This is a genomic window from Lysobacter sp. KIS68-7 (assembly GCF_021284745.1).
Taxonomy (GTDB): domain Bacteria; phylum Pseudomonadota; class Gammaproteobacteria; order Xanthomonadales; family Xanthomonadaceae; genus Noviluteimonas.
On the sequence record NZ_CP089925.1, the window covers coordinates 1,983,876 to 2,038,712 of the forward strand.

At 68.0% G+C, this 54,837-nt stretch carries 56 protein-coding genes and 1 tRNA gene (2 of these 57 running past the window's edge); 25 read left to right on the plus strand and 32 right to left on the minus strand.

What is annotated here, in order from left to right:
* Together phbB and gluQRS are read right to left on the minus strand one after the other, a co-directional pair.
* A protein-coding gene (phbB, locus tag LVB87_RS09650) for an acetoacetyl-CoA reductase (protein WP_232897766.1) crosses the window boundary here: on the minus strand, positions 1 to 283 show its start. The gene continues 458 nt to the left of window position 1, outside the view; the window shows 283 of its 741 coding nt (coding positions 1-283); it begins with the start codon at positions 281 to 283; its stop codon lies beyond the left edge, outside the window.
* Between the two features lie 29 nt (positions 284 to 312).
* The gene (gluQRS, locus tag LVB87_RS09655; protein WP_232897767.1) at positions 313 to 1,230 is read right to left on the minus strand and encodes a tRNA glutamyl-Q(34) synthetase GluQRS; all 918 of its coding nucleotides are present in this window, start codon (positions 1,228 to 1,230) and stop codon (positions 313 to 315) included.
* 77 nt (positions 1,231 to 1,307) lie between these two features.
* Here gluQRS and htpX point away from each other — a divergent pair, with 77 nt between their 5' ends.
* Positions 1,308 to 2,210, plus strand: coding sequence for a protease HtpX (htpX, locus tag LVB87_RS09660; protein WP_232897768.1), 903 nt, complete (start codon positions 1,308 to 1,310; stop codon positions 2,208 to 2,210).
* A 60-nt stretch (positions 2,211 to 2,270) separates the two neighbouring features.
* Here htpX and LVB87_RS09665 read toward each other — a convergent pair whose 3' ends face one another.
* Both LVB87_RS09665 and epmB read right to left on the minus strand, forming a co-directional pair.
* Positions 2,271 to 4,349 (minus strand): EAL domain-containing protein, encoded by a 2,079-nt coding sequence (locus LVB87_RS09665; protein ID WP_232897769.1) that lies wholly within the window; start codon positions 4,347 to 4,349, stop codon positions 2,271 to 2,273.
* A gap of 119 nt (positions 4,350 to 4,468) precedes the next feature.
* Positions 4,469 to 5,503, minus strand: coding sequence for an EF-P beta-lysylation protein EpmB (gene epmB / locus LVB87_RS09670; RefSeq protein ID WP_232897770.1), 1,035 nt, complete (start codon positions 5,501 to 5,503; stop codon positions 4,469 to 4,471).
* A gap of 129 nt (positions 5,504 to 5,632) precedes the next feature.
* Between epmB and efp the strand changes: the two genes are divergently transcribed.
* The 7 genes from efp (at position 5,633) to folE2 (ending at position 10,938) form a co-directional block, all read left to right on the plus strand.
* Positions 5,633 to 6,199 (plus strand): elongation factor P, encoded by a 567-nt coding sequence (gene efp / locus LVB87_RS09675; protein WP_232897771.1) that lies wholly within the window; start codon positions 5,633 to 5,635, stop codon positions 6,197 to 6,199.
* A 4-nt stretch (positions 6,200 to 6,203) separates the two neighbouring features.
* Complete coding sequence (locus tag LVB87_RS09680; RefSeq protein ID WP_232897772.1) at positions 6,204 to 6,434, plus strand: hypothetical protein; 231 nt, start codon at positions 6,204 to 6,206, stop codon at positions 6,432 to 6,434.
* Positions 6,428 to 7,768 (plus strand): TRZ/ATZ family hydrolase, encoded by a 1,341-nt coding sequence (locus LVB87_RS09685; RefSeq protein ID WP_232900528.1) that lies wholly within the window; start codon positions 6,428 to 6,430, stop codon positions 7,766 to 7,768. The genes LVB87_RS09680 and LVB87_RS09685 overlap by 7 nt, the downstream gene beginning before the upstream one ends.
* 23 nt (positions 7,769 to 7,791) lie before the next feature.
* Positions 7,792 to 8,508 (plus strand): bifunctional 2-polyprenyl-6-hydroxyphenol methylase/3-demethylubiquinol 3-O-methyltransferase UbiG, encoded by a 717-nt coding sequence (ubiG, locus tag LVB87_RS09690; protein WP_232897773.1) that lies wholly within the window; start codon positions 7,792 to 7,794, stop codon positions 8,506 to 8,508.
* Positions 8,505 to 9,191, plus strand: a complete 687-nt coding sequence (locus LVB87_RS09695; protein ID WP_232897774.1) for a phosphoglycolate phosphatase — start codon at positions 8,505 to 8,507, stop codon at positions 9,189 to 9,191. Before ubiG ends, LVB87_RS09695 begins: the two co-directional genes overlap by 4 nt.
* Before the next feature lie 2 nt (positions 9,192 to 9,193).
* Positions 9,194 to 9,919, plus strand: coding sequence for a phytoene/squalene synthase family protein (locus LVB87_RS09700; RefSeq protein WP_232897775.1), 726 nt, complete (start codon positions 9,194 to 9,196; stop codon positions 9,917 to 9,919).
* An 83-nt stretch (positions 9,920 to 10,002) separates the two neighbouring features.
* A complete protein-coding gene (folE2, locus tag LVB87_RS09705) occupies positions 10,003 to 10,938 on the plus strand; it encodes a GTP cyclohydrolase FolE2 (RefSeq protein ID WP_232897776.1) in 936 nt (311 codons plus the stop codon).
* 3 nt (positions 10,939 to 10,941) lie between these two features.
* On the opposite strand, the gene LVB87_RS09710 is transcribed toward folE2, so the two are convergent.
* From LVB87_RS09710 to yidD, 3 genes are read right to left on the minus strand one after another with little or no spacing between them, the layout of a single operon-like run.
* Complete coding sequence (locus LVB87_RS09710) at positions 10,942 to 11,808, minus strand: M23 family metallopeptidase (RefSeq protein ID WP_232897777.1); 867 nt, start codon at positions 11,806 to 11,808, stop codon at positions 10,942 to 10,944.
* Positions 11,808 to 13,163, minus strand: a complete 1,356-nt coding sequence (locus LVB87_RS09715) for a dihydroorotase (RefSeq protein WP_232897778.1) — start codon at positions 13,161 to 13,163, stop codon at positions 11,808 to 11,810. Before LVB87_RS09715 ends, LVB87_RS09710 begins: the two co-directional genes overlap by 1 nt.
* Before the next feature lie 20 nt (positions 13,164 to 13,183).
* Positions 13,184 to 13,462: a membrane protein insertion efficiency factor YidD gene (gene yidD, locus LVB87_RS09720; RefSeq protein ID WP_232897779.1), complete on the minus strand. Its 279-nt coding sequence runs from the start codon at positions 13,460 to 13,462 to the stop codon at positions 13,184 to 13,186.
* Between the two features lie 59 nt (positions 13,463 to 13,521).
* Between yidD and dksA the strand changes: the two genes are divergently transcribed.
* Positions 13,522 to 14,643, plus strand: a complete 1,122-nt coding sequence (gene dksA / locus LVB87_RS09725) for an RNA polymerase-binding protein DksA (protein ID WP_232897780.1) — start codon at positions 13,522 to 13,524, stop codon at positions 14,641 to 14,643.
* Positions 14,644 to 15,037: 394 nt separating this feature from the next.
* Here dksA and LVB87_RS09730 read toward each other — a convergent pair whose 3' ends face one another.
* From LVB87_RS09730 to cysS, 3 genes are read right to left on the minus strand one after another with little or no spacing between them, the layout of a single operon-like run.
* Complete coding sequence (locus LVB87_RS09730) at positions 15,038 to 16,243, minus strand: MFS transporter (protein WP_232900529.1); 1,206 nt, start codon at positions 16,241 to 16,243, stop codon at positions 15,038 to 15,040.
* 38 nt (positions 16,244 to 16,281) lie between these two features.
* Positions 16,282 to 16,734: a SufE family protein gene (locus tag LVB87_RS09735; RefSeq protein WP_232897781.1), complete on the minus strand. Its 453-nt coding sequence runs from the start codon at positions 16,732 to 16,734 to the stop codon at positions 16,282 to 16,284.
* A 9-nt stretch (positions 16,735 to 16,743) separates the two neighbouring features.
* Positions 16,744 to 18,114, minus strand: coding sequence for a cysteine--tRNA ligase (cysS, locus tag LVB87_RS09740; protein WP_232897782.1), 1,371 nt, complete (start codon positions 18,112 to 18,114; stop codon positions 16,744 to 16,746).
* Positions 18,115 to 18,222: 108 nt separating this feature from the next.
* Between cysS and LVB87_RS09745 the strand changes: the two genes are divergently transcribed.
* The 8 genes from LVB87_RS09745 (at position 18,223) to argH (ending at position 26,458) form a co-directional block, all read left to right on the plus strand.
* On the plus strand, positions 18,223 to 18,681 hold the full coding sequence (locus tag LVB87_RS09745; protein ID WP_232897783.1) for a hypothetical protein: 459 nt from the start codon (positions 18,223 to 18,225) through the stop codon (positions 18,679 to 18,681).
* 256 nt (positions 18,682 to 18,937) lie between these two features.
* Positions 18,938 to 19,966 (plus strand): N-acetylornithine carbamoyltransferase, encoded by a 1,029-nt coding sequence (locus LVB87_RS09750; RefSeq protein ID WP_232897784.1) that lies wholly within the window; start codon positions 18,938 to 18,940, stop codon positions 19,964 to 19,966.
* Between the two features lie 26 nt (positions 19,967 to 19,992).
* Entirely contained in the window at positions 19,993 to 21,198 is a 1,206-nt protein-coding gene (locus tag LVB87_RS09755) for an argininosuccinate synthase (RefSeq protein WP_232897785.1), read from the plus strand.
* Positions 21,195 to 22,280 (plus strand): acetylornithine deacetylase, encoded by a 1,086-nt coding sequence (locus LVB87_RS09760; RefSeq protein WP_232897786.1) that lies wholly within the window; start codon positions 21,195 to 21,197, stop codon positions 22,278 to 22,280. The genes LVB87_RS09755 and LVB87_RS09760 overlap by 4 nt, the downstream gene beginning before the upstream one ends.
* The gene (locus LVB87_RS09765) at positions 22,277 to 23,620 is read left to right on the plus strand and encodes an acetylglutamate kinase (protein ID WP_232897787.1); all 1,344 of its coding nucleotides are present in this window, start codon (positions 22,277 to 22,279) and stop codon (positions 23,618 to 23,620) included. Before LVB87_RS09760 ends, LVB87_RS09765 begins: the two co-directional genes overlap by 4 nt.
* Positions 23,617 to 24,210 carry a GNAT family N-acetyltransferase gene (locus tag LVB87_RS09770; protein WP_232897788.1) on the plus strand — a complete coding sequence of 198 codons (594 nt, stop codon included), beginning with the start codon at positions 23,617 to 23,619 and terminating at the stop codon, positions 24,208 to 24,210. Before LVB87_RS09765 ends, LVB87_RS09770 begins: the two co-directional genes overlap by 4 nt.
* Positions 24,207 to 25,172: an N-acetyl-gamma-glutamyl-phosphate reductase gene (gene argC, locus LVB87_RS09775; protein ID WP_232897789.1), complete on the plus strand. Its 966-nt coding sequence runs from the start codon at positions 24,207 to 24,209 to the stop codon at positions 25,170 to 25,172. Before LVB87_RS09770 ends, argC begins: the two co-directional genes overlap by 4 nt.
* Entirely contained in the window at positions 25,169 to 26,458 is a 1,290-nt protein-coding gene (gene argH, locus LVB87_RS09780) for an argininosuccinate lyase (RefSeq protein ID WP_232897790.1), read from the plus strand. Before argC ends, argH begins: the two co-directional genes overlap by 4 nt.
* On the opposite strand, the gene LVB87_RS09785 is transcribed toward argH, so the two are convergent.
* Entirely contained in the window at positions 26,455 to 26,772 is a 318-nt protein-coding gene (locus LVB87_RS09785) for a hypothetical protein (protein ID WP_232897791.1), read from the minus strand. The two genes, argH and LVB87_RS09785, sit on opposite strands and share 4 nt — an antisense overlap.
* 137 nt (positions 26,773 to 26,909) lie before the next feature.
* Between LVB87_RS09785 and LVB87_RS09790 the strand changes: the two genes are divergently transcribed.
* Entirely contained in the window at positions 26,910 to 27,308 is a 399-nt protein-coding gene (locus tag LVB87_RS09790; RefSeq protein WP_343223357.1) for a VOC family protein, read from the plus strand.
* A gap of 4 nt (positions 27,309 to 27,312) precedes the next feature.
* Here LVB87_RS09790 and LVB87_RS09795 read toward each other — a convergent pair whose 3' ends face one another.
* Positions 27,313 to 27,828 (minus strand): hypothetical protein, encoded by a 516-nt coding sequence (locus tag LVB87_RS09795; RefSeq protein ID WP_232897792.1) that lies wholly within the window; start codon positions 27,826 to 27,828, stop codon positions 27,313 to 27,315.
* A gap of 104 nt (positions 27,829 to 27,932) precedes the next feature.
* A tRNA-Pro gene (locus tag LVB87_RS09800) sits at positions 27,933 to 28,009 on the minus strand.
* A 177-nt stretch (positions 28,010 to 28,186) separates the two neighbouring features.
* Between LVB87_RS09800 and hisS the strand changes: the two genes are divergently transcribed.
* From hisS to LVB87_RS09815, 3 genes are read left to right on the plus strand one after another with little or no spacing between them, the layout of a single operon-like run.
* Positions 28,187 to 29,539 carry a histidine--tRNA ligase gene (gene hisS, locus LVB87_RS09805; RefSeq protein ID WP_232900531.1) on the plus strand — a complete coding sequence of 451 codons (1,353 nt, stop codon included), beginning with the start codon at positions 28,187 to 28,189 and terminating at the stop codon, positions 29,537 to 29,539.
* Positions 29,536 to 31,407 carry an aromatic amino acid lyase gene (locus LVB87_RS09810; RefSeq protein ID WP_232897793.1) on the plus strand — a complete coding sequence of 624 codons (1,872 nt, stop codon included), beginning with the start codon at positions 29,536 to 29,538 and terminating at the stop codon, positions 31,405 to 31,407. Before hisS ends, LVB87_RS09810 begins: the two co-directional genes overlap by 4 nt.
* A 47-nt stretch (positions 31,408 to 31,454) precedes the next feature.
* Complete coding sequence (locus LVB87_RS09815; protein WP_232900532.1) at positions 31,455 to 32,702, plus strand: calcineurin-like phosphoesterase C-terminal domain-containing protein; 1,248 nt, start codon at positions 31,455 to 31,457, stop codon at positions 32,700 to 32,702.
* Here the strand turns inward: LVB87_RS09815 and mtnC are convergent.
* The 4 genes from mtnC to LVB87_RS09835 form a co-directional block, all read right to left on the minus strand.
* Positions 32,680 to 33,384 carry an acireductone synthase gene (mtnC, locus tag LVB87_RS09820; RefSeq protein WP_232897794.1) on the minus strand — a complete coding sequence of 235 codons (705 nt, stop codon included), beginning with the start codon at positions 33,382 to 33,384 and terminating at the stop codon, positions 32,680 to 32,682. The genes LVB87_RS09815 and mtnC overlap by 23 nt on opposite strands.
* Positions 33,381 to 33,944 (minus strand): acireductone dioxygenase, encoded by a 564-nt coding sequence (locus tag LVB87_RS09825; RefSeq protein ID WP_232897795.1) that lies wholly within the window; start codon positions 33,942 to 33,944, stop codon positions 33,381 to 33,383. Before LVB87_RS09825 ends, mtnC begins: the two co-directional genes overlap by 4 nt.
* Positions 33,941 to 34,576, minus strand: coding sequence for a methylthioribulose 1-phosphate dehydratase (locus LVB87_RS09830; protein ID WP_232897796.1), 636 nt, complete (start codon positions 34,574 to 34,576; stop codon positions 33,941 to 33,943). The genes LVB87_RS09825 and LVB87_RS09830 overlap by 4 nt, the downstream gene beginning before the upstream one ends.
* A 107-nt stretch (positions 34,577 to 34,683) precedes the next feature.
* Positions 34,684 to 36,201, minus strand: a complete 1,518-nt coding sequence (locus LVB87_RS09835; protein WP_232897797.1) for an amino acid permease — start codon at positions 36,199 to 36,201, stop codon at positions 34,684 to 34,686.
* 188 nt (positions 36,202 to 36,389) lie between these two features.
* On the opposite strand from LVB87_RS09835, the gene LVB87_RS09840 reads away from it, so the two are divergent.
* Positions 36,390 to 36,923, plus strand: coding sequence for an NUDIX hydrolase (locus tag LVB87_RS09840; RefSeq protein WP_232897798.1), 534 nt, complete (start codon positions 36,390 to 36,392; stop codon positions 36,921 to 36,923).
* A gap of 110 nt (positions 36,924 to 37,033) precedes the next feature.
* Here LVB87_RS09840 and yeiP read toward each other — a convergent pair whose 3' ends face one another.
* The 8 genes from yeiP to LVB87_RS09880 form a co-directional block, all read right to left on the minus strand.
* Complete coding sequence (gene yeiP / locus LVB87_RS09845) at positions 37,034 to 37,600, minus strand: elongation factor P-like protein YeiP (protein WP_232897799.1); 567 nt, start codon at positions 37,598 to 37,600, stop codon at positions 37,034 to 37,036.
* Between the two features lie 4 nt (positions 37,601 to 37,604).
* Positions 37,605 to 38,375, minus strand: coding sequence for an SDR family NAD(P)-dependent oxidoreductase (locus tag LVB87_RS09850; protein WP_232897800.1), 771 nt, complete (start codon positions 38,373 to 38,375; stop codon positions 37,605 to 37,607).
* A gap of 66 nt (positions 38,376 to 38,441) precedes the next feature.
* Positions 38,442 to 39,743, minus strand: a complete 1,302-nt coding sequence (locus LVB87_RS09855) for an amidohydrolase family protein (protein WP_232897801.1) — start codon at positions 39,741 to 39,743, stop codon at positions 38,442 to 38,444.
* Between the two features lie 2 nt (positions 39,744 to 39,745).
* Positions 39,746 to 40,252 carry a GNAT family N-acetyltransferase gene (locus LVB87_RS09860; protein WP_232897802.1) on the minus strand — a complete coding sequence of 169 codons (507 nt, stop codon included), beginning with the start codon at positions 40,250 to 40,252 and terminating at the stop codon, positions 39,746 to 39,748.
* Positions 40,245 to 42,725 carry a bifunctional diguanylate cyclase/phosphodiesterase gene (locus LVB87_RS09865; protein ID WP_232897803.1) on the minus strand — a complete coding sequence of 827 codons (2,481 nt, stop codon included), beginning with the start codon at positions 42,723 to 42,725 and terminating at the stop codon, positions 40,245 to 40,247. Before LVB87_RS09865 ends, LVB87_RS09860 begins: the two co-directional genes overlap by 8 nt.
* Positions 42,722 to 43,615: a hydroxymethylglutaryl-CoA lyase gene (locus LVB87_RS09870; RefSeq protein WP_232897804.1), complete on the minus strand. Its 894-nt coding sequence runs from the start codon at positions 43,613 to 43,615 to the stop codon at positions 42,722 to 42,724. The genes LVB87_RS09865 and LVB87_RS09870 overlap by 4 nt, the downstream gene beginning before the upstream one ends.
* A complete protein-coding gene (locus LVB87_RS09875) occupies positions 43,616 to 45,625 on the minus strand; it encodes an acetyl/propionyl/methylcrotonyl-CoA carboxylase subunit alpha (RefSeq protein WP_232897805.1) in 2,010 nt (669 codons plus the stop codon).
* On the minus strand, positions 45,625 to 46,416 hold the full coding sequence (locus LVB87_RS09880; RefSeq protein WP_232897806.1) for an enoyl-CoA hydratase-related protein: 792 nt from the start codon (positions 46,414 to 46,416) through the stop codon (positions 45,625 to 45,627). The genes LVB87_RS09875 and LVB87_RS09880 overlap by 1 nt, the downstream gene beginning before the upstream one ends.
* 94 nt (positions 46,417 to 46,510) lie before the next feature.
* On the opposite strand from LVB87_RS09880, the gene LVB87_RS09885 reads away from it, so the two are divergent.
* Genes LVB87_RS09885 through LVB87_RS09895 form a run of 3 tightly spaced genes read left to right on the plus strand, consistent with a single transcriptional unit; the run spans position 46,511 to position 48,848 of the window.
* Positions 46,511 to 46,762: a FeoA family protein gene (locus LVB87_RS09885; RefSeq protein ID WP_232897807.1), complete on the plus strand. Its 252-nt coding sequence runs from the start codon at positions 46,511 to 46,513 to the stop codon at positions 46,760 to 46,762.
* Entirely contained in the window at positions 46,759 to 48,606 is a 1,848-nt protein-coding gene (gene feoB / locus LVB87_RS09890; protein ID WP_232897808.1) for a ferrous iron transport protein B, read from the plus strand. The genes LVB87_RS09885 and feoB overlap by 4 nt, the downstream gene beginning before the upstream one ends.
* Positions 48,606 to 48,848, plus strand: coding sequence for a DUF6587 family protein (locus LVB87_RS09895; protein WP_232897809.1), 243 nt, complete (start codon positions 48,606 to 48,608; stop codon positions 48,846 to 48,848). The genes feoB and LVB87_RS09895 overlap by 1 nt, the downstream gene beginning before the upstream one ends.
* Before the next feature lie 16 nt (positions 48,849 to 48,864).
* Here the strand turns inward: LVB87_RS09895 and LVB87_RS09900 are convergent, their stop codons facing one another.
* From LVB87_RS09900 to LVB87_RS09930, 7 genes are all read right to left on the minus strand, one after another.
* Positions 48,865 to 49,227 (minus strand): hypothetical protein, encoded by a 363-nt coding sequence (locus tag LVB87_RS09900; RefSeq protein ID WP_232897810.1) that lies wholly within the window; start codon positions 49,225 to 49,227, stop codon positions 48,865 to 48,867.
* 2 nt (positions 49,228 to 49,229) lie between these two features.
* Positions 49,230 to 49,736, minus strand: coding sequence for a polymer-forming cytoskeletal protein (locus LVB87_RS09905; RefSeq protein ID WP_232897811.1), 507 nt, complete (start codon positions 49,734 to 49,736; stop codon positions 49,230 to 49,232).
* 135 nt (positions 49,737 to 49,871) lie between these two features.
* The gene (locus LVB87_RS09910; protein WP_232897812.1) at positions 49,872 to 51,479 is read right to left on the minus strand and encodes a carboxyl transferase domain-containing protein; all 1,608 of its coding nucleotides are present in this window, start codon (positions 51,477 to 51,479) and stop codon (positions 49,872 to 49,874) included.
* 142 nt (positions 51,480 to 51,621) lie between these two features.
* Positions 51,622 to 51,963: a hypothetical protein gene (locus LVB87_RS09915; RefSeq protein WP_232897813.1), complete on the minus strand. Its 342-nt coding sequence runs from the start codon at positions 51,961 to 51,963 to the stop codon at positions 51,622 to 51,624.
* A 216-nt stretch (positions 51,964 to 52,179) separates the two neighbouring features.
* Positions 52,180 to 52,572 (minus strand): hypothetical protein, encoded by a 393-nt coding sequence (locus tag LVB87_RS09920; protein ID WP_232897814.1) that lies wholly within the window; start codon positions 52,570 to 52,572, stop codon positions 52,180 to 52,182.
* 166 nt (positions 52,573 to 52,738) lie between these two features.
* Positions 52,739 to 53,914, minus strand: coding sequence for an acetyl-CoA C-acyltransferase (locus LVB87_RS09925; protein ID WP_232897815.1), 1,176 nt, complete (start codon positions 53,912 to 53,914; stop codon positions 52,739 to 52,741).
* Positions 53,915 to 54,608: 694 nt separating this feature from the next.
* Positions 54,609 to 54,837, minus strand: the final stretch of a protein-coding gene (locus LVB87_RS09930) for an isovaleryl-CoA dehydrogenase (RefSeq protein ID WP_232897816.1). 929 nt of this gene lie beyond the right edge of the window; only the last 229 of its 1,158 coding nucleotides appear in the window; its start codon lies beyond the right edge, outside the window — the gene reads right to left on this strand; its stop codon occupies positions 54,609 to 54,611.

The window sequence follows — 54,837 nt, forward strand, 5'->3', positions numbered from 1 at the left end:
TGGTGTCGCGGGTGATGCCGGCGTTGTTGACCAGGATCTCGACCGCACCGAGCTGGCGTTCGACCTCGCGCACCATCGCTTCGGCGTCTTCCGGCGAGGAGACGTCGCCCTTGGCCAGCGCGACCTGGATGCCTTCGGCGGCCATCTGCGCCTGCCACGCGCGCGCCTTCTCTTCGTTGCGGTAGTTGGTCGCCACGCGATGCCCCGCGCGCGCCAGGCGCTTGCAGATCGCCGTGCCGATGCCACCCGTGCCACCTGTTACCAGCGCCACTCTCGAGGTCATGCCGTACTCCTTGGATGCGTCGGGCCAGTCTAGGTCGCGAATGCGACACCCGTGTTGTGCAGTGCAATGGACCGTGCGGGAACCAGGCCGGGCACGAAGGCTGTGCGTGCTGCGGCGAGCGCACCGGGAACGTCGTCGACCTGGCCGAGGACGCGCGTGTCCTGTCCCAGCGCACGCCATGCGGCGCGCAGGGCAGGGAGCGGATTCGCATCGTCGACGGGCATTGCGTCAAGCGATTTCGAGAGTTTGCGCCCTTCGCCGTCGACCACGAGCGGCAAATGCGCGTACCGCGGCGTCGGCAGGCCGAGCGCGCGCTGCAGGAAGATCTGGCGTGGCGTGGAGTCCAGCAGGTCGGCGCCGCGTGCGATGTCGGTGATGCCTTGCGCGGCATCGTCGACGACGACGGCGAGCTGGTAGGCCCACAGGCCGTCGGCGCGGCGCAGGACGATGTCGCCGATTTCGGCGCCGACGTCCTGCACGATGCGGCCCTGGATGGCGTCGTCGAACGCGACGTCGCTGCCGCGCGGGATGCGCAGGCGGATCGCCGGGACGCGGCCTCCCTGCGGGCCCGAGACGCACGCATGGTGGATGCCGCCGATGGCGGCGAGGTCCGTGCGGCTGCACCAGCATTCGAAGGCATCGCCGTTGGCGAGCAGGCGATCGAGCGCCGCCTGGTACACCGCATCGCGCGCGCTCTGCCGCAGGATCGGGCCATCGGCGTGCAGGCCGAAGGCGTCGAGCGTACGCAGCTGTCGATCGGCCGCGCCGGCCTGCTCGCGCGGCGGGTCGAGGTCCTCCACGCGCACCCACCACTCACCGCCCGCGTGCCGCGCCAAAAGCCAGCTGCCGAAGGCTGCCAGCAGCGAGCCGAAGTGCAGCGGCCCGGTCGGAGAGGGGGCGAAACGTCCGCGATAGGCGGGTGATTCTGGGAGGTTCGTCGTGGGCATCGTCTTGAATTTAATCGACTCGCGCCCACAATGCGGAGACGGAGCCGCGCTCCCCCTGCGGACAGGATGTTAGAAACATGTTCACGCGCATCGCTTTGCTCATCGCCACCAACTTCGCGGTGCTCATGCTGCTGGGCGTGGTGATGTCCGTGCTGGGCCTCAATCCGCAGTCCTTCGCCGGCCTGCTGGTGATGGCCACCATCTTCGGCTTCGGCGGCTCGATCATCTCGCTGCTGATGTCCAAGTGGATCGCCAAGCGCGCCACGGGCGCCCACGTGATCGACCAGCCGCGCAACGAGACCGAACGCTGGCTGCTGGCCACCGTGCAGCGCCAGGCGCAGGCCGCCGGCATCGGCATGCCGGAAGTCGCCATCTACGACGCGCCGGAAATCAACGCCTTCGCCACTGGCGCCAACCGCAACAGCGCGCTGGTCGCCGTCTCCACCGGCCTGCTGCGCGCGATGGACCGCGACGAAGCCGAAGCCGTGCTCGGCCACGAAGTGAGCCACGTCGCCAACGGCGACATGGTGACCATGGCCCTGCTGCAGGGCGTGCTCAACACCTTCGTGATCGTGCTCGCGCGCGTGGTCGGCCGCATCATCGACGGCTACATCGGCGGCGGCCGCAACGAAGGCCCGGGCTTCGGGTACTTCATCATCGTGTTCGTGCTCCAGATGGTCTTCGGCCTGTTCGCGAGCATGATCGCGATGTGGTTCTCGCGTCACCGCGAGTTCCGCGCCGACGCCGGCGGCGCCACGCTGGCCGGCCGCGACAAGATGGTCGCCGCCCTGCAGCGCCTGTCGATGACCTACGGCGAGAACACGCTGCCCAAGCAGGTGGCCGCGTTCGGGATCAGCGGCAGCGTCGGCAGCGGGCTCAGGCGCCTGACGATGAGCCACCCGCCGCTGGAAGAACGCATCGAAGCGCTGCGCAACTGGAAGCCGGATTCGAGCTCGGTGCGACAGGGCGTGGTGACCTGAGGGTTGCGCCAACGCAGAAACAAGAAGCCCGCCTTTCGGCGGGCTTTTTTGTTGCGCGACTTACTGGAAGTCGTAGTCCATTTCTGGTCCGGCAGCTGCAAGGAAGTAACCCTGCACGAAGTCCACGCCGCTCGAGAACAGGAACGTCATGCTCCCCGCGTCCTGCACGAACTCGGCGATGGTCTTCGCCCCCTGTGCCGACGCCTTTTCGCTCATCTCGCGGATCTTCGCCTGGTTGTCCGGGTTGGACGCGAGGTCCTGGATGAAGGCGCGGTCGATCTTCACCAGCGCCGGCTCGAAGTGCTGCATCAGCTGGAAGGAGTTGAGGCCGGTGCCGAACTGCTCCAGGCCCACGCGGCAGCCGAGGCGCTTCACCGACGCGCGGAAATCCTGCGCCGGCTTGAGGTGCGTGAACACCTTCGACTCCGGCAACTGCAGCACCAGGCGCTCGCCGGTGATCTTGTGGGCCGCGAGTTGCTCGGCGATGAACTTGGCCAGCGTTTCGTCCTGCAGCGAGGCCTGCGTGATCTTGACCAGCAGCGTGGTGTCGATGTTCTTGCGCGCGCGTTCGGCGATGACCGCGATCGCGCGACGCACGACCCAACGGTCGATTTCCCACAGCAGGCCGTGTTCCTCGGCGATGGGCAGGAACATCTGCGGCGGCACGAGGTCGTCCGCGGTCGCGCCGCGCAGGCGCAGCAGCGCCTCGTAGGTTTCGCCCGGCTCGCCGTTGAGGCTGATGACCGGCTGGTAGTGGAGGACGAAGCCGTCGCCATCGACCGCGGCGCGGATGCGTTCGACCCATGCGCGCACGCGTTCTTCCTCGGCGCGGTCCACGGCGCCCGGGTCGAAGATCTCCGCGCGGTTGCCGCCCACGCCCACCGACGACTGCACGCCCTGGCTCGCCTTGGCGAGCACCTGCGTGACCGAGGCGATCTTCTCGCCGATCTGCACGCCGCCGATGCTGACGGTGGCGCTCAGCGAGCGCGCACCGACCGAGAACACATGGTCGGCGAAGGCCGCGCGCAGGCGCTCGGCGAGCGCGACGGTGCCGACGTGATCGCTGTTGCGCGAGAGCACCGCGAACTGGTGTTCGCCGAAGCGCGCCGCGATGTCGTCTTCGCCCAGCGCACTGCGCAGGCGTTCGGCCAGCGCGGCGATGAGGTCGTCCGCCTGCGCCAGGCCGATCTCCTGCACCATTCGCACGAAGTGGTCCGGCTCCACGAGCAGCAGGCCGTGGCTCGCGCCGCTCTGTGCGGTGCTGGCGACCGCGCCTTCCAGGGTCTGCAGGAACGTGGCGCGGTTGAGCAGGCCGGTGACCTGGTCGCGCTGGCGCAGTTCTTCCACTTCGCGTGCGAGCGCCGGGTCCGATTCCTGGCGGCGGAACACGATCTGCACGCAGGATTCGCCGTCGTAGAAGGCGGGCGTGAATTCCATGACGGCCGGGAAGTGGTTGTTGTCCTGGTCTATGGCTTCGAGTTCGTAGCGCGGCGGCGGCGTTTCGCCCTTCGAGAGCTTCTTGAGCAGCGTCTTGAAGTCGGCGACGTGGCCGGGCGCGACGAGGTCGAGCAGCGACATGCCTTCGATGTCCTCGAAGGACCCGAAGCCGAACATTTCCAGGTAAGCCTGGTTCGCGCGGATGTGCATGCCTTCATGCACGTAGGCGATGGGTTCGCGCGAGGAATCGATGAGGGCGTCGCAACGGCGTTCGGTTTCGCGCACCTGCGCTTCGAGCAGGCGTTGGGCGCGGCGCGCTTCCAGGTCGGCCCATTCGGTGCGGACCACGCCGAGCACGTGCGGCGGGCGCCCGCGCAGCGCGATGTTGCGCACGCCGCGTTCCTGGGCGTTGAGCAGCGTGGCGTCGTCGACGGTGTCGACGACCATGACGACGGGGATGTCCTTGCCGCTGGCGTCCACGGCCTGCATGGTCGCGGCCAGGGTGGTCTGCTTCGCGTCGCGGGCGGCGATGACCAGGTCGAGCGGTGCACCGAGCATGCCGGGCAGGTCGTTTTCCGACTCAGGGCGCGCCACCCGCACGGCGATGCCGGCGTTGCGCAATCCGCTGACGATGGCTTCCGCCGCCTCGACGCTGTCGTCGACGATCAGCAGGCGCAGCACGCTGTCCTGTTTGAGTCGCATCCGGTCTCTCTCGCTCTTGCCATTGCCCTGTTCGCCGTCTTCGGTCGGAAACCGTTTCCCCGGCGACGAACGGACACACTTATGGCACGAATGGCGCCCTCAGGTCCATGCGGCGAGCGTCATGCAACGGGTCTTTTTCCGGTATCGCCGGGCAGTTCACGGACCAGGCGGGGGACGAGGTAGCCGGACAGGCGTGCGCTTAGCGCACGATGCAGGGCGAGGGCGGTCGGATCGTCCACTTCGAAATGCGCCGCGCCCTGCACCCGGTCGAGCTGGTGCAGGTAATAAGGCAGCACACCGGCCACATGCCCGCGTTCGCTGAGCGCGGCCAGGGCGTCGACATCGTCGTTGACCCCGCGCAGCAGGACGGCCTGGTTGAGCAGCATCGCGCCGGCCCCGCGCAGGCGGGCGAGGGCGGCATCGACCTCGGTATCGAACTCCCGCGCGTGGTTGGCATGCAGCACGATCGTGACCGGCCAGGGCAGCGAGGCGCACCAGTCGACCAGCGCGTCGTCCACGCGGTCGGGCAGCACGATCGGCAGGCGCGTGTGCAGGCGCAGGCGGCGCACGTGCGGAATCGCGGCGAGCGCGTCGGTGAGTTCGGCGAGCTTCGGCGTGGCGAGCGAGAGCGGGTCGCCGCCGGAGAGCAGCACTTCCTCGATGCTCGGGTCTTCGGCGATGCGCGCGATCGCGCCGGCCCATCCACCGGCCGCGGCGGTGTCGGCGGCGTAGTCGAAATGGCGGCGGAAACAATAGCGGCAGTGGACGGCACAGCTTCCGGTGGCCACCAGCAGGGCGCGCCCCTGGTACTTCTGCAGCACGCCGTTCGCGGTGCGGGCCGGGCCGTCGCCGACGGCGTCGAGGGAGAAGCCGGGGACGAGGCGGTCCTCATCGTCGAGCGGCAGCACCTGGCGCAGCAGCGGGTCGTGCGGGTCGCCGGGCTGCATGCGCGCGACGAAGGCGCGCGGCACGCGCAGCGGGAACTGGGCGGCGGCCGCATCGGAGATGCGATCGCCCAGCGCGGCCAGGTCGAGCATCGCGAGCAGCTCGCGCGGATCCCGCACGGCCTCGCGCCATTGGCGCTGCCAGCCGGCGGATGTCGGTGCCGGCTCGGTGGCCGCGGGTGGAGGGAGGGCTTGTGGGGCGGGTATCATGTGGCCGTTCGCAATTGCCTGGGCGCCCGGCGCCGCCAGGATCCCCCGAAAAGCCCGACATTCTAGCCGCCCATGCAATCCGGGCGGCCCGAAGGCTTCATCGCATCACATAAGACCAGGAGCAACACCGTGGCCACGCTAGGCATGAACGACGTCAAGACCGGGCAGAAGATCCTGGTCAACAACGACCCTTGCATCATCACCGACACCGAATACGTCAAGCCGGGCAAGGGCCAGGCGTTCACCCGCGTGAAGTACCGCAGCATCAAGTCCGGCCGCGTCGTCGAAATGACGATGAAGGCCACCGACAACGTGGAACAGGCCGATGTCGTCGACACCGACATGCAGTTCCTCTACGCCGACGGCGAGTACTGGCACTTCATGAATCCGGAGTCCTTCGAGCAGGTGCAGGCCGACAAGGCCGGCATGGGCGGCGCCGACAAGTGGCTGAAGGGCGAGGAAGAGTGCGTGGTCACGCTGTGGAACGGCACGCCGATCATGGTGCAGCCGCCGAACTTCGTCGAACTGAAGATCGTCGAGACCGATCCGGGCGTCCGCGGCGACACCTCGGGCGGCGGCGGCAAGCCCGCTACCCTGGAGACCGGCGCGGTCGTGCGCGTGCCGCTGTTCGTCGGCCAGGAAGAAACGATCAAGGTCGACACGCGTTCGGGCGAATACGTCAGCCGCGTGAAGTAAGCCGATGGACTTCGATTCCTCGGCGGTCGTGTACCTCGCGGTGTGGCTGGTCGGCGTGCTGATCGCCGCCGGCGCCGTGCTGTGGCTGTGGAATTCCACGTTGCCCCGGATCTTCCCGGGGCGCGTGCGCGGCCTGTCCTACGGTGAGTCGCTGCGCCTGATGATCCTGGCGTGGCTGTTGTTCGGCGCCGGTGCCTTCGGCCTGACCTACGCCCTCGGCGTCGGCGTCTGGTGAGCGTGCAGCCCGAAGCCTGCGACCTGTTGATCGAAGCCGGCCACGTCGTGCCGGTGGTGCCGCATGGCGTGGTGCTGGACGACCACGCCGTCGCGATTCGCGACGGTGCCATCGTCGCCGTGCTGCCCATCGCCGAAGCGCGCACGCGCTTTGCCGCGAAGGAGATCGTCTCGCGCCCGCATTCGGCGCTGATCCCGGGCCTGGTCAATGCGCACGTGCACAACCCGATGACGCTGCTGCGCGGCGTCGCGGACGACCTGCCGCTGATGGAATGGCTGCAGGGCCACATCTGGCCGATCGAGGCCGCGGTGATCGGCCCGGAATTCGTCGCCGACGGCGTGACGCTTGCCATCGCCGAGATGCTTCGCGGCGGCACCACCTGCTGCAACGAAAACTACTTCTATCCCGACGTGCAGGCCGCCACGTATCGTCGCCATGGTTTCCGTGCGCGCGTGGGCCTGCCGATCATCGATTTCCCCACCGCGTGGGCGCGCACGCCGGACGAATACTTCGACCGCGCGGGCGAAGTGCACGACCAATGGCGCAACGATCCGCTGGTGGCCACGGCCTTCGCGCCGCATGCGCCGTACACGGTGTCGGATGCGAATTTCGAACGCATCCGCATGCTGTCCGACCAGCTCGACGTGCCGGTGCACTGCCACGTGCACGAAACCGCGCACGAAGTGGCCGAAGCGCAGCGCACGCTGGGCCAGCGCCAGATCGCGCGCCTGGACCGCCTGGGCCTGGTCAACGACCGCCTGATCGCCGTGCACATGACGCAGCTCACCGACGCGGAGATCGCGTTGTGCGCCGAGCGCGGCGTGAGCGTGGCGCATTGCCCCGAGTCCAACCTCAAGCTCGCCTCGGGTTTCTGCCCGGTCGCGAAGCTGTCGAAGGCGGGCGTGAACCTCGCCATCGGCACCGATGGCGCAGCGAGCAACAACGATCTCGACATGTTCGGCGAGATGCGCACCGCCGCGTTGCTCGCCAAGGGCGTGGGCGAGGATGCCGCCGCACTGGACGCCTTCGAAACCCTGCGCGCCGCGACGCTCGGAGGCGCGAAGGCGCTGGAGTTCGACGACCGCATCGGTTCGATCGAGCCGGGCAAGCAGGCCGACCTGGTGTGCGTGGACCTGGACCCGCTCGAAACGCAGCCCTTGCATCACGTCGTCTCGCAGTTGGTGTATGCCTGCGGGCGCCACCAGGTGACCGACGTGTGGATCGCCGGCCACCGCAAGCTCGACCGGCGCGTGCTGGTCGACCTGGACACCGACGCGCTCGTCGCCAACGCGCGCCAGTGGCGCGACCGCATCGCCGCGGTGCGCACCGCGTAAGCCAACGACAGCGCAGGAATCGCATGAACACCGAAGCGCCGACCGACAACTTCCGCCAGTCCGAGCTCGATCGCTTCAACCAGCTCGCCCATCGCTGGTGGGACCCGAACGGCCCGCAGAAGGCGCTGCATGCGCTCAATCCCGCGCGCCTGTCGTATGTCGCCGAGCGCACGCCGCTCGCCGGCGCGCGCGTGCTCGACATCGGCTGCGGCGGCGGCTTGCTGAGCGAAGCGATGGCCGCGGCCGGCAGCGAGGTCACCGCCATCGATCTCGCGCCGGATTTGCTGAAGATTGCGCGCCTGCACGGTTTGGAATCCGGCGTTGCGGTCGACTACCGACAGGTCGCCGCAGAGACGCTCGCCGAACAAATGCCCGCCGCTTTCGACGCGATCACCTGCATGGAAATGCTCGAGCACGTGCCCGAGCCGCCGTCGGTGCTCGCCGCCTGCGCGCGCATGCTCAAGCCGGGCGGTCGCCTGTTCCTCTCCACGCTCAACCGCACGCCCGCCGCCTTCGCGCTGGCGATCGTGGGTGCCGAGTACATCGCGCGCATCCTGCCGAAGGGCACGCACCAGTACCGCGATTTCATCAAGCCGTCGGAACTGGCGGCGTGGCTGCGCGAAGCGGGCTTCGAACTCGAAGACGTCAGCGGCCTGCTGTACGAGCCCTGGCGCAACGCGGCGCGCGTGGACAAGCGCACCGACGTGAACTACCTCGCCTGCGCACGGAAGCCCGCATGACCGCAGCAAGGAAGGAGCGCGGTTTCCCGTGCGTGGTGTTGTTCGACCTCGATGGCACCTTGCTGGACAGCGCGCCGGACATGCTCGCCACCGTCGATGCGATGCGCGCCGCACGCGGCCGCGGCCCGATGGCGATGGAGACGCTGCGCCCGGTCGTCTCCAAGGGCGCGCGCGCGATGACCGCGGCGGCCTTCCCCGACATCCCGGCCGAAGAACGCAACCAGTGGATCCCCGAGTTCCTGGAGATCTACGAGCGCGAACTCGGCAAGCACGGCACGCTGTTCGACGGCATCGACGCGATGCTGCACGCGTTGGAAGCTGCCGGTAGCGCGTGGGGCATCGTCACCAACAAGCCCGAATACCTCGCGCGCCAGCTCATGCCGATGCTCGGTTGGGAAACGCGCTGCGCGATCCTGATCGGCGGCGACACGCTGGCCGAACGCAAACCGCACCCATTGCCGCTGCTGCACGCAGCGCAGGTGCTGGGCGTGACGCCCGACGACTGCGTGTACGTCGGCGACGACGAGCGCGACATCATGGCCGCGCGTGCCGCGGAGATGCGCAGCGTCGTCGCCCTGTGGGGCTACCGCCTGCACGAGGACGATCCGATGGCCTGGCAGGGCGATGTGCTCGTCGAAACCCCGCATGCGCTGTGCGATGCGCATGCCTGGCCGGAGCGCTGAAGATGGTCCGCGATCCCGCCGTCGACTCCGTCATCGAAAAGTGGCGCGCGCAGTGGCCCGAATGGCCGCTCGCCGAACCCTTCGTGCCGCCGCTGCATCGCGAACGCGCGCTTGCGTGGTTCGCGCTGCGCCATGAATTGATGCACGCCGCGTGGAGCGGCAACGATCCGCGTCCGGGCGAAGCGAAGCTTGCCTGGTGGGGCGAAGAACTCCAAGGCTGGCGCAAGGGCGCGCATCGCCATCCGCTCGGCAACGTGCTGCAACCGATGCCTGCGCCCTGGCAGTCGGTGTCCTTCGGCTTGCCCTCGCTGCTCGCCGCGCGCGAACGCGCCGGGACCACCGATGAAGCACTGCGCGTGATCGAACCTTTCAGCGACAGCATGGCCGCCGTGTCGGAAACGCTGTTCGGCAACGGGCGTCCGACGCCGATGCCGAACGTCGGGCTCGGCCTGCTCGCCGAACGCGCGCTCGACGGCGGGGATGTCGCCGTGCCGCTGGAATTCCTCGCGAAGATCGAGCCGCGCGATCCGCCCCTGACGGCCGCGCGCGCCTGGGCGGCCGACCTGCTCGCGCGCTGGCCCGCACCGCACGACGGCGCCGTGGCCGGTCGCCTGCATGCCGCGCTGGTCCGCGAACGCCTGCAGCGCTTTGCCCGCGGCGGGACGCCGGAGCGCCCCTTGCCTGCGTGGCGGGCGCTGTTCACCTCCTGGCGCGCCGCGCGCCGCTGATCGGCGCGCGCCCGCACGGGGAATCCAGCGTTGCATCGGCGTGATCACGGCCCCCCGGTCCGGGTGGCTACAATGCGCGCCTCATGTCCGCCCCGATGACGCCCGCCAACGCCCCGAACGGCCTGCCCGACGTCGCGCACGAAGCCGCTGCGCTCGCGCGCCCGCTCGACTGGGTCGGCATGGACCGCATCGCGGTGCCGGTGCGCATCCATGATGCGGACGGCACCACCGTGCAGGTCGCCGCCGAAGTGGACGTTGCGGTCGACCTGAAGGACGGCGACGCGCGCGGCATCCACATGTCGCGCCTGTACCTGCAACTGCAGCAGGCCTTCGCGAGCGAAGCGATCACGCCGCCCGGCCTGCGTCGCGTGCTGCAAGGCTTCGTGGATTCGCAGCAGGGCCTGTCGACGCGCGCGCGCCTGCACATCCGTTACGAACACCTGCTGCAGCGTCCTGCGCTCGCGAGCGGGCACCTCGGGTGGAAGCGCTACCCGGTGTCGATCGACGCCGAACTCGCGGACGGGCATTTGCACCTGGTGCTCGGTTTCGCCGTCGAGTACTCGAGTACGTGTCCGGCTTCCGCGGCGCTCTCGCGCCAGCGCAACGCCGATCGCTTCGCCGAAGACTTCTCCGCCGCGCGCCCGATGTCCACGCAGGTCGTGCGCGAGTGGCTCGAATCCGAACGCGGCCTGGCCGCGACGCCGCACGCGCAGCGCAGCCGCGCCGACGTGCGCGTGGCCCTGCGTCCTGCCTTCGACGAACTCCCGCTGCTCCCGCTCGTCGACGCCGTGGAAGCCGCGCTCGGCACGCCGGTGCAGACGGCCGTGAAGCGCGAGGACGAACAGGCCTTTGCCGAACTCAACGCGGCGAACCTGATGTTCTGCGAAGACGCCGCGCGTCGCGTGGCCGCTGCGCTCGCGGGCGATGCGCGCGTGGAACGCTATGACATCGCCGTGGCGCATTTCGAAAGCCTGCACCCGCACGACGCCGTTGCGCGCGTGTCGGGCCGCAACGCCTGAGTTTCAGCGCGTCGCTTCGGGCGGCAGCACCAGCAGCGGATCCACCCGCACGTCGAACCAGTTCATGCCCCAGTGCAGGTGTGGCCCGCTTGCGCGTCCCGTCGCGCCGACGGCACCGATCACCTGACCCTGTTCGACACGGTCGCCCACGCGCACGTCGATGCGCGAGAGGTGCAGGAAGTTCGAACTCACGCCGTGACCGTGGTCGATCAGCAGCGTGCCGCCGGTGAGGTAAAGATCGGGTGCGGCGAAGGTGACCAGGCCGCCCGCAGGTGCGCGCACCGGCGTGCCGGCCCTGGCGGCGATGTCCATGCCCGAGTGCGGCGTCTGCGGATCTTCGGTGCCGTCGGGCAACACGTAGGTGCGTCGGTTGCCGAAGCGCCCGCTGATGCGGCCTTCGACAGGCCAGAGGAAGGCGTGCGCGAAATCGGTGCGCGCATCGTCGCGCGTGCGCGCGGCGGCGACCTGTGCTTGTTCACGTTCGATGCGTGCGGCGATCTCCGGCGGCGGGCGCACGGTTTCGGGCGGCACGCCGCTGACGCGTTCGACGGGCCAGTCGCGCGGCTGCACGAGGATGGGATGTTCGACGCGATCCACGACCACCACGGCGGGCGAGGGGGCATCGCGTGCGATGCCGACCACGAACACGCCGTCGGGTGACACCCGGACTTGCCGGCCAGCGAACTCGACGTGCGCGCCGGGTTGGGTCGTCCCGATCACGAGCGCGCCTTGCTGGACTTCGTGCGGCAATTGCGTGCCGCGGGCAACGCTCGGCGCCGGATCGGCAGCGGCGTGCCGGATCACCGGTGTCGGGGTCGCCATGCAGCCCGACATCGCCATTGCCGCGAAGGCGGCAATGAGAAAACGCATCAGCGCGCGAACTCGAGCCGCTGTCCGTTCGGCGCGCCGACCAGGCGCGTTCCGTCGTACGCCAGCACGCCATTGACCCAGGTCGCGCCGATCTTCGAGTGGAAGCTGCGGCCTTCGAACGGCGACCAGCCGCACTTCGACAGCACGTCCTCGCGGCGCACGGTGAACGGCGTGTCGTCGATCAGCACCAGGTCGGCCATGTAGCCCTCGCGCAGGTAACCGCGCTGGGCGACGTCGAACAACTGCGCCGGCGCATGGCAGACCTTCTGCACCACCTGCGCCGTCGTCAGGCGGCCTTCGTGCACGAGTTCCAGCGCGGCGACCAGCGCGTACTGCACCAGCGGCAGGCCGCTCGGTGCGCTGGTGTAGGGGCGCGCCTTTTCTTCCAGCGTGTGCGGGGCGTGGTCGGTGGCGAGCACGTCGATCACGTCGTCGGCGAGCGCGGCGATCAGGGCCTCGCGGTCGCTGGCTTCCTTGATCGACGGATTGCACTTGATGAGGTTGCCGAGCGTGGCGTAGTCGGCGCGGTCGAAGCGCAGGAAGTGGATGCACGTTTCGGCGGTGATGCGCTTGCGCGAACCGTCGGCGCGGACCAGCGGGCCACGTTCGAACAGCGCCAGCTCGTCGGCGGTGCTGATGTGCAGCACGTGCAGGCGGGTGTTGTTGCGGCGGGCGAGTTCCATCGCGAGCAGCGTCGACTTCTTGCACGCCTCGCGCGAACGGATGTCGGCGTGGAACTCGGCGGGGATGTCGTCGCCGTACTTCGCCTTGTACTTGGCGAGTTCGGCGTCGATCATCGGCGTGTCTTCGCAATGCGTGATGATCGGCGTTGGCGCGTCGCGGAAGATCGCGTCCAGCGTTTCCGGGTTGTCGACCAGCATGTTGCCGGTGGAGGCGCCCATGAACACCTTGATGCCCGGCGCACGCAGCGGGTCGAGCGCGCGGATGGCCTCGATGTTGTCGTTGCTCGCGCCCATGTAGAAGCCGAAGTTGGCTCTGGCGCGACCGGTGGCGCGGCGGTACTTGTCTTCCAGCGCGGCGCTGTCGAGCGTGGGCGGGTTGGTGTTCGGCATGTCCATGAAGCTGGTCAGGCCGCCGGCGACCGCCGCCGCGGATTCGGTGGCGATGTCCGCCTTGTATTCCATGCCCGGTTCGCGGAAGTGCACCTGGTCGTCGATCATGCCCGGCAGCAGGCGGCGCCCGGCGGCGTCGACGACGTGCTCGCCCTCGCGCGCGGCCAGGCCGTTGCCGATCTGCGCGATGCGGCCGTCCTCGATGCGCAGGTCGCCTTCGAATTCGCGACCTTCGTTCACCAGGCGGGCGTTGACGATCAGCGTGGGCTTGGACGTGGGCATGTCGATCCTTTCGTTCGCATTCAGCGTGGCGGGGATGGTGGCACGGGATCGTGCCCGCCGGGGTGCAGGGGATGGCAACGCGCGATGCGCCTGGCCGCGAGCCAGCCGCCGCGCACGGCGCCGAAGCGCGCGATGGCTTCCATCGCGTATTCCGAACACGTGGGCACGAAACGGCACCGCGGACCGAGCAGCGGGCTGATCCAGCGCTTGTACAGGCGCAGGGAACCGATGAGGAAGCGATCGATCACCGATTGCGCAAACGTGGCCTGTCGAACGGTCTTTCGCGGGTTGCCGGCCATGACTGGGCAGGGTATAACAGCGCGCTTTCCCGCCTCAAGGGAACGAGGACGCAGCGCTCGTGGCAGCGAAGAAACCAGCGAAGAAGGCCGCCAAGGCCGCGAAGAAGGCCACCCCGGCGAAGAAGCCCGTTGCGAAGGCGGCGGCGAAGAAGCCGGTGGCGAAGAAAGTCGCCAAGCCTGCGGCGAAGAAGCCCGTGAGCAAGCCCGTGGCGAAGAAGGCAGTGCCGGCGAAGAAGCCTGCCGCCAAGCCCGTCGCGAAGAAGGCCGCGCCTGTCAAAAAAGCCGTGCCCGCCAAGAAGGCGGCGCCGGTGAAGAAGGCAGCGCCGGTCAAGAAAGCCGCGCCGCCGAAGGCCGTGCCCGCGAAGGCCGCGCCGAAGGCGATGCCTGCGAAGGCAGTGGCGAAGGCTCCGGTCGCGAAGGCGCCCGTTGCCAAGCCCGCGCCTGCGCCCGCGAAGCCCTCGGCCGTCAAGAAGCCTGCGGCGAAACCCGCAACGAAGAGCGCGCCGGTCGTGGCGCCGAAATCCGAATCCAAGCCCGTCCAGGCGTCCGCGCCGGCGGCGAAACCCGCACAGATGCAGTCGAACGAAATCAAAACTACAAAACCCGCACTTGCAAGCGCACCGAAGCCCGCCTCCGCCGCGTCTGCCGCCGTCACGCCCCGCCCACGCCCGGCTGGCAAAGTGGCCGTGGCCGTGGCCGCCAAGCCGGCTGCTCCAGCACCGCGGGGCAAGGTGAAAGTCGTCGAATACAAGACGGATGAAGCGACAGGTCGTCCGGTCGTGCCGCAGGGTTACAAGCCCTCGAACGACGAGGAGTACATGAGCGCGCTGCAGGTGGAGTATTTCCGCCAGCGTTTGCTCGGTTGGCGTACGGACCTGGTCGAGGAGTCCAAGCAGACGATCGAGAATCTCAAGGACGAGGTGCGCGATGTCGGCGATGAGGCCGAGCGTGCGACGCGCGAGACCGAGAATTCGCTGGAGCTGCGTACTCGCGATCGTTATCGCAAGTTGATCGGGAAGATCGATTCGACGCTGAAGCGCCTGGATGCCGGTGAGTATGGCTACAGTGTGGATTCGGGCGAGGAGATCGGCCTGGAACGCCTCGAGGCGCGGTTGACGGCCGAGCGCACGATCGATGAGCAGGAGCGTTGGGAACATCTGCAGAAGCAGATGGGCGACTAACCTTCGTTGCTGATTGAATTGATGAAAGCCCCGCGAAAGCGGGGCTTTTGCTTTGGGCTGGTTTGCGCCACCCGAAGGGCGCGCTGACCCGCCGCGGCGTTTGTTCCCTTTCTCCGCGGAGGGCACTTCGGGCCCGCCTTTATGCTCCGAAAGGGAACAAACGCCGCGGCGGGCCATCGCGCTCGCCATGCGAGCGTCCGCGCGAAGCCCAACGCAACTTCATCCGGCCGGCGGTCCGCTTCCCACCAAAAGAATCCCGACCCTCACTCGGCAGACCCTCCATGGCCACCGAGCTCGGATCGTTGCCCATCCATGGGCAACTCCCGGGATTCTTTTGGCGGGAATCGGACCTTCGCTGCGATTTGGGGAAGGCACCGCTTCGGTGGATAAGAGCTCAGTGCAGCTCGCGCAGGTCCAGTCGACGCAACTTTGGCGCCAGCTTCGCGGTGATGCCAACGATTGAGATCGTCATGCAGCCGCCGAAGATCACGCTGGGAACGAGGCCCAGCAACTTTGCTGCGAGGCCCGATTCGAAAGCACCGAGCTCATTCGACGAGCCGATGAAGATGCCATTGATCGCCGAGACGCGGCCGCGCATTGCATCCGGTGTCGCCAACTGCAGGATCGTGGAGCGAAGCACTACCGACACGCCATCGCACAGGCCAGAGGCGAAGAGCAGCGCCGCGGACAACCAAAGGTGGCGAGAGAGCGCGAACAGGATGATGCAGACGCCGAAACCGGCAACTGCCATCAACAGCAAGCGGCCCGCATCTTTCTCGGGCGGCTTGCGTGCAAGCCACAAGCCGACGATCACTGCGCCTGCCGCCGGTGCACCACGCAGGATGCCCAGCGCTTCGGGGCCTGCGTGCAGGATGTCCTTGATGAAGGCGGGGAGCAGGGCCACGGCGCCGCCGAACAGCACGGCGAACATGTCCAGGGCGAGGGCGCCCAGCAGGATCTGGTGGCCGAAGACGAAGCGCATGCCTTCGCCAATGCTCGCGAAGATGGGGGCGCGGGTGTGCGCGACGTGCGGTTCGTCGGTGCGCATCAGCAACAGCGCCAGACCGGCGGCGATGGCGAATGCGCCGGCCACGCCATACGCGGCGCTCTTGCCGGCCCATGCCACCAGGCCACCGCCGAAGGCGGGGCCGAGGACGAGGCCGAGCTGGAAGACGACGCTGCCGAAGCCCGCGCCGCGCGCGAACTGGCGGCGCGGGAGGATGTGCGCGAACAGGGTGTTGTAGATCGGGGTGAGGAAGGAGCGCACGGAGCCGGTCAGGGCGATTGCGCCGTAGATCAGCAGCGTGCCCTTCGCCGGGAGCCAGCCTTGCGTGAAGGCTACGAGCACGAGTGCGGTGACGGCCAGGCCTGCGCAAGCGATCGCGCCGAGGCGGCGTTTGCTCAGGTGGTCCACGAGGTAGCCGGCGAAGGGAGCGACGCAGAAGTACGGAATCACTTCCGCGAGGCCCACCAGGCCCAGCGCGAGCGGGTCGCGCGTGAGTTCGTAGACGTGCCAGCCGACGGTCACCGCAACGATCTGGTAGGACAGCATCGCCAGGATGCGATAGCTGAGCAGCTCGAGGAATGCGCGATTGCGCAGCGGGGATTCGGCGGGCGCGGCGGGTTCGAGGGTTTCGGTCACAGGGCGGCCTGCGCGCGCTCGCGGATGAAGGCGAGCAGCGCGGCGTGGCCGTTGCTGCGCGTGGGGGACAGGTGCTTGGACAAGCCGATGTCGGCGACGTAGTTCGGTTCGGTCGCCAGGATTTCTTCCGCCGATCGACCCGAGTAGACGCGCAAGGCGAGAAACACCAGGCCGGAGACGATCGCCGAGTCGCTGATCGCGCGGAAATCCAGGCGCGTGCTGTCGCCTTCGCCCACGATCCACACCATCGACTGGCACCCGTGCAGACGGTGCTCCTCCTGCTTGAGCGCATCGGGGAACGCGGGCAGCTTGCGACCGAGGTCGATCAGGTACTGGTAGCGCTCGGCCCAGTCGCCGAAGAACGCGAATTCCTCGGCGATCGCCGACTGCGCTTCGACGGCGGTCGGCTCGAGCGGGAAATACGTGGCGGGGGCAAGGGTGTCGTTCATGTCCATGCCTCAGGCTCGCTTCCAGCGTACGCCCTGGGGCGTGTCCTCCAGGAGAATGCCTTCGTCGGCGAGCTGCTTGCGGATCGCGTCGGCGCGCGTGAAATCCTTCGCAGCCTTTGCGGCGATGCGTTCGTCGATCAGGGCCTGGATGCGTGCGTCGTCGCCTTCCACCGCGCCGCGGCCGAACCACGCGGCCGGGGCCTGTTGCAGCAAACCCAGGGCCAGGCCGGCACCCAGCAACGCGGCCTTCGCTTCGCGGCGCGCGTCGTCGCCTTCTGCCTTGCGCGCGTCGGCGGCGATGCGCGAGAGCTCGGCGAGCGCCTGCGGCGTGTTCAGGTCGTCGTCCAGCGCGTCTTCGATCGACTGCGGGATCTGCGCGGCGACATCGATCTCCGCGAGGTCGCGCAGCGTGCCGTACAGGCGATCGAGCGTGCGGATGGATTGTTCGACCAGCGCGGGCGTCCAGTCGAGCGGCTGGCGATACTGCGCGGACAGCAGCGCGTAGCGCAGCGCTTCGGGCGGATGCGCGCGCACGAGGTCGTGCACCTTCTCGATGTTGCCGACCGACTTGGACATCTTCGCGCCGCCCAGCACCAGCATGCCGTTGTGCAGCCACCAGCGCGCGAAGCGCTTGCCGCCGTGCGCGCATTCGCTCTGCGCCACTTCGTTTTCGTGGTGCGGGAACTGCAGGTCGATGCCGCCGGCGTGGATGTCGATGGTGTCGCCGAGATGGGCTTCGGCCATCGCCGAGCATTCGATGTGCCAGCCCGGGCGGCCGCGGCCCCAGGGCGAGTCCCAGCCGGGCAGGTCGTCGGTGGAGGGCTTCCACAGCACGAAGTCGCCGGGGTTGCGCTTGTAGGGCGCCACTTCCACGCGCGCGCCGGCCAGCATGTCTTCGGGATCGCGACCCGAGAGCTTGCCGTAGGCCGCGAAGCTGTCCACCGCGAACAGCACGTGCCCTTCGGCCGCATACGCGTGGCCGCCGGCGATCAGGCGCTCGATCATCGCGATGATCTGCGGGATGTGGGCGGTGGCGGCCGGTTCCAGGTCCGGCGGCTGCACGCCGAGGGCGGCCATGTCTTCGCGGTAGGCGGCGGCGAACCTGTCGGTGATGGTGGAGATCGGCACGCCGGCCTCGCGCGCGGCGTTGTTGATCTTGTCGTCCACGTCCGTGATGTTGCGGGCGTAGCGCAAGGCGCCGAAGCGGCGGCGGAGCAGGGCGGCCAGGACCCCGAAGGCCACTGGTCCCCGGGCATTGCCGATGTGCACGTAGTTGTAGACCGTCGGGCCGCACAGGTACATGGTCGGGCCGGCCGCCGGGTCGAGGGGCGCGAAGGCTTCGACCTGGCGCGTCAGGGTGTTGTACAGGCGCAGGCTCATGCGGGCGGGGCTGCCGATCGGGGGTCGCGAGGCGCGGGCCGGCCATTCTACCGGCCATGACAGCGCCGATTCAGTCCGAGGCGGGCGTACGGCCCTTACACTGAATGCGTGCGCCTGATCCCTGCCCTCGTTCCGCTCCTGCTGCTGTCGGCCTTCGCCGCCGGCCCGGCCCGTGCGCAGGACACGGGCACCACCATCGTCCAGCCGGAAAACGTGCGGATGGATTTCGCGCAGGTGATGCGCGTCCAGCCGATCTACCAGGTGCTGCGCGCCACCCGCATGGAGCCGCGCTGCCCCGACGACGCGCATGCCGCCTCGGAAGAGAAGGGCTTGGCCAAGATCGTCGGCGCCGTGAAGGGCGCGATGAGCCACAAGCCCGACCCGCCGGAAAAGAACGAGAACTGCGAGATGGTCCCGGTCGTTCGCGAATTCCGCCGGCCGATCGCCTACGACGTGGACTACGTGTACCGCGGCACCAAGTACCGCTCGCGGCTGCCCTTCGATCCGGGCAACCGGCTGCGGGTGCGCGTGTCGGTGGTGCCCTACATCCCGCCTCGCAACCCGTGATGGCGCCCAACTGCGTTGCATCCCCGGGCGGTGAATGCGAACATGCGCGCCCGATGCAGCACCTCCGCGCCGACGCCGACATCCTCACCTCCGCCCGCATGGCGAGCGGGATGACCTCGCGCGCGCGCCGACTCCAGCCTGCCAAGCTCGCTGGGTAGCGGTTCGTCACGCCGCATCGGTTACACAACCAACCCAGCCCCCGCGCTGGGTTTTTTCGTTCATGGCCCGGCGAATTCCTCTTACACGAGAGCGCTCCATGAAACAGGTTCCGCTGCAGCATTTCCTCAATACCCAGGATTGGTCGCGCGCCGAGCTCGACGCGGTGCTCGCCATGGCGGCCGAGTACAAGCGCGATCCCTTCCTGAATCGCGCGCTCGAACGCAAGTCCATCGCGCTGGTGTTCTTCAACAGTTCGCTGCGCACGCGGACGAGCTTCGAGATCGGCGCCTTCCAGCTCGGCGGCCACGCGGTGGTGCTGCAGCCGGGCAAGGATGCATGGCCGATCGAATTCGACCTGGGCACGGTGATGGACGGCGAGACCGAGGAGCACATCGCCGAAGTGGCGCGCGTGCTCTCGCGCTACGTCGACCTCATCGGCGTGCGTGCCTTCCCGAAATTCGTCGACTGGACGACCGACCGCCAGGACCGCGTGCTGCAGGGATTCGCGAAGTACTCGTCGGTGCCGGTGATCAACATGGAAACGATCACGCACCCGTGCCAGGAGCTCGCGCACATCCTCGCGCTGCAGGAACACTTCGGCACCACCGACCTGCGTGGCAAGAAGTATGTGCTCACCTGGACCTACCATCCCAAGCCGCTCAACACGGCCGTGGCGAACTCCGCGCTCACCATCGCCACGCGCATGGGCATGGACGTGACGCTGCTGTGCCCCACGCCCGAGTACATCCTCGACGAGCGCTACATGGGCTGGGCCGCGCAGAACGTGGCCGAAAGCGGCGGTTCGCTGCAGGTGAGCCACGACATCGAAAGCGCCTATGCGGGTGCCGACGTGGTGTATGCCAAGAGCTGGGGCGCGCTGCCGTACTTCGGCAACTGGGCGCCCGAGAAGCCCATCCGCGATGCGTACAAGCACTTCATCGTCGACGAAGCCAAGATGGCGCTGACCAACAACGGCGTGTTCTCGCACTGCCTGCCGCTGCGCCGCAACGTGAAGGCCACCGATGCGGTGATGGATTCGCCGCAGTGCATCGCGATCGACGAAGCCGAAAACCGCCTGCACGTGCAGAAGGCCGTGATGGCCACGCTCGCCGGCCAGCGCCGCTGATTCATTTTTCCAGGAACTGATCCCCCATGGCATCGAAAGACATCGTCCTCGCCTTCTCCGGCGGCCTCGACACCTCCTTCTGCGTTCCCTACCTGCAGGAGCGCGGCTGGAACGTCCACACCGTGTTCGCCGACACCGGCGGCGTCGACGCGGAAGAACGCGCCACCATCGAAGCGCGCGCTGCGGAACTCGGCGTGGCCTCGCACGTCACCATCGACGGTGGTCCCGCAATCTGGGACGGCTTCGTCAAACCCTTCGTCATGGCGGGCGAGGGCTACCAGGGCCAGTACCCCCTGCTGGTGTCCGATCGTTACCTGATCGTCGATGCCACGCTGGCCCGCGCGCATGCGCTCGGCACGCGCGCCATCGCGCACGGTTGCACGGGCATGGGCAACGACCAGGTGCGCTTCGACCTGGCGGTGAAGGCGAGCGGCGATTACCAGATCGTCGCGCCGATCCGCGAAATCCAGAAGGAACACACGCAGACGCGCGCCTACGAGCAGGCGTACCTCGAAGAGCGCGGCTTCGGCGTGCGTTCGAAGCAGAAGGCCTACACGATCAACGAAAACCTGCTGGGCCTGACGCTCTCCGGCGGCGAAATCGACAAGTGGGAAGCGCCGGGCGAAGGCGCGCGCGGTTGGTGCGCGCCGCGCGAGCAGTGGCCTTCGCAGGCCTTGCGCGTGTCGCTGCGCTTCGTCGGCGGTGAAGCGGTGGCGCTCGATGGCGTGGAAATGCCGGGTGCGCAGCTGCTCGCGAAGCTCAACAAGCTGTTCGCCGCTTATGGCGTGGGCCGTGGCATGTACACCGGCGATACGACGATCGGCCTGAAGGGCCGCATCGTGTACGAAGCACCGGGCCTCACCGCGTTGCTCGCCGCACACCGCGCGCTGGAAGAAGCCGTGCTGACCAAGCAGCAGAACCGCTTCAAGCCGGAGGTCGCGCGCAAGTGGGTGGAGCTCGTGTACGAGGGCTTCTACCACGATCCGCTCAAGACCGATCTCGAAGCCTTCCTCACGTCCAGCCAGCGCATGGTCAACGGCGAAGTCGTGCTCGAAACGCGCGGCGCGCGCGTGGATGCGGTCGCCGTGCATTCGCCGCACCTGCTCAACGCGAAGGGCGCGACCTATGCGCAGTCCGCCGACTGGGGCGTGGAGGAAGCCGAGGGCTTCATCCGCCTGTTCGGCATGAGCAGCACGTTGTGGGCCCAGGTGAACGAGGACGCCAAGCCGTGATCGAAACGGTCCTGCGCCATCTCGAAGCGCTCGTCGCGTTCGACACGCGCAACCCGCCGCGTGCGATCGGCACGGGCGGGATCTTCGATTACCTGCGCGCGAACCTGCCGGGCTTCCGTTGCACGGTGACCGACCATGGCGAGGGCGCGGTGTCGTTGCTCGCCGTGCGCGGCAATCCGACGCGCGTGTTCAACGTGCACCTGGACACGGTGCCGTCCTCGCCTGCGTGGTCGGCCGATCCGTTCAAGCTGCGTGTCACGAAGGATCGTGCGATTGCGCTGGGCGCGTGTGACATCAAGGGTGCGGCGGCGGGGCTCGTTGCCGCAGCCAACGCCACCAAGGGCGACGCCGCGTTCCTGTTCAGCAGCGACGAGGAAGCCAACGATCCGCGCTGCATCGATGCGTTCCTGGCGAGCGGCCACGGTTTTGCCGAGGCGATCATCGCCGAGCCGACGCAGTGCGAAGCGGTGCTCGCGCATCGCGGGATCAGTTCGGTCCTGATGCGTTTCCAGGGACAGGCGGGCCATGCCTCCGGCGCGGGCGCCTTGCAGGCGAGTGCGCTGCACCAGGCGATGCGCTGGGGCAGCCGCGCGCTGGATTACGTGGAATCGCAATCGCACCAGCGCTTCGGCGGACTCACCGGATTGCGCTTCAACATCGGTCGCGTGGAAGGCGGCATCAAGGCCAATGTGATCGCGCCGAATGCGGAAGTGCGCTTCGGGTTTCGTCCGTTGCCGTCGATGGCCTTCGAACAGCTGCATGAAATGTTCGGCGGTCTCGCGGAAACGGGTGCGCTGGAGCGTTATGAAGAAACCTTCCGCGGTCCGTCCTTGCCGTCCGGTGACATCGCGATGGCCGAAGCGCATCGCCTGGCCGCGCGCGACCTCGCGGACGAACTCCACCTGCCCATCGGCAACGCCGTCGATTTCTGGACCGAGGCTTCGCTGTTCTCGCGTGCCGGCATGACCGCGTTCGTGTACGGCCCGGGCGACATCGCCCAGGCGCACACCGCGGACGAATGGGTGTCCCTCGAACAACTCCAACGCTACGCCGATTCCATCGTGCGCATCCTTTCAGCATGAATCCGCCACTCCACAATCCGGTCCACGACCCCCAGACCCGCCAGACCATCGTGCGCCTGCTTTCGAGCATGGCCGGTGCGAAGGAGATCTCGCAGTACCTCAAGCGCTTCTCGCAACTGGACGCGGCGCGCTTCGCCGTCGTCAAGGTGGGCGGCGCGGTGCTGCGCGACGATCTCGATGCGCTGACGTCCTCGCTCGCCTTCCTGCAGGACGTGGGCCTGACGCCCATCGTGCTGCATGGTGCGGGGCCACAGCTCGACGAAGAGCTCGCAGCCGCCGGCATCGAGAAGCAGACGGTAAACGGGCTGCGCGTGACGTCGCCCGAAGCGCTCGCCATCGTGCGCCGCGTCTTCCATGCGCAGAACCTCAAGCTCGTCGAAGCGCTGCAGGCACAGGATGCGCGCGCGACGTCGATCGTGTCGGGTGTATTCGAAGCCGATTTCCTCGATCGCGAGATCTACGGCCTGGTCGGTGAAGTGAAGCGCGTCGATCTCGCGCCCATCCAGGCGAGCCTGCAGGCCGGTTCGATCCCCGTGATCGCGAGCCTGGGCGAAACCGTCGGTGGGCAGATCGTGAACATCAATGCGGACTTCGCCGCCAACGAACTCGTGCAGGTGCTGCAGCCGTACAAGATCGTGTTCCTCACGGGCACGGGCGGGTTGCTGGACGATGCGGGCAACGTGATCGATTCGATCAACCTGTCCACGGAGTACGACCATCTGATTGCGCAACCGTGGCTGCACGGTGGCATGAAGGTGAAGATCGAACAGATCAAGGCGCTGCTCGACAAGCTGCCGTTGTCCTCGTCGGTGTCGATCACGCGGCCGGGCGAACTGGCGAAAGAGCTGTTCACGCATACCGGCTCGGGCACGCTGGTGCGTCGTGGCGAGCGCGTGTTGACGGCGTCGTCGTGGGACGAGCTCGACCTGGTGCGCCTGCGCAAGCTCATCGACTCGGCCTTCGGCCGCAAGCTGCTACCCGACTACTTCGAGCGCACCCAGCTGCATCGCGCCTACGTCAGCGAGAATTACCGCGTCGCAGTGATCCTGACGCAGGAAGACGCGGGCGTGTACCTGGACAAGTTCGCCGTGCTCGACGAAGCACAGGGCGAGGGTCTCGGCCGCGCCGTGTGGCAGGTGATGCGCGACGAGACGCCACGCCTGTTCTGGCGTTCGCGCCGCGGCAATCCGGTGAATGCGTTCTACTTCTCCGAAAGCGAGGGTTGCCTGAAGCAGCCGCGCTGGGACGTGTACTGGTACGGCATCGAGGACATGGACGAGATTCGCCGCTGCGTCGAACATTGCGCCGCGCGGCCCGCCACTTTGGAGGATGCAGCATGACCTTGTGGAGTGCGCCGCCGACCTTGCGGGGCCAGCACGTGACGCTGGAAGCGCTCACGCCTGCGCACGCCGATGGCCTGCGCGAGGCGGTCGAGGACGGCCGCCTGTACGAACTCTGGTACACCAGCGTGCCGGAAGCGAAGGACGTGCGGGGTTACATCGACGGCGCGTTGGCCAAGCAGGCCCGCGGCGAGCAGCTGTGCTTCGCTGTCCGTGATGCGCAGGGCAGGGTGGTCGGCACGACGCGCTACTACGAACTCGCGCCCGAGGTGCCGCGCCTGCAGATCGGCTACACCTGGTACGCCGCGAGCGTGCAGCGCACGGGGCTGAACACCGAGGCGAAGCTGTTGCTGCTCTCGCATGCCTTCGAGACCATGGGTTGTGTGTCGGTCGGCCTGCAGACCTCGTGGTTCAACCTGGCCTCGCGCGCCGCCATCGCGCGCCTCGGCGCGAAGGAAGAAGGCATCACCCGCAATCACACGCGCCATCGCGACGGCACGGTGCGCGACACGGTGAACTTCTCGATCATCGATGCGGAGTGGCCGGCGGTGAAGCAGAACCTCAAGGCACGGTTGGAGCGTCGCGCATGAAGAAGACTGTCGGCATCGTCGGCGCGCGCGGCCACGTGGGCACCGAGCTGATCAAGCTGATCTGCGGGCATCCGCATTTCGAGCTCGCGTATGTGTCCTCGCGTGAGCGGGTGGGCAAGCGGGTGGCGGAGTTCGAGCCGGCCTATCGCGGCGAATTGCGTTACAGCGCTCCTTCGCACGAAGAGTTGCCGGCGCTGGACGCCGACGCCGTCGTGCTCGCACTGCCCAACGGCAAGGCGGCCGCGTGCGTGGCGGCCTTCGATGCGGCGGGCAAGGATCCGGTGATCGTCGATCTTTCCGCCGATTATCGTTTCGACCCGGATTGGTATTACGGCTTGCCGGAGCTGACGCGCGAGAAGCACGACAAGCAACGTCGCATCAGCAATCCGGGTTGCTACGCCACCGCGATGCAACTGGCGATCGCGCCCATGCTCGAAGTGCTCGACGGCCCCGTGCAATGCTTCGGCGTCTCCGGGTATTCCGGCGCAGGCACCACGCCTTCGGACAAGAACGACCCGGACAAGCTGCGCGACAACCTGATGCCCTATGCGCTCACCGGCCACGTGCACGAGCGCGAAGTGAGTGCACGGCTGCACCATCCGGTCGAGTTCATGCCGCACGTGGCGCCGCATTTCCGCGGGCTCACGATCACGGCGAACCTGCATCTGTCCACCGCGTTCAATCGCGAGGGTGTCCTCGAGCGCTATCGCGCGGCGTATGCCGGTGAGCCCCTGGTGCGCGTGCTGGACGAAGCCCCTTGGGTGAGTCGCATCGCGAGCGCGCAGCATGTCGAACTTGGTGGCTTCACCTTGTCGGAAGACGGCCACCGCCTCGTGGTCGTCGCCACCGAAGACAACCTGCTCAAGGGCGCCGCGACGCAGGCGCTGCAGAACCTCAACCTGGCGTTCGGTTTCGACGAGTTCGCCGGCATTCCCCTCGCACCGCACGCGGAGGCCGCATGAGCGACCTGTTGTGGCAGAAGCCCGGCGTCCGCGTGGACGCCCAGATCCAGGCCTTCCTCGCGGGCGACGACGTCGTCCTCGATCGCGAGTTCTTCCTGCATGACATCGAAGCCAGTCGCGCGCATGCGCAGGGACTGCAGCGTATCGGGATGCTGACGGCGGAAGAGCTCACCTCGCTCGAGCGCGAACTGGCGACGCTCGCCCACGACTTCGGCAGCGGTGCGTTCGTGCTCGACACGCAGTACGAAGACGGGCATTCGGCCATCGAAGCGCGTTTAACAGAGCGCCTCGGCGACGCGGGTCGCCGCATCCACGCAGGCCGCAGCCGCAACGACCAGATCCTCGTCGCCACGCGCCTGTGGCTGAAGGACAAGCTCGCGCACACCCAGGCGCTGAGCCGCGAAGTGGCCGGCATCGCGCTCGATCGCGCGCAGGCCGAGCGCGATCTGCCGATGCCGGGGTACACGCACCTGCAGCGCGCCGTCGTGTCCTCGGCCGGCATGTGGTGGGCCGGATGGGCGGAAGCCTTCATCGACAACGCGCAGCGCGCCGCCGATACGCGCGCGTGGGTCGACGCCAATCCGCTCGGCACCGCCGCAGGCTACGGCGTGAACCTGCCGCTCGACCGCGACCATGTCACGCAGGCGCTCGGCTTCGCGCGGATGCAGGTATCGCCGCTGTATGCGCAGCTCTCGCGCGGCAAGTTCGAACTGGCTGCGCTCGAAGCCTTGAACAGCGCGATGCTCGACCTGCGCCGCCTGGCATGGGACCTCAGCCTGTTTACCACGGGCGAGTTCGGATTCGTGCGTTTGCCCGCGCAATACACGACGGGCAGCTCGATCATGCCGAACAAGCGCAATCCCGATGTCGTCGAGCTGATGCGCGGCACCTACGCGAGTGTCGCGGCGGCGCGCAGCGAGATCGAACACCTGTTGTCGTTGCCGGGTGGCTACCACCGCGACCTGCAGATCTCCAAGGGCGCGCTCTTCCACGGCTTTGGCAAGGGGCTTGCGGCGCTGGCATTGTTGCCGGACTTGTTGCGCAACCTCGAATGGAACGTCGAGCGCATGCAGGCGGCGCTGGAACCATCGATGTACGCGACCGACCTCGCGGTCGACCTGGCGAAGCAGGGCGTGCCGTTCCGCGAGGCCTACAAGCAGGCGGCGGATCCGCAGCGATGGGCGGAAGGCGATGCTGCGGCGAGCCTGGCGGCGCGAACGTCTCCGGGTGCCGCAGGCGCATTGCGATTGGATGCATTGCGTCGGCGCTTCGACGCGCTCGGCTAACCGAACACCATCGCCAGCGACAACACACCGGCGAACAGCGCGAACGGCATCAGGGCCCAGCCCCAGGCCAATCCGTGCAGCACTTCTCGCGCGCGCCAACGGTAGCGCTGCGCGTATGCGGCGGTGGCGAAGAACAACATGGCCGGTGCGAAGTAGGCCGTCGCGACCAGGCGGACATCCGTACCGTCGTGCGGTGCGTGGCCGAAACCCGCGGTCGCGCGTGCAGTCACCCAGTGCGTGGCCGCCATCAGGATGAAGAAGATCGCCGCGTATCCCGTCGCGGCAATGGCGTTGGTCCAGGCTTTCGTGTTCATTGCTGCGACTTCCCCATGGCGTGGACGCAGCCTAGGGGAACGCCGCGCTGCGGCAGAGCGAGGAAAAACCGCGTGCGACGCGAGGGCGTGCCGTGCGTGGACGGCCATGGCCCCACGCATGGCCGCGTTACGTTGGAATGGCCATCGAAGCGAAGGAGAGCGGCATGGAACTCGGCGCGTTTTCGGTCAGCCTCGCCGTGAAGGACATCGAGGCCTCGCGTGCGTTCTACGAGAAGCTGGGCTTCAACCCGTTGATGGGCGACGCGGCGAAGGGATGGTTGATCCTGAAGAACGGCACGACCGTCATCGGCCTGTTCCAGGGCATGTTCGAGCGCAACACGCTCACCTTCAATCCGGGCTGGAGCCAGGACGCGCACAAGGTCCAGGGATTCACCGACGTGCGCGACCTGCAATCCGAACTCAAGCAGCGCGGCGTCGCCTTCATGCTGGAAGCCGACGCGTCCTCGCAGGGGCCGGCGAGTTTCATGCTGATGGATCCGGATGGAAATCCCGTGCTGGTGGACCAGCACGTGTGATGCGTCACCCTGGATGCCGCACTTCGCGCGCGAGCAGCACCAGGAACACGCACAGCGCGAGCAACGCTGCGACCAACAGCAGCAACAGGCTGCCGACGTAAGCGAAGACGAGACGGGCGCCAAACGCGCTTGTCGCGGCGATGAGGTCGACGAGCGTTGCGACGGCCAGGAGGATGCACAAGGTCGCGGGCACGCCCGGCACGCGGCGGGGGAATCCGCGGCGCGTGAGGCGTCGGCCCCACGCGGTCATCACGATGGCGAACGTGCCGCTCGACAAGCCCGCAACCACGCACGCCAGGCGCCAGGCACGTGCGCCGCCCGGGTCCAGCAAGCCGAACCACAAGGGCAGCAGGGCGAGCAGCAACGCGCCGATGCTCGCGCCCAGCATCCAGGACAGCGACCAGATGTCGCGCGGATGCCAGGTGGCGGAGGTCGTGCGCAATGCGGCGATCAAGCCGGAGAAGCCCGCCAGGGCCACGGCGATCTGCGCGATGAGGGCGAGGAGGTCGGCGGCGGGCATGCCCGGGATTACGCAGCCGGGGCCACGGAACCGGACCTGCGGGCGCAAAAAAACCGGCGCGGGGCCGGTTCCTTGCGTTCTGCCGATGTTTCGAATGATCGAATTGGTCGGGGAGACAGGATTTGAACCTGCGACTTCTACGTCCCGAACGTAGCGCTCTACCAGGCTGAGCTACACCCCGACAGCAGAGCCGCGAATTCTAGCCAGCCGCGCGGGTGCGAGGCAAGCACCCCGATGCGATGATCTCGGCCGACGGTAGACTATGCGGCCTCAGGCCGGCGGAAACAGCGCCGCCAACGACCCCCGGGAGCCCCGTCATTTGAGCACGCCGATCAAGCCCCGCACGCCGTCGGGCGTCATGGAACTGCTGCCGCGCGACCAGATCGCGTTCCAGCGCATGCTGGACACCATCCGCCACACGTTCGAACAGTTCGGCTTCCTGCCGGTGGAAACGCCCGTGATGGAGCTCTCCGAGGTCCTGCTCACCAAGTCGGGTGGCGATACGGAGCGGCAGGTGTACTTCGTGCAGTCCACGGGCGCGCTGGACAACGCGGCGGCGGGTGACGGCGGCCGCCCCGAGATGGCCCTGCGCTTCGACCTCACGGTGCCGCTGGCCCGCTACGTGGCCGAACATGAACACGACCTCGTGTTCCCGTTCCGCCGCTACCAGATGCAGCGCGTCTACCGTGGCGAGCGCGCGCAGAGCGGCCGCTATCGCGAGTTCTACCAGTGCGACATCGACGTGATCGGCAAGGACAGCCTGTCGCCGCGCTTCGATGCGGAGATCCCGGCGGTGATCGCGGCGGTGTTCGAGCGGCTGGCCTTCGGCGACTTCACCATCCAGTTCAACCATCGCAAGCTGCTGCGCGGCTACTTCGAGGGCCTGGGCATCGATGGCGAGCAGCAACTCGCCGTGCTGCGCGAGCTCGACAAGCTCGACAAGCGCGGCGAAGCGGCCGTGCGAGCGACGCTGGCGGGCGAGGGCTTCAGCCTCGCGGCGAATGTCGTCGATGCGCTGATGGCCTTCTCGCAGGTGCGTTCGACGGGCCACGCCGATGCGTTGGCGAAGCTCGAAGCCTTCCCGGTCGGCACGGCGCTGTTCGAAGAGGGCCGCGCCGAACTGCGCGGCGTGCTCGCGGCGCTGCAGGCGCTGGGCGTGCCCGAATCGCGCTACGCGCTGAATCTCTCCATCGCGCGTGGCCTGGATTACTACACCGGCATCGTCTACGAGACCTTCCTCGACGCGCATCCGCAGATTGGATCGATCTGCTCCGGCGGCCGCTACGACAACCTCGCGAGCCACTACACGAAGTCGAAGCTGCCGGGCGTCGGCATCTCCATCGGCCTCACGCGCCTGTTCTACCAGCTGCAGAAGGCCGGCCTGGTGTCGGGTGCCGACAGTTCGGTCGACGTGCTCGTCGCGCTGATGGACGACGCGCAGCTGCCCGAAGCGCTCGCGCTCTCGCAGCGCCTGCGCGCCGCTGGCCTGAACGTGGAAACGCAGCTGGAACCGCGCAAGCTTGCCAAGCAGATGCAGTACGCCGATCGCGCGGGCATCCGCTTCGTCGCCATCCGCGGCGAAGACGAAGCCGCGCGCGGCGTGGTCGCGGTGAAGGACATGCGCCGCAACGAACAATTCGAATCGGCGGCAGAAACGCTGCCCGAGCGTATCCTCGAGGAACTGAAGATCACCCGGGAGTTGCAGGCATGAGGCCCGTCCGTCTCGATGGCCGCTCGCTGACGCAGCGCACGCTGGTCGAAGTCGCGCATGGCGCACCGGTGGAACTCGACGCGGACGCGCTCAAGGCCGTCGCGCGTGCCGCCGATTTCCTCGCCACGCAGGTCGCGCGCGAAGAACCCATCTACGGCGTGTCGACCGGCTTCGGCAGCAACGCCGACAAGCTGCTCGGCGCGCGTCCCGCACGTGGCGGCGAAGGCTCGCTGCATCGCGAACTGCAGGACAACCTGATCGTCACGCACGCCGTGTGCGTCGGCGAGCCCTTCGCGCCCGAAGTGGTGCGCGCGATGCTGTGCATCCGCATCAACACGCTGCTGCGCGGGCATTCGGGCATCCGCGTGGAAACGCTGCAGGCGCTCACCGCAATGCTCAACGCCGGCATCGTGCCGGTGGTGCCGCAACTCGGATCCGTCGGCGCGTCGGGCGACCTCGCGCCGCTCTCGCACCTGGCCATCGTGTTGCTGGGCGGCGGCGAAGCCTTTTACCAGGGCGAACGCATCCCGGGTGCCGAAGCGCTCGCGAATGCGGGCCTGAAGCCGGTCACGCTCTCCTACAAGGAAGGCCTCGCGCTCAACAACGGCACTGCGCAGATGCTCGCCACGGGCGTGCTCGCGGTGCAGCGCCTGGAAGAACTGCTCGAAACGGCCGACATCGCCGCGGCGATGACCATCGATGCCTTCGCCGGCCGCCTCGGTGCGTTCGCCGAAGAAGTGCACGCGCTGCGCCCGCATCCGGGCCAGGTGCACGTGGCGGAACACCTGCGCACCTTGCTCGCCGGTTCGACGCTCTCCGACATCCCGTACCACCTCGTGCCGAAATTCCGCACCTGGTCGCCGACGGCATGGGTGGGCGACGAGGACGCGCGCTTCGACATCAGCTGGAAGTGGGTGCCGCTCACGCAGCGCCACGGCCGCGAGAAGTTCTACGCGCGCTTCCGTCCGTTCCGCGGCGGCAAGAAGCACCAGCCGCAGGACAGCTATTCGCTGCGCTGCATCCCGCAAGTGCATGGCGCCGTTCGCGATGCGCTGGAGCAGGCGCGCCGCGTGCTCGACGTCGAGCTCAATTCGGTGACCGACAACCCCTTGGTCTTCCCGGATGCAGAGGCCATGTACGTCGAAGAGCAGGTGATCTCCGCCGGCCATTTCCACGGCATGCCGCTCGCGCTGGCGATGAGTTACGTCAAGGCCGCGATTCCCGTGCTGGCCTCGATCAGCGAACGCCGCCTCAACAAGCTCGTCGATCCGGCCACCAACGACGGTCTGCCGCCGTTCCTGATCGGCAACGAAGACGGCACCGAATCGGGCCTGATGATCGTGCAGTACACCGCCGCGGCCATCGTCAACGACCTGGCGAGCCGCGCGATGCCGGCGTCGGTGTATTCGATCCCCACCAGCGCGAACGCCGAAGACCATGTGTCGATGGGCGCGAACGAAGCGCGCCACGTGCTCGCGATGGCGGACGACCTGGGCAAGGTGATCGCGCTGGAACTGCTGACCGCAGCGCAGGCGCTCGACATGCGCCGTGACATGATCAGCGCCGGGCGCAAGCTGGCCCGCAAAGCCGATCCGGAAACCTTCGCCGCGAAGGTGCAGGGCGGTCCGCTCCTCGACGATCCCGGCCGCGCGACCTTCCTGGCGGAAGTCGAAGGACTGCGCGCGGAACTGGCCGGTGCCGAGGAATTCGGCCCGGGTCCCGCGATCACCGCCGCGCACGCCGCGATCCGCTGGCGCATCGGCTACCTCGATCGCGACCGCGCGCTCGACGGCGACGTTCGCATGGCAGTGAAGCTCGTCGAGGACAACAGCGTGCTGGATGCGGTGCGGGCCGCGTTGAGCGCATGAGGCGTGCGTGGCGGGTTGCCGCGGGCGCATTGCTCGCGGTCGCGGCCATGTCGGCGGGTGCTGCGGATGCACCGACGGACAGCATCCGCATCCTGGTCTTCGGCGACCCGCAGCCCAATTCGCCGGCCGCGGTCGACTATTACGCGCGCGACATCGTCGCCTCCGCGATGCCGGCGGCGAAGCAAAGCGTTGTCGGCATCACGCTCGGCGACGTCGCGAACGACCAGCCGGCGCTTTATCCCGGCGTGAAGGCGGCGACCGAACGCCTCGGGATCCCCTGGTTGTACGCGCCGGGCAACCACGACATCGACCACGATGCGACCTCCGACGCCGAGTCGTTGCGCAGCTTCCATGCCGCCTTCGGCGACGATACGCGCCTGTGGAAGCACCCGCTCGCCAATGTCGTCGTGCTGGACGATGTGGTCGCGCTGCCCGGCCAGTCGCCCGCCTACATCGGCGGCCTGCGCGAGGACCAGTTCGCGCGGCTCGAGACGTGGCTTCCGACGCTGCCGCGCGATCGCCTGCTGGTCATTGCCGCGCACATCCCGTTCTTCGACATCTCCACCACGCCCGGCCGGGAATCGTTCCGCAGTGTCGATCGCGCGCGCCTGTTCGCGTTGCTCAAGCCCTTTCCGCACGTGTTGTTGCTGAGCGCACATACCCACAACCAGCGTCATTTCTTCCACGACGCGAAGGACGGCTGGCAGGGCGCGACGCCGTTGCACGAATACAACGTCGGCGCCGCGTGCGGTGCCTTCTGGTCGGGCGTGGCGGACGCGCAGGGGATCCCCGACGCGATGATGTCTGACGGCACGCCGAACGGCTTCGCGACGTTGCAGGTCAAGCGCGGCGGCGACTACGCGCTTGCCTGGCATCCGGCGCGCGATCCGGCCGACACGCAGATCGCCCTGCACGCCCCGAAGGTGCTGCGCCGCGGCGCGTATCCGGCGTGGGGCGTGTTCGCCAACGTCTTCATGGGGCGCGACGACACGCGCGTGGAGTTCCGCGTCGACGCAGGCGAATGGAAGCCCATGGTGCACGTCGTGCAACCCGATCCGCGCGTGGCGGAGGAAAACGCCAAGGACGACGCGGCGGACCAGCTGCGTGGCTTCGATCGCTCGCCCGAAGCCGAGCCCTCGCAGCACCTGTGGCGCGCCGCGCTGCCCGCCACGCTCGCCGCCGGCACGCACGAAGTGGAAGTCCGCGCCTTCGACGCCTGGCGAGGCGAAGTGCGCGCGAAGACGACCTATCGCCTGGACGAGGGCGACCGCGTCAGCGCAAAAGCGAGTCGGTGATGTCCGCGAACGAATCCACGCGTGCGTGCCCGTGGCGTACTTCGCCCGCGCGCGGCACCGGGTAATCCTCGCGACGATCGACGAGCACCGTGCGCATGCCGGCCTCGCGCGCCGCGTCGAGTTCCTCGACCACGTCGGAGAGGAACACGATTTCGCCCGGCGGACGCCCGAGCGTCTGCGCAATCCGGCGATAACTCTCCGCCTCGCGCTTGTGCCCGACCGAGGTGTCGAACCACCCGGTGAACAAGCGCGTCAGGTCGCCTGCGTCCGTGTGCCCGAACAGCAGCTTCTGCGCCGGCACGGACCCTGAGGAATACACCGCGAGCGGATGCCCCATGCGATACCACGCGCGCAGGCGTTCACTCGCGTCGGGGTAGAGCGGGGCGGTGAAGTCCGCGCTGCGATAGCCCGCTTCCCACACCAGGCCCTGCAGCGCCTTGAGCGCGGTGTGCTTGCGGTCTTCGTCGATCCAGCCCTGCAGCGTCTCCACGATCATGTCGTCGCTGCACACACCGCCGTTCTCGATCGCCACCTGGTCGAGCCAGGGGCGCACGTCGGGGTCGTTGCCGCGCTCGCGGACGAATTCCGGCAAGGCGCGGCGTGCATACGGGAACAGCACGTCGCGGACGAAGGAAATGCTGCTGGTGGTGCCTTCGATGTCGGTGAGGATGGTCGCCGTCATCGATCGCGCGCCTGGCCGACTTCGTACCTCGGGAATTTCTGCGCGATATCCGTGCCGGTGAAGTGGCCCACCCACCCATCCGGCTCGGTGAAGAAACGGATCGCGACGAAGCGCGGCTCCGGCCCCATGTCGAACCAGTGCGTCATGCGGTCCGGCACGGCGACGAGATCGCCGGCTTCGCACAGCAGCTCGAACACGCGGTCTTCGACGTGCAGGGTGAACAGCCCCGAGCCGTCGACGAAGAAGCGCACCTCGTCTTCCTTGTGGAAGTGTTCGTCGAGGAACTTCTTGCGCATCTCCGCGCGGTTCGGATTGTCCGGCGCGATGCTCACCACATCGACGGTGCGGAAGCCGCGCTCCTCGACCAGCCGATCGATGTCGGCCTTGTACGCCGCCATGATCGTTTCGGGCGCATCGCCCGCCGCGATCGGCTGCGAGGCTTCCCACTGTTCGAAGGCCACGCCGATCGGCGCGAGTTCGCGCGCGATGTCCGCGTGCGTGTTCGCGACCCGCACCGGCTGGTCCGGATGTGCTTCCTCGAAAATGCGCAGGCGGCTCATCGTTGCAGTTTCCTCAATTCCAGTTCGCAGCCGAAAAGGAACTCGAACGCTTCCAGGTGGCGCCGCGCTTCGGCCATGTCGCGGCCCCAGGCGTACAGGCCGTGGCCGTCGATGAGGTAGCCCCACATCGGGCGCTCCTCGAGCAGGCAATCGACCTGCGCGGCGAGAGTGTGCATGTCCTGGGAATTCGGCAGCACGGGCACCACCATTTCGGTCTGGTGCGTGTCGTTGCCGCGGAACGCCTTGAGCAGTTCGTAGCCTTCCAGGCGCATGTAGCCGCGGCCGGCGAACAGGCGCGAGGCGATGGTCTGGTTCTGCGAGTGCGTGTGCAGGACGCAGCCGACGTCCGGGTAGCGCTTGTAGAGCTGCGTGTGCAGCAGCGTTTCCGCGGAGGGGCGATGGTCCGTGCCGACGGGCTGGCCGTCGAAGTCCACGACCATGATGTCGTCTTCGGTCAGCTTGCCTTTGTCGCGGCCGGAGACGGTGATGGCAGCGTGCCGGTCGTCCAGGCGCTGCGAGAAGTTGCTGCTGGTCGCGGGCGTCCAGCCCGCGGCGGCGAGCTCGCGGACGTTGCTGATGATGGAGCCCGCCGCGCGGCGAAGGGCTTCGCGGTCGTAGGGGAGGTCGCTCATGGGGGAAAGTGTACCCGCCCCGTGTTCAGACTCTGCAAAAACCGGGGCCCGGAAAAAGAAACGGCGCGGTTGCCCGCGCCGTTCCATTCAACCGTTTGTCGCTTGGCTTACGGGCCCGGCTCCGGACCTTCGTGCACCAGCGGGGCCGACGGGAGCGGATCGCTGTAGCCGTGGAGCAGCTTCTCGTTGCCCGGCGCCAGGTGGCTGCGGCGGCGCGCGTACATGAAGTACACGACCAGGCCGATCGTCGCCCAGATGCAGAAGTACTTGATCGTGGGGTTCCAGCCGAGGCTGAAGAACAGCAGCACGCAGCCGGCCATGGCCAGCGGACCGACCACCCACACGAACGGGGTGCGGAACGGGCGGTTGCGGCCCGGATCGGTCTTGCGCAGCACCATCACGCCGGCGGCGACCATGAAGAACGCGAACAGCGTGCCGGAGTTGGAGATGTCGGCCAGCATGCCCACCGGGAACATCGCCGCGAACAGCGACACCGCGATACCCGTGATCCAGGTGACCACGTGCGGCGTGTGGAAGCGCGGATGCACGCGCGAGAGCGCTTCCGGCAGCAGGCCGTCGCGGGCCATCGTGAACAGGATGCGGGTCTGGCCGAAGATCATCATCAGCACGACCGACGGCAGCGCGACGATGGCGGCGATGGCGACGAAGTTGCCGATCTGCGGATGGCCGATCGAGCGCAGCACGAAGGCCAGCGGTTCCTTGCTCTGCGACAGCGCGCCGCCCGGCTGTGCGCCCATGGCGCCGACCGCGGCGTAGGCCACCAGCAGGTAGAACACGGTGCAGATCGCGAGCGAGCCGATCAGGCCGATCGGGATGTTGCGGTTCGGGTTCTTGGTTTCCTCGGCGGCGGTGGAGACCGCGTCGAAGCCCACGAACGCGAAGAAGATCGATGCCGCGGCGCCCAGCACGCCCACGCCCGACAGCGGCGTGCCCCAGCCGTTCGGCAGCATCGGCACGAAGTTGGCGTGGTTCACCGCCGGCAGCGCCAGCACGATGAACGCAGTGAGTGCCACGATCTTGACGATGACGAGCACCGCGGTGAACTTCGCCGACTTCGACGTGCCCAGCACCAGCAGGCAGGTGATCAGCAGCGAGATCAGGAAGGCGATGAGGTTGAACGTGCCGTGGACGATCGAGCCGTCCGCCAGCGTCACCGTGTCGCCGGGCCCCGCCGTCAATGCGATGGGCAATGGCATCCCGATCGCGTTGAGGAACCCGTTGGCGTATCCGGACCAGCCGACGGCCACCGCACCCGCCGCGACCGCGTATTCAAGGACCAGTGCCCAACCCACCATCCACGCGATGAGCTCGCCGAGCACGGCGTAGGAGTAGGTGTAGGCCGAACCCGAGACCGGCACCATCGCCGCGATCTCGGAGTAGATCAGCGCCGTCAGTGCGCAGACGAAGCCTGCGATGACGAACGAATACATCATGCCGGGGCCGGCCTTGTTGGCCGCGACGGCGGTGAGCACGAAGATGCCCGTGCCGATGACCGCGCCGATGCCGAGCATCGTCAGGTCGAATGCGCCGAGCTGGCGCGTGAGGGACCGCTTGGCGGCGGTCTCCAGGATCAGGTCCAGCGGTTTCCTGCGTTCGAACAACATTTGCGAGCTCCCCAGAGCGTTAGGCGGTTCGGTGGTCCCACGGCCGGGTGGTGGGGCCACCGCGAACCGGCTGACCTTACATTGGCCTCCGTCGGGGGCACAAGTTCCTCAGGTGGGGGCAATCGGGATAATGCGGCGCCTTCTGTCAGGATTTCGGGATGAATTGGCGAAACGCGCACTCCGCACAAATGACCCTGCTCGCCGACTACCGCGCGCGGTGGCCCGGGGAGGCAGCGACGGTCGACGAATTCATCGCCCTGCTGGACGACGCTGAAGACCCCTTCCTCCGCGACCGCCTCGCCGGCCACTTCACCGCGTCGGCCTGGCTGGTCGACCGAAGCGGCAACCGTGTGCTGCTCACGCACCATCGCAAGTTGGACCGCTGGTTGCAGCTGGGCGGCCATGCCGATGGCGTGCGCGACTTCGCGCGCGTGGCGCTGACCGAAGCGGAAGAGGAGTCGGGATTGCCGGGCCTGTCGGTCGACGCGGCGATCTTCGACCTCGACGCGCACGAGATCCCCGAGCACAAGGGCGTGCCGGCGCACATCCATTACGACGTGCGTTTCGTGGTGCATGCGGGGGAAGAGGAATCGTTCGTCGTCAGCGACGAATCGCACGCACTGGAATGGCGTGCGATCGCAGCGCTGGTCGATGACGAACAAGCCGATCCATCCTTGCGACGGATGGCATGGAAGTGGCTGCAATCCCGTCGGGTGTCGTAGCCCCTTTTAGTAAAAGGGGCGCGCGTCAGCGGGGGAAATTGGAAGCAAAGGCTGGGGCCCGAAGTTTGCGCACCAAACTTTGGGGAATAAGTATTCGCTGTTGCGAATACTTATTCAGCCCGGCCGGCGAATTCGCCGGTCGTGGTGTTCACCCACACCTTCTCACCGTTGCCGATGTACTCCGGCACCATGATCTCGATGCCGGTGGACAGCTTCGCCGGCTTCGGGCGCTTGGTGGCCGTGCCGCCCTTGAGTTCCGGCGGCGTCTCGATCACTTCGATCGCGACGCTCTGCGGCAACTGGATCGCCACCGGGGCGTCTTCGATCAGCTGCACGTAGATGCCCGTGAGGTCGTCGACGATGTAGCCGGCGGCGTCGCCCACCGCGTCGGCGTCGAGCGTGTAGGGCGTGTAGTCCTCGTCGTCGAGGAACACGAAGGCCTCGCCGTCCTTGTACGAATACGTCGCCTGGCGGCGGCTCATGTCGACTTCGCGCAGGTCGTCGTCGCCGTCGAAGCTCGCGTCGAGCTTGGCCGCGCCCGGGATGCTGTACATCACGAAGCGATAGCGCACGTTGCCGCCGCGGCCCTGCGGCGAGCTGCGCTCGATGTCGCGGACCTGGTACACGCCGCCGTTGTGTTCGACGACGTTGCCTTTCTTGATGTCGTAAGCCTTCATGGGATCACTTCGGTGCGAGGCGCGTGGCGCCGTCGAGGCGAATGGTTTCGCCGTTGAGGTAGGTGTTCTGCAGGATGTAGGCGACGAGGTCCGCGAACTCTTCCGGCTTGCCCAGGCGCGAGGGGAAGGGGATGGACGCGGCCAGCGACTGCTGCACGGCTTCGGGCATGCCATCGACCATCGGCGTCCAGAAGATGCCCGGCGCCACGGTCATCACGCGGATGCCGAAGCGCGAGAGTTCGCGCGCCATCGGCAGCGTCATCGCGACCACGCCGCCCTTCGATGCCGAGTACGCAGCCTGGCCGATCTGGCCTTCGTAGGCGGCGACCGACGCGGTGTTGACGATCACGCCGCGCTCGCCGTCCACGCCCGCTTCGTTGCCCTGCATCAGCTGCGCAGCGGCCTTGGACACGTTGAAGCTGCCGACGAGGTTGACCATCACCGTGGTCTGGAACTGCGACAGCGGCATCGGGCCTTCCTTGCCCAGCACGCGGCCGGCGCCGAGGATGCCGGCGCAGTTGATCGCGACGTTCAGGCCACCGAGGAAGTCCTTGGCGGCGGCGACATTGGCGACCACGCCCGCTTCGTCGCTCACGTCGGTCTTGAAGTACTTCGCATTGCCGGCGCCGAGCTGCGCGACGGCGGCCGCGCCCTTCTCGTCGTTGACGTCGAACAGGGCGACCTTGGCGCCGTTGGCGACCAGGTGCTGGGCGACGGCGAAGCCGAGGCCGGAGACGCCACCGGTGACGATGGCGCGGGTGGAGGCGAGTTGCATGGGGGATCCCTGCGGGCGGAAAGCCGGGGATTTTACCGCGTTGCCCTGTGGCGGGGCGGCGGCCGGTCAGTTCCCGGGAGCGTTCCGGGCGATCACCCCATCCTTCATCACGAATACCGGCTTGCGCAGGGCTGCGATGTCTTCCGTCGGGTCGCCTTCGAACGCCGCCATGTCCGCGCGCAGCCCGACGGTGATGCTGCCGATGCGCGACTCCTGCCGCAGCACCTTTGCCGCTATGGTCGTGCAGGCCTGCATCGCTTCGCGCGGCGTCATGCCCAGGCGCACGAGCCATTCGGGCTCGCGATAGTTGTCGCCATGGCGGAACACGCCGACGTCGCTGCCGCAGGCGATCGTCGTGCCGGCCTTGCGTGCGCGGGCGAAGGCGTCGGCGACGTTGCGCATTTCTTCCGTCGGCGGCGATTGGCCGGGGACGTAGTGTTCGAAGTATTCGCCATAGGCCTCGGCGGCGGTGAGCGTCGGCAACCACGCGACGTGTCGGTCGCGCATGCGGCGGAACGTGTCTTCGGAGACTTCGTAGCCGTGCTCGATGGTGTCGGCACCCGCATCGACCGCCATGCGCACGGCTTTGTCCGTCATCGCATGCACGGCGACCGGACGGCCCGACAGATGCGCGGTGTCGACCATCGCCTTCAGTTCCTCGGGCAGGAACGTGGGTTGCATGCTGCCGTCGGTGCCGATGCGGTAATCGGCGTAGAGCTTGATCCAGTCCGCGCCATGGCCCGCCTGGTCGCGCACCGCGGCGATGCCGGCATCCACGCCGCTCACTTCCTGTGCCCCGCGGGGAAGGTTGATGTCGTCGCGGAAGCCTTTCGGGCCCGGGCCGTAGCTGCCCGTCGCGACGATCGCCTTGGTCACGACGAACATGCGCGGCCCGTCGATCAAACCGTTGTCGATCGCGTGCTTGATCGCGACGTCGTCGTAGTTCGCGCCTTCGGTACCGAGGTCGCGCAGGGTGGTGAAGCCCGCCTGCAGTGTGTCGTGCGCGTGGCGTGCGGCGCGCAGGACGCGTTCGGCTTCCGGCTCCTTCAACACCTGGTCATTCCAGAGCGTTTCGTTGTACGGGTGCAGGAAGACGTGCGAATGCAGGTCCATCAGGCCTGGGACGAGCGTGGCGTTCGGCATCGCGATGCGTTGCGCCTCGGCGGGGGCCTGCACGGTGGAAGGATCGCCGACGGCGACGATCGCGCCGTCGCGCACCAGCACCACCCAACCCGGATGCGAGGCGCCTTCGCCCGTCCACACGCGTGCGGGTTGCAGCAAGTAGGTTGGTTTGGGCGACGCCGGCGTCGCATCGGCGGCCATGGCGTTCGCAACGAACAAACACAGCACCAACGCGATCGCGCGCATCGTCAAAGCTCCATGAGGTAGAAGGTGTTGCAACCGCCGTGGCCGGTGGCGCCCATCGGTGCGTCGATGCGGCGGAAGCCGGAGCGCTCGTACAACTTCATCGCCGCGTCCATGCCGGACAGCGTTTCGAGGTAGCACTGCTTGAACCCGAACGCGCGGGCGGCGTCGAGCGAGCGGCGCATCACTTCCGCGCCTGCACCCAGGCCCCGCAGCGAGCGCAGGAAATACATCTTGCGCAGCTCGCAGGTGTCCGCGTCGCCGCCTTCGAGCGGCGCGACGCCGCCACCGCCTTCCACCACGCCATCGCGCTCCACCACGAAATACGCACTGCGCGGCGCGGCATAGGCGCGCGTCATCCAGTCGACTTCGGGATCGTTGATGGCAAAGCCGCTGCCGCTCGCGCCGAACTCGGGCATGACGGTGCGGATGATCTCGGCGATGCGCGCGTCGTCGCGCGTTTCGATGGGGCGGACGAGGAGGGCGTTGGTCGAACGAAAGGCGTCAGGCATGGATCTTTTCTTGTGGACGGGAAATGCGCAGGGCGAATTCTTCGGGCGTGAGCCCCGGCGCGAACAGGAATCCCTGGCCGACCGGCACGCCCAGTCGGATCAGGAACTGACGTTGTGCATCGCTCTCCACCCCTTCGGCGACGAGGCCCAGGCCGAGGCTCTGCGCGATGCCGGCGACCGCCTGGCAAATCGCGACGTCCGAGGCGTTGTGCGGTACGCCCGAGGTGAATTGCTGGCTGAGCTTCAAGCCGTGGATGGGCAGGCGACGCAGATAGTTGAGTGCGCTGTAGCCCTCGCCGAAGTCGTCGATGCTCAGCACGACGCCGAGCAGTCGTAAGGCAGCGAAGGTGGACAGCGTGTCCGGCGCGTCTTCGATCAGCACGCGCTCGGTGAATTCGAGTTCCAGTGCATCGCCGGGCAAGCCCGCGCTCGCAAGCGCTTCCGCCACGGTTTCCGCGAGGTCCTCGGCGAGGAACTGCCGATACGAGACGTTGACCGCCACGCGCACGATCGGCAGGCCTTCCTCGCGCCAGCGGCGCATCTGCTGGCAGGCCTCGCGCAGCACCCAGCGACCGATGCGCACGATGTCGCCGGTGGTTTCCGCGTGGCCGATGAAATGATCCGGACGCATCTCGCCGAGCACATCGTTGCGCCAGCGGATCAGCGCCTCGGCACCGACGGTGCGGCCCGTCATCAGATCGACCTGCGGCTGGTACACCAGTTTGAGTTCGCGATTGTCGACCGCGCGGCGCAAGTGGGTTTCCATCTGCAGGCGCTGCTGCTGCTGTTCGGCGAGCGCGGCGCTGAAGTCCTGCCAACCGTTGCGCGCGCGGCGCTTGCTGTCGTACATCGCCACGTCGGCGTTCTGGATCAGCGTCTGCGGTTTGTCGCCATGTTCCGGCGCGCGCGCGATGCCGATGCTCGCGGTGATCGTGAATTCCTCGCCCGCCATGCGGAACGCCTCACCGAAGGTGTCGAGGATGGCGGCGGCCAGGCGTTGCGGGCGTTCGGCGTCGTCGCCGGTGGAGCACACCACGAGGAACTCGTCGCCACCGAAGCGCGCGATCAGGCCTTCGGTCGACACCGCGCGCTGGATGCGCCGCGCTGCGTTGGCGATCACCTGGTCGCCCGCGGCATGGCCCAGCACGTCGTTGACGACCTTGAAGCGATCGAGGTCGATGTACAGCACCGCGACATCGGCCGAGGAGGGATCGTCCAGGCGTTCTTCGAGTTCTTCCAGCACCGCATCGCGATTGAGCAGCAGCGTGAGCGGATCGGTGCGCGCCAGCACGCGCAGCGTTTCCTCCGCCTGCTTGCTCTCGGTGATGTCCTGGAAGGTGCCCGTGAGGCGCGTGCCGGTGGGATCGACGGCATCGACTTCGCCGATGATGCGGATCCAGAGCGTGTGGCCGTCCACGCCGATGCCCTGCAGTTCGAGTTCGAAGGCGTCGCCGTGTTCCACCGCGCGCGTGAGCGCATGGTGGAAGCGCTTGCGTTCGGTGTCGCGCAGGCAGGCCTGCAGTTCGTCGAGGCTCGCAGTCGATCGGCCAAGTCCGAGCATGCGTTGCGCTTCGTTGGTCAGGTAGACGAGTTCGTTCGCCGCATCCCACTCCCAGCCGCCGATGTGCGCCAGGTCCTGCACGCGGTCGAACAGCGTGATGTCGCGCTTGAAGGCCGTGACATCGGAGAACAGCGAGAGTACCTGCTGCGGCTTGTCCTTGCCGGGGCCGAACTGCGGAACGGACGTGATCGACACCCAGCTGAGCTTGCCGGTCACGACGTTGAGGAAACCGAGCACGGTGCTGGGCGCGATCTTCCCCGTGTGCAGGGCGCGGTAGGAAGGAAGTTCTTCGTGGCGCAGCTCCGCACCGTGTTCGTCGAACACGCGCCAGCGCTCCGGTTGCAGTTCCGCATCCAGGCTCGCGCCGGGCGGGATGTCCATGATGCGGATCGCCGCGGGATTGGCGTAGGTGACATGGCCCGTCGCGTCGCGCACGAGGATGCCCTTGTCGATCACTTCCATCAGCTCGCGGTAGCGCACTTCGGCTTCCACGCGCCCGCTGAGGTCGCGTGCGACGGCCACGATGCGGCGCTGGCCTTCGTCGGTGAAACCGGCCGAATGCACTTCCACCGGGAAGCGCGTGCCGTCGGCGCGCATGTTGGTGACTTCCACGACGTAGGTGCCGCCGCGGTTGAGCGTTTCCCACACGGGGGCGAGGTGGTCGCGCGGGAGTTCGGGGTTCAGCGTTTCGATGCCGCGGCCGATGATGTCTTCGCGCGGGCGTTTGTACGCCGCGATGCCGGCCTTGTTGAGGTCGAGCACGGTGCCGTCCCAGTCGATGATGCTGACCGGATCGGGCACGGCATCGAACAAGGCGCGGAAGCGATCGCGTTCGGCGTCGAGCGCCGCGTTCGCGGCCTGGAGCGCAGCCTCCGCTTCGGCAAGCTTCCGGCGGAGCGCGTCGTCTTTCACGCGGCGGCGAACGCCTGGGTGACCTTGCTGCCGCTGCCGCGGCCGAGGAGGGCGGCGAGCCAGCGGCCTGTCTCGACGAGCTTGTCGAGGTCCACGCCAGTCTCCACGCCCATGCCGTGCAGCATGTACACGACGTCTTCGGAGGCGACGTTGCCGCTCGCGCCCTTCGCATACGGACAGCCGCCGGTGCCGCTCACCGACGCATCGGCCACGCGCACGCCTTCTTCCAGGCACGCGAGCAGGTTGGGCAGCGCCTGGCCGTAGGTGTCGTGGAAATGCACGGCGAGCGCGGCCATCGGCACCTCGGCCGCGACGGCGCGCAGCATCGCGCGCGCCTTCACCGGCGTGCCGACACCGATGGTGTCGCCGAGCGAAATCTCGTAGCAGCCCAGGTCGTGCATGCGGCGCGCCACGCGGACCACGTCGGCGACCGGCACTTCGCCCTGGTAGGGGCAGCCGAGCACGGTGGAGACATAGCCGCGCACGCGCACGCCGTCGGCCTTCGCGCGTTCGACGACGGGGCGGAAGCGTTCGATCGATTCGTCGATCGTCGCGTTGATGTTCTTCTTGTTGAAGGCTTCCGAGGCCGCGGTGAACACCGCGACTTCCTCGGCGCCCACGGCGCGCGCACGTTCGTAGCCCTGTTCGTTGGGCACGAGCACGGGATAGCGCACGCCCGGCTTGCGATGGATGCCGGCGAACACGTCGGCGGCATCGGCGAGCTGCGGCACCCACTTCGGGCTCACGAAGCTCGTCGCTTCGATCGTCGACAGGCCGGTGGCGGTCAGGCGGTCGATCAGCTCGATCTTCGCCGGCGTGGGCACCAGCGTCTTTTCGTTCTGCAGCCCGTCGCGCGGACCGACCTCGACGATGCGGACGAAATCGCGCACTCAGGGCTCCAGGGTGACGAGTACGGCGTCGGCGTCGACGAAATCGCCGGCCACGGCGCGCACTTCGGCGATGCGGCCGTCGCGCGGGGCCTTCAGGCTCAGCTCCATCTTCATCGCTTCGATCACGAGGACCTCCTCGCCGGCGCGCACGTCGTCGCCTGCACGGGCCTTCACCACGACCACGCGACCGGGCATCGGTGCCGTCACGCGATGGCCGCCGCCCGCGGCGGCGCCCGCATCGCGACGATACACCCCGACCGGCTCCAGTCGAAGGCGTCGGCGCCCGTCGTGGACGACCGTGCGATGCGCGTCGAGGTCGAGCGCGAAACGCCGGCCTTCGCCGTCGAAGCGCGCGCTCAGGGTGTTGTCGAGCAGGCGCGCGCCCGCGACCTCGGTGGTCGTGCCGTCGTGTTCGATGCGGTAGTCGCCGCCGCTGCCGTGCGCGGCGAGCAGGAGGCGTTCGCCGCGATGCAGGAACGCGAGGTCGCGCTTGCCGGCGTGGCCCAGGCGCCATCCGTCGGCGCTGGCCCAGGGTGAGGTCGGGTCGTCGGAGGCCGCAGCGGCGTCGCGCGCGGCCTGTTCCTGCGCGAGCAACTGCGCAGTGGCGCCGGCGATCAGCAACGCGCGGTCGACGTTCGCCTCCGGCATGAACTCGTCGAGGTGGCGGTCGAGGTAACCGGTATCGATGGTGCCGTTCACCACCGCGGGGTGGCGGACGAGGCGTTCGAGGAATTCGATGTTCGACTTCGGGCCACCGATCTCGCAGTGCGCCAGGGCGTCGCGCATGCGGGCGAGCGCCGACGGGCGGTCGGCGTCGTGCACGATGAGCTTGGCGATCATCGGGTCGTAGAAGATCGTCACGGTGTCGCCGGCGACCACGCCCGAGTCGATGCGCACGTGCGCATCCGCGGCGGGCAGGCGCAGGCGTTCGAGCTTGCCGGAGCCGGGGAGGAAGCCGGCTTCCGGATCCTCCGCATACAGGCGCACTTCGATCGCGTGGCCGTCCTGGCGCACCTGTTCCTGCGTGATCGGCAGCGCATCGCCGGCGGCGACGCGCAATTGCCATTCGACGAGGTCCAGGCCCGTGACCAGTTCGGTGACCGGGTGTTCCACCTGCAGGCGCGTGTTGATTTCCATGAAGTAGAAACCGGCGGGCTTGCCGTCGGCGTCGGACTCCACGATGAATTCCACGGTGCCGGCATTCACGTAGTCGATCGCGCGCGCGGCGGCGACCGCGGCTTCGCCCATCTGCTTGCGCAATTCAGGCGTGAGCACGGGCGAGGGGGATTCCTCGAGCACCTTCTGGTAGCGGCGCTGCGCGGAGCACTCGCGCTCGTTGAGGTGGATCGTGTTGCCGTGCGCGTCGCCGAAGACCTGGATCTCGATGTGGCGCGGATGGTGGACGTAGCGTTCGAGCAGCACGCGATCGCGACCGAAGGCGTTGCGCGCTTCGCGCTGGCAGGACTCGAGGTTGGCCATGAATTCGTCGAGCACACGCACCACGCGCATGCCCTTGCCGCCGCCGCCGTGCGCGGCCTTGATCATCAGCGGAAAGCCGATGCGCGCCGCTTCGCGCGCGAGCACGTCGGGTGCCTGGTCCACGCCGGTGTAACCGGGCACGACCGGCACGCCGGCCGCCTGCATCAATTCCTTCGCACCGGCCTTGCTGCCCATGCGACGTATCGAGGCGGCGCGCGGACCGATGAACGCCAGGCCCGCGGCTTCCACCGCGTCGGCGAAGTCGGCGTTTTCGCTGAGGAAGCCGTAACCCGGATGGATGGCCTGCGCACCCGAGCGCTTGGCCGCTTCGAGGATCGCTTCGCCGCGCAGGTAGCTTTCCTGCGGACGCGAGCCGCCGATGTGGAATGCCGCGTCGGCCAGGCGCACGTGCTGCGCGTCGGCGTCGGCGTCGGAGTACACCGCGACGGTGCGGATGCCGAGGCGGCGGCAGGTGCGGATGACGCGGCAGGCGATTTCGCCGCGGTTCGCGATGAGGACCGTATGGAACATCAGGACTCCGTCGTCCAGGCGGGGCGGCGCTTGCCGAGGAAAGCCGCGAGGCCTTCCTGGCCTTCGGGCGAAACGCGCAATGCGGCGATGAGGGCGGCGTTGTCGGCGTCGATGGTCGCGGCATCGCCCGTGTGCGCGATGCGACGGACGAGCGCCTTCGCCGACGCGGCGGCGATGGGGCCGGCCTGCAGCAGCAACTCGGATTGCTGCATGACGGCGGCATCGAGCGCCGCTTCGTCGTCGACCAGCATGTGGACCAGGCCGATGCGCTGCGCCTCGGCGGCGTCGAAGCGCTCGGCGGTCGCGAACCAGCGCCGCGCCTGGCGCGCGCCGATCGCGGCGATCACGTACGGGGAGATCACGGCCGGCAGCAGGCCCAGGCGCGCCTCGGTGAGGCCGAAGGTCGCGTTGCGCGTGGCGATGGCGATGTCGCAGCAGGCGACCAGCCCGACGCCGCCGCCGAAGGCCGCGCCCTGGATGCGGGCGATGGTGGGCTTGGGCAGCTCGTCGAGCGTGCGCATCAGCTTGGCCAGGCGCAGGGAGTCCTCGCGGTTCTCCGCCTCGCCGGCCGCAGCCATGCCGCGCATCCAGTTCAGGTCCGCGCCGGCGGAGAAGGACGCGCCGGCCCCTTCCAGGACGACCACGCGGATCGAGGGATCGCGGCCCAGCGCTTCCAGCGCCTCGGTCAGGCCCGCGATCAGGCCCGCGTCGAAGGCGTTGTGGAGCTGCGCCCGGTCCAGGCGCAGGCGGGCGACCGGGCCCTCGCGAAGCAGCTGAAGGGAATCGCGCATCAGGCCCAACCAAAGAGGGACAAAGGAGGCGAATCATAGCCGGGCAGTCGGTGCTATTCTTGAGAACAATTCGCATTTGCCGGAACCCCCGCCCGTGAGGCTCACCGACCTGCCGCGCCGTATCGCCGCCGCCGTCGAGCGCGTCGACGATCACATCCCCAACGACGCCATCGCGCGCCGCTTGCGGGAGCTTGGCTTCGTGGCCGGCGAACCGGTCGAAGTGCTCGCCGCCGGGCCGATCGGGGCCGAGCCGTTGCTGGTGCAGGTCGGCTTCACGCGTTTCGCGTTGCGTCGTGCGGAAGCCGATCGCGTGGTCGTGCGCCGCGCCGCGGAGGCCGCCGCATGAGCGCTGTCGATACGCTGCGCATCGCGCTCGTCGGCAATCCCAATTGCGGAAAGACGGCGCTGTTCAACCTGCTCACGGGCAGCCGGCAGAAGGTCGCGAACTACGCGGGCGTCACCGTCGAACGCAAGGAAGGCCGCTTCCACGCACCGTCGGGCCGCACGTATGCGCTGCTCGACCTGCCCGGCGCGTACAGCCTGCAGGCCGCGAGCCTGGACGAGGCGATCACGCGCGATCTGTGCCGCGGTTTCTATCCGGGCGAGCCCGCGCCGGATGTCATCGTGTGCGTCGTGGATGCGACGAACCTGCGCCTGCACCTGCGCTTCGCGCTCGAAGTGCGCGCGCTGGGCAAGCCGATGGTGCTCGCGGTCAACATGATGGATGCGGCCAAGCGTCGCGGCATCGAAGTGGACCTTGCAGCGCTCGAACGCGAGCTCGATGTGCCCGTCGTTCCCACCGTCGCCGTGCAGCGCCATGGCGCGCAGGCGCTGGTCGCCAGGCTCGACCAGATGGCGGGCACCGGCCACGTGCCGGCGCCGATGGAACATGTCGCGCACGATCCCGAAGCCCTGCATGCGGAAACGCGTCGCCTGCTTTCGCTCGCCGTCACGATGCCGCGCCGCACTGCCGAGATCGACGATGCGCTCGATCGCTGGCTGCTGCATCCGATCTTCGGCCTCGTCGCACTCGGCGTGGTGATGTTCCTGATCTTCCAGGCCGTGTACGCATGGGCGACACCGGTGATGGACCTCATCGACGCCAGCACCGCGTGGCTCGCCGAATGGGCGCGCACCACGCTGCCCGCCGGACCGCTCAACAGCCTGCTCGCCGACGGCATCATCTCCGGCGTCGGCGGCGTGATCGTGTTCCTGCCGCAGATCCTGGTGCTGTTCCTCTTCATTCTCGCGCTCGAGGAATCGGGTTACCTGCCGCGCGCGGCCTTCCTGCTCGATCGCATGATGGCGTCGGCTGGTTTGTCGGGGCGCTCGTTCATTCCGCTGCTTTCGAGTTTTGCGTGCGCGATCCCCGGGATCATGGCGACGCGTTCGATCCAGGATCCGCGCGATCGCCTGGCGACGATCATCGTCGCGCCATTGATGACCTGTTCCGCGCGCCTGCCCGTCTATGCGCTGCTGATCGGCGCCTTCATCCCGCAGCGAGCGGTGGGCTGGTTCAACCTGCAGGGGCTCGTGCTGTTCGCGCTGTACGCGGTCGGCATCCTCAGCGCGCTCGCGGTGGCCTGGGTGATGAAGAAGTGGCGGCGCGACAAGAGCGAGCATCCGCTGATGCTCGAACTGCCGTCCTACCGCATGCCGCATCCGCGCGACCTGGCGCTCGGCCTGTGGGAGCGCACGATGATCTTCCTCAAGCGCGTGGGCGGCATCATCCTCGCGCTGACCGTGCTGCTGTGGGTGCTGCTGTATTTCCCGAACGGGGGCGGCGACGTCACGCAGAGTTTCGCGGGCCGCATCGGCGAGGGGATGACCACGCTGTTCTCGCCGATCGGCTTCAATTGGCAGATCTGCATCGCGTTGATCCCGGGCCTGGCGGCGCGCGAGGTCGCGGTGTCCTCGCTCGCGACGGTCTATGCGCTCTCCGCGGCGGACGACGCGGCGGCGGCACAGGCGCTCTCGCCGATCATCGCGCACGGGTGGACGATGGCCACCGGGTTGTCGCTGCTGGTCTGGTACATCTACGCGCCGCAGTGCCTGTCCACGCTCGCCACGATCAAGCGCGAAACCGGTTCGTGGAAGCAAGTCGGCATCAGCGCCGGTTATCTCTTCGGGCTGGCGTATCTCGCTTCGTTGGTGACCTACCAGGTCGCCGTGGCGCTCGGAGCCGGCTGATGCACGCCTCGCTCACGCTGCAATACGTGGTCATCGGCATCGCCGTCCTCGCGAGCGCGGGCTACGTGCTGCAGTCGCGCTGGCCGGCGGGCGTGCGCCGCATGCGCATCGCGTGCGCGCTGCCGCTGGTGCGCGAGTCGCGACCGGGGTGGATGCGCAAAGTGGGGAAGTGGATCGCGCCGCGGGTGAAACCCGGCGGCGCGGGGTGCGACGACGGCTGCGACGGTTGCAGCTCGCACTGACGCGTTGACGCGGAGCTCAGTGGCGACGCTTGGCCTTCGCGCCCGTCGCTTCGGTCATTTCGACCTGCACGGAGAACGTGCGCTTTTCATCGGGCTGCAAGGCGCCCACGCCGATCACCTGGCGCACGATTTCCTCGCCGCGGTCGTTGCGGATCGAGAGCACCATCGAATACTCGAAGATCGTTTCGCCGTCCGGTGGCGTGATGGTGCCTTCGATCTGCAGCGGATGGATCGCCGTCTTCGCGCGCGCGATCGCGGCGTCGTCGTAGCGCAGGTGGCCCCGGCATGCGGGGCACACGCTGGCGCTTTCCAGGATCGTCGCCTTGCAGTGGGGGCAGGTGCGCGTGGCACCTGCCGTTCCCGGGCGCGCTGCGCTCATGCTCAGGCTTTCTTCTCTTCCCAACCGAACTCGACCTGGCCCCGCATGCGCGAGCCGGCCGCGACGGTGAACTGGGTCGCCTTGACGTCGCCGGAGAGCACGCCGGATTCGAGCAGGTCCACGCGCTGCGCCGACTCGATGTTGCCTTCGAGTTCGCCCGCGATGATGACCTTCTGCGCGCGCACGCCGCCGTTGAGCTTGGCGCCCTTTTCGATGGTCAGGTCGCCTTCGACGTTCACGTCGCCCTTGAACTGGCCGGCGATGCGCACATGGCCGGTGCCGTGGATCTTGCCTTCGATAGTGAGGTCGGCGGCGATCAGCGATTCGCTGATCTGGCGCGCAGCGCGCGCGGGCGCCGGCGCAGCGGCAGGCTGGACGGGCGGCATCGCGGCGGCGGGCGCCGTGTTCGACGCCTGCGTTTCCGGCGCCATGCGCACGGGTTCGGCGGGCGGCGGGACCGGCGTGTTACCGGTGGTCTTGGCGGGGGCCTGGTCTTTCCAGAGAGCCATGTGAAAGGTCCTGCGTACTGATGGGAACCGGGAGGCTAGCACCCGTCACGCCGCAATGACGCCGCACGAACGGCCAAGCGCTTCAGGCAGCGGACAGGAACATTTCCGCATCCGCGCATTCATCGGTGCGCGCGATCACATTCGGAAGATGCCGAAGCGACCGGGCTCGATCGGTGCATTGAGCGAAGCAGCAAGGCCCAGGCCCAGCACGCGGCGCGTATCGGCCGGATCGATGATGCCGTCGTCCCACAAACGCGCGGTCGCGTAATACGGATTGCCCTGCGACTCGTACTGGTCGCGGATCGGCGCCTTGAAGGCTTCTTCCTCTTCGGGCGACCACGCCTTGCCCGCCGCTTCGATGCCGTCGCGCTTCACGGTGGAGAGCACGCTCGCGGCCTGCTCGCCGCCCATCACGCTGATGCGCGCGTTCGGCCACATCCACAGGAAGCGGCCACCGTAGGCGCGCCCGCACATCGCGTAGTTGCCGGCGCCGAAGCTGCCGCCGATGACGACGGTGAACTTCGGCACGTGCGAGCACGCCACCGCCGTCACCATCTTGGCGCCGTCCTTCGCGATGCCCGCGTTCTCGTACTTGCGGCCCACCATGAAGCCGGTGATGTTCTGCAGGAACACCAGCGGGATGTTGCGCTGGTTGCACAGCTCGATGAAGTGCGCGCCCTTGAGCGCGCTCTCGGAGAACAGGATGCCGTTGTTGGCGATGATGCCGACCGGGTAGCCGTGGATGTGCGCGAAGCCGCACACCAGCGTCTTGCCGTAACGCGCCTTGAACTCCTGGAACTCGCTGCCGTCGACCACGCGCGCGATCACCTCGCGGATGTCGAAGGGGCGGCGCGTGTCCTTCGGCACGATGCCGTAGAGCTCCTGTGCGGCGAACAGCGGCTCGCGCACGGGATGGGTGACCACGGGCAGCGTCTTGCGACGGTTGAGGTGCGAGACGAGGCTGCGTGCGATCTCGAGCGCGTCGCGGTCGTCTTCGGCGAAATGGTCGGCCACGCCGGACACGCTGGTGTGCACGTCGGCGCCGCCGAGCGATTCCGCATCGACGACTTCGCCGGTGGCCGCCTTCACCAGCGGCGGGCCGCCGAGGAAGATCGTGCCCTGCTCGCGCACGATGATCGATTCGTCGCACATCGCCGGCACGTAGGCACCGCCGGCGGTGCACGAGCCCATGACGACGGCGATCTGCGGGATGTTCTCCGCGCTCAGCCGCGCCTGGTTGTAGAAGATGCGGCCGAAGTGTTCCTTGTCCGGGAACACCTCATCCTGCAGCGGCAGGAACGCGCCGCCGGAATCGACGAGGTAGACGCAGGGCAGGCGGTTCTCGCGCGCCACTTCCTGCGCGCGCAGGTGCTTCTTCACCGTCATCGGGAAGTAGGTGCCGCCCTTCACCGTGGCGTCGTTCGCCACGATCACTACTTCCTGCCCGTGCACGCGGCCGATGCCGGCGACGATGCCCGCCGCGGGTGCGGCGTCGTCGTACATGCCTTCGGCGGCGAGCGGCGCGATTTCCAGAAAGGGGGAGCCCGGGTCGAGCAGGGCGGTGATGCGATCGCGCACGAGCAGCTTGCCGCGCTCGGTGTGCTTGGCGCGCGCCTTCTGGCCGCCGCCTTCCGCTGCGCGCGCCAGGCGCGCGTCGAGCTCATCCACGAGCGCCTGGTGCCAGGCCACGTTGTCCTGGAAGTCCTGCGAGCGGGGATCGAGTTGCGAGGTCAGCGTGGGCATGGTCGGTCAGGCGTGAGGCGAATGCCGGCAAGGATAGCGGGCGCACGGGCCCATTAAGAAAAAAACCCGCCGGGGCGGGTGGGTCGATCCAAAAAAGAAGACCCGCCGAAGCGGGTCTTCAGATGCAGCTTGAAGCGAAGAATTACTTCTTGGCTTCGTCGGCCTTGGCCGGAGCAGCGGCTTCGGCAGCAGCGTCGACGGCCGGGGCAGCGGCGGCGGTGGCGGCAGCGGCGACGGTGTCGGTGGCTTCCGTCACGGCAGCGGCGGTTTCGCCGGCAGCTTCGCCGGTGGCGGCGGCAGCGGCTTCGGCGCCTTCAGCGGCGGCGGTACCGGCAGCGTCGGCAGCCTGGCCAGCCTGGTCGGCGGCGGCGGCGGTGGCGTCGGCAGCCTGGGCGGCTTCCGTCTGGGCCGTGGCGGTTTCGTTCTTGCAGGCCGCGAGAGCGAGGACGCCGGCGGCGAGGAGGACGTAGAGCTTGGTGTTCATGAATCTCTCCGAGGAGTTGTCTGAAGGATGCTAGCGGGTCAGGCAACGCCAGTGCGCGCGGCAGTCCGGCTGCAGGTGCGGCCGGCTTCATTCGTTCACTGACTACTACAGCTGTTCCGGGAAACGGGTTATCCGCTTCCAAGAAAAAGCCGCCGGCGAACCGGCGGCCTGTTCATTGTAACCACAATTCAGCGCCGTGAAGGCGCCGAATCGAAATTACTTCTTGCCGTCGGCCGGCTTGGCGTCCTTGGTCGCGTCGGCAGCGGAGGTCGCAGCCTGTTCGGCCGAGTCCTTCGCCTGTTCGGCGGCGTCGGCCGCATTCTCGGCGGCGTCGGCAGCATTGCCGGCAGCGGCACCGGTCGGGGCAGCAGCGGTGGCGTCAGCCGAGGTGGCAGCGGCGTCGGCAGCGGCGGCGGCCGAATCGGCAGCCTGCTGGGCGGCGTCGGCAGCCGGGGCATTGCCCGTGGCGGCGGCATTGTCGGCAGCCTGCTGCGCGTCGCCGGCAGCGGCGTTCGCGTCGGCAGCCGCGTCGGCGGCCTGCTGCTTGTTGGTGCACGCAACCAGGGCGAGACCCAGCGCCAGGGCGAGCAGAGCCTTGTTGATGGACATAGTGATCATTCCTCGTCGTTGGATTTGGCAACGCGCAGTTGCGCGCCAATACCAATCTCAACCGCCGGTTGTCGCGTGTCAAGGGGGGTGGCCGGAATATTTGGCCACCCACGTTTACGCTTCACGCAACCTCGACAATACGCTTACGAGTTGTTGACGAAACCCGTCACGCGATCTCGACAGCGATGGCCGTGGCCTCGCCACCGCCGATGCACAGGGCGGCCACGCCGCGCTTGCCGCCACGTGCCTTCAGCGCATGCAACAGGGTCACGATCAGGCGCGCACCGCTGGCGCCGATCGGATGGCCGAGCGCGCACGCACCGCCGTTGACGTTGAGCTTGTCGTGCGGAATCCCGAGTTCGCGCATCGGCGCCATCGCGACGCAGGCGAAGGCTTCGTTGATTTCGAACAGGTCGACGTCCTTCGCATCCCAACCGGCCTTCTTCAGCACGTTGGCGATCGCGGTGACGGGCGCGGTGGTGAACCACTCCGGCGCCTGCGAATGCGTGGCGTGCGCGACGATCTTCGCCAGCGGCGCCAGGCCGCGCTTCTTCGCTTCGTCGGCGGACATCAGCACCGTCGCGGCCGCGCCGTCGTTGATGCTCGAGGAGGAGGCGGCGGTGATCGTGCCGTCCTTCTTGAACGCCGGCTTGAGCGTCGGGATCTTGGCGATGTCGCAGCGGCCCGGCTGTTCGTCGGTGTCGAACACCACGTCGCCCTTGCGACCGGCGACGGTCACCGGAACGATCTCCGACTTGAACGCGCCCGACTGCAGCGCGGCCTGCGCGCGACGCACGCTTTCCGCCGCGTAGGCGTCCTGTTCTTCGCGGGTGAAGTCGTACTTGGCGACGCACGCTTCGCCGAACACGCCCATCGCCTGCTTGTCCCAGGGGCTGGTGAGACCGTCCCACGCCATGTGGTCGAGCATCTCGACGCTGCCGTACTTGGTGCCCGTGCGCGAACCGTTGAGCAGGTGCGGCGCGTTGGTCATCGACTCCATGCCGCCGGCGACGACGACGGTGGCCGAGCCGGCCTTGATGAGGTCGTGGCCGAGCATCACGGCCTTCATGCCGGAGCCGCAGACCTTGTTGATCGTGGTGGCGCCCGCGGCGGTCGGGATCTTCGCGGCGATGGCGGCCTGGCGGGCCGGCGCCTGGCCGAGGCCGGCGGGGAGGACGCAGCCCATGATCACTTCATCGACCTGGTCGGGTGCGAGGCCTGCGTGGTCGAGGGCGCCCGCGATGGCGGTGGCGCCGAGCGTCGGGGTGGGGACGCCGGTGAACTGGCCCAGCAGGGAGCCGATGGCGGTGCGCTTGGCACCGACGATGACGATGTCGGACATGGGGTTACGTGCCTCAAGGGGTCAGGCCGGCTAAGTGGTGCCGGGTCGATCCCGATTCTAGGGCCCGATGTTGCAGTGCCGCAAATGTGTGGCAGCCGTGCCACAAGACGGGCGTTCCGCCGCGAGCCTCCACCAGACGGGCGTTCCGCCGCGAGCTGCCGTGTGCTCCTCGCCGCTCACATACAGCAAGCTCCCGTCGAGGAGCACACGGCATCTCACGTCGGCCCGCTCGCTATTTGATCGTTGCGCGGAGCGTCTGGGAGCCGCGTGCCACCGCGATGCGAACGCGTGCGCCAACTTCCGGCTGCGGAGGGTCGGCACTTTGCCCCCTCGCTCGCTGCATCGGCATGTGCGTCCCGCTTCGGAGGGCAAGGTGCCTAGATATCAATTCAGGGGAACGCCCCTTCGGTCCGAAGGGGCGCGTGCCCACAAATGTCGCTAGGCACGTTGCCTGCCGAAGGTGACGCACGCGACGGCGCAGCGCCGAGGTGGGCAGCGGGCCGTCCATCAGAATTTACGGTGTAGGCGCGCAAGCGATGGCTTGCGACGCGCCCACAACCCCAGACGCTCCGCGAGGCCATCAAATCGCGAGCGGAGCGACGTGAGGTGTCGTGTGTGTCTTGGCCGCGACTTGTCGTATGGAGTGGACAAGACACACACGACACCTCATGGCGATCCGCCGATCTCGTGGAGCTCAGCTCCGCCCGTCGTACAACTCCCGCCCGATCAGCATGCGGCGAATCTCGTTGGTGCCGGCGCCAATCGCGTAAAGCTTCGCGTCGCGCAGGATCCGCCCCGTCGGATACTCGTTGATGTACCCGTTGCCGCCGAGCGCCTGGATCGCCTCCAGCGCGACTTGCACCGCAGCTTCGGAAGCGTGGAGCAAACACGACGCCGCATCGATGCGCGACTTGTGCCCCGCA

Coding starts and splice junctions, on each gene's coding strand:
- LVB87_RS09905 (WP_232897811.1), bottom strand. CDS start 49,736: ATGGCTCTCTGGAAAGACCAGGCCCCCGCCAAGACCACCGGTAACACG.
- LVB87_RS09785 (WP_232897791.1), bottom strand. CDS start 26,772: ATGAACACGAAAGCCTGGACCAACGCCATTGCCGCGACGGGATACGCG.
- LVB87_RS09765 (WP_232897787.1), top strand. CDS start 22,277: ATGAATCCGCCACTCCACAATCCGGTCCACGACCCCCAGACCCGCCAG.
- LVB87_RS09795 (WP_232897792.1), bottom strand. CDS start 27,828: ATGCCCGCCGCCGACCTCCTCGCCCTCATCGCGCAGATCGCCGTGGCC.
- LVB87_RS09855 (WP_232897801.1), bottom strand. CDS start 39,743: ATGCGCGCGATCGCGTTGGTGCTGTGTTTGTTCGTTGCGAACGCCATG.
- LVB87_RS09815 (WP_232900532.1), top strand. CDS start 31,455: ATGTCGGCGGGTGCTGCGGATGCACCGACGGACAGCATCCGCATCCTG.
- LVB87_RS09715 (WP_232897778.1), bottom strand. CDS start 13,163: ATGCCCACGTCCAAGCCCACGCTGATCGTCAACGCCCGCCTGGTGAAC.
- LVB87_RS09850 (WP_232897800.1), bottom strand. CDS start 38,375: ATGCAACTCGCCTCCACCCGCGCCATCGTCACCGGTGGCGTCTCCGGC.
- argH (WP_232897790.1), top strand. CDS start 25,169: ATGAGCGACCTGTTGTGGCAGAAGCCCGGCGTCCGCGTGGACGCCCAG.
- LVB87_RS09695 (WP_232897774.1), top strand. CDS start 8,505: ATGACCGCAGCAAGGAAGGAGCGCGGTTTCCCGTGCGTGGTGTTGTTC.
- yidD (WP_232897779.1), bottom strand. CDS start 13,462: ATGGCCGGCAACCCGCGAAAGACCGTTCGACAGGCCACGTTTGCGCAA.
- LVB87_RS09840 (WP_232897798.1), top strand. CDS start 36,390: ATGACCCTGCTCGCCGACTACCGCGCGCGGTGGCCCGGGGAGGCAGCG.
- LVB87_RS09915 (WP_232897813.1), bottom strand. CDS start 51,963: ATGAACACCAAGCTCTACGTCCTCCTCGCCGCCGGCGTCCTCGCTCTC.
- LVB87_RS09860 (WP_232897802.1), bottom strand. CDS start 40,252: ATGCCTGACGCCTTTCGTTCGACCAACGCCCTCCTCGTCCGCCCCATC.
- ubiG (WP_232897773.1), top strand. CDS start 7,792: ATGAACACCGAAGCGCCGACCGACAACTTCCGCCAGTCCGAGCTCGAT.
- LVB87_RS09790 (WP_343223357.1), top strand. CDS start 26,910: ATGGCCATCGAAGCGAAGGAGAGCGGCATGGAACTCGGCGCGTTTTCG.
- LVB87_RS09755 (WP_232897785.1), top strand. CDS start 19,993: ATGGCATCGAAAGACATCGTCCTCGCCTTCTCCGGCGGCCTCGACACC.
- LVB87_RS09735 (WP_232897781.1), bottom strand. CDS start 16,734: ATGAACGACACCCTTGCCCCCGCCACGTATTTCCCGCTCGAGCCGACC.
- LVB87_RS09750 (WP_232897784.1), top strand. CDS start 18,938: ATGAAACAGGTTCCGCTGCAGCATTTCCTCAATACCCAGGATTGGTCG.
- epmB (WP_232897770.1), bottom strand. CDS start 5,503: ATGATACCCGCCCCACAAGCCCTCCCTCCACCCGCGGCCACCGAGCCG.
- mtnC (WP_232897794.1), bottom strand. CDS start 33,384: ATGACGGCGACCATCCTCACCGACATCGAAGGCACCACCAGCAGCATT.
- LVB87_RS09895 (WP_232897809.1), top strand. CDS start 48,606: ATGCACGCCTCGCTCACGCTGCAATACGTGGTCATCGGCATCGCCGTC.
- LVB87_RS09825 (WP_232897795.1), bottom strand. CDS start 33,944: ATGAGCCGCCTGCGCATTTTCGAGGAAGCACATCCGGACCAGCCGGTG.
- hisS (WP_232900531.1), top strand. CDS start 28,187: ATGGAACTGCTGCCGCGCGACCAGATCGCGTTCCAGCGCATGCTGGAC.
- cysS (WP_232897782.1), bottom strand. CDS start 18,114: ATGAGCCTGCGCCTGTACAACACCCTGACGCGCCAGGTCGAAGCCTTC.
- yeiP (WP_232897799.1), bottom strand. CDS start 37,600: ATGAAGGCTTACGACATCAAGAAAGGCAACGTCGTCGAACACAACGGC.
- LVB87_RS09875 (WP_232897805.1), bottom strand. CDS start 45,625: ATGTTCCATACGGTCCTCATCGCGAACCGCGGCGAAATCGCCTGCCGC.
- LVB87_RS09665 (WP_232897769.1), bottom strand. CDS start 4,349: ATGCGACTCAAACAGGACAGCGTGCTGCGCCTGCTGATCGTCGACGAC.
- LVB87_RS09880 (WP_232897806.1), bottom strand. CDS start 46,416: ATGCGCGATTCCCTTCAGCTGCTTCGCGAGGGCCCGGTCGCCCGCCTG.
- LVB87_RS09810 (WP_232897793.1), top strand. CDS start 29,536: ATGAGGCCCGTCCGTCTCGATGGCCGCTCGCTGACGCAGCGCACGCTG.
- htpX (WP_232897768.1), top strand. CDS start 1,308: ATGTTCACGCGCATCGCTTTGCTCATCGCCACCAACTTCGCGGTGCTC.
- gluQRS (WP_232897767.1), bottom strand. CDS start 1,230: ATGCCCACGACGAACCTCCCAGAATCACCCGCCTATCGCGGACGTTTC.
- feoB (WP_232897808.1), top strand. CDS start 46,759: ATGAGCGCTGTCGATACGCTGCGCATCGCGCTCGTCGGCAATCCCAAT.
- LVB87_RS09710 (WP_232897777.1), bottom strand. CDS start 11,808: ATGCGTTTTCTCATTGCCGCCTTCGCGGCAATGGCGATGTCGGGCTGC.
- argC (WP_232897789.1), top strand. CDS start 24,207: ATGAAGAAGACTGTCGGCATCGTCGGCGCGCGCGGCCACGTGGGCACC.
- LVB87_RS09770 (WP_232897788.1), top strand. CDS start 23,617: ATGACCTTGTGGAGTGCGCCGCCGACCTTGCGGGGCCAGCACGTGACG.
- LVB87_RS09680 (WP_232897772.1), top strand. CDS start 6,204: ATGGACTTCGATTCCTCGGCGGTCGTGTACCTCGCGGTGTGGCTGGTC.
- LVB87_RS09910 (WP_232897812.1), bottom strand. CDS start 51,479: ATGCCCACGCTGACCTCGCAACTCGATCCCCGCTCGCAGGACTTCCAG.
- LVB87_RS09920 (WP_232897814.1), bottom strand. CDS start 52,572: ATGTCCATCAACAAGGCTCTGCTCGCCCTGGCGCTGGGTCTCGCCCTG.
- folE2 (WP_232897776.1), top strand. CDS start 10,003: ATGTCCGCCCCGATGACGCCCGCCAACGCCCCGAACGGCCTGCCCGAC.
- LVB87_RS09925 (WP_232897815.1), bottom strand. CDS start 53,914: ATGTCCGACATCGTCATCGTCGGTGCCAAGCGCACCGCCATCGGCTCC.
- LVB87_RS09835 (WP_232897797.1), bottom strand. CDS start 36,201: ATGTTGTTCGAACGCAGGAAACCGCTGGACCTGATCCTGGAGACCGCC.
- LVB87_RS09700 (WP_232897775.1), top strand. CDS start 9,194: ATGGTCCGCGATCCCGCCGTCGACTCCGTCATCGAAAAGTGGCGCGCG.
- LVB87_RS09900 (WP_232897810.1), bottom strand. CDS start 49,227: ATGAGCGCAGCGCGCCCGGGAACGGCAGGTGCCACGCGCACCTGCCCC.
- LVB87_RS09830 (WP_232897796.1), bottom strand. CDS start 34,576: ATGAGCGACCTCCCCTACGACCGCGAAGCCCTTCGCCGCGCGGCGGGC.